The following is a 57,671-nucleotide window of genomic DNA, read 5'->3' as shown; positions in this document are numbered from 1 at the left end:
CCTGTGCCGACAGCGACCGGTCGACGAGCCCTTCGTCGGCCAGCGCCTGGAGGGCACGGACGACGATGGACGGTCCGTCGATCTTGAAGAACCGACGCGCCGCGGCCCGGGTGTCGGAAAAGCCGAAGCCGTCCGCACCGAGGGTGACGTAGCGACGGGGAACCCACTCGCGGATCTGGTCCTGCACCGCGTGCATGTAGTCGCTGACGCCCAGGACGGGGCCCGCGGTGTCGCGAAGCTTCTCGGTGAGGTACGCGGTGCGCGGCTCGGCCAGCGGGTTCAGGAAGTTGTGCTCGTCGGCGGCGAGTCCGTCGCGGCGCAACTCCGTCCAGCTCGTGACCGACCACACATCGGCGGCCACACCCCAGTCCTCGCGCAGCAGCTGCTGGGCCTCGAGCACCCACGGCACACCCACACCGGACGCGAGCAGCTGCACGCGATGTCCGTCACCGGCCCCCTCCGAGATGCGGTAGATGCCGCGGACGATGCCCTCGACGTCGACGCCCTCGGGCTCGGCGGGCTGCACCAGCGGCTCGTTGTAGAGCGTGATGTAGTACATGACGTTCGGATCGGGGTGGTTGCCGCCGTACATCCGCTCCAGGCCGGAGCGGACGACGTGGGCGATCTCGTACCCGTACGCGGGGTCGTACGACACGGTGGCCGGGTTCGTCGAGGCCAGCAGGTGGGAGTGGCCGTCGGCGTGCTGGAGTCCCTCACCGGTCAGCGTCGTGCGGCCCGCGGTGGCACCCATGATGAAACCACGCGCCATCTGGTCGGCGGCGGCCCACTGCGCGTCGCCGGTGCGCTGGAAGCCGAACATCGAGTAGAAGATGTAGACCGGGATCAGCGGCTCACCGTGCGTCGCGTACGAGGTTCCCGTGCCGGTGAACGCCGCCACCGCTCCGGCCTCGTTGATGCCGACGTGCATGATCTGTCCCTGTGGGCTCTCCTTGTAGGCGAGCAGCAGTTCCCGGTCGACCGACGTGTAGTTCTGGCCGTTCGGGTTGTAGATCTTGGCGGTCGGGAAGAAGGCGTCCAGACCGAACGTGCGCGCCTCGTCGGGGATGATCGGCACGATGCGGTTGCCGAAGTCCTTCGAGCGCAGGAGGTCCTTCAGCAGGCGGACGAACGCCATGGTGGTCGCGACCTCCTGCGTTCCCGATCCCTTCTTCGGCAGCGCGTACGCACTGTCGTCGGGGAGGCTGATCGGCACGTGGTGGGTACGGCGCTCGGGGAGGAACCCGCCGAGGGCGCGACGCTTCTCCACCATGTACTGGATCGTCTCGTCTTCCATACCGGGGTGGAAGTACGGCGGCGCGTACGGGTTCTCCTCCAGCTGAGCGTCGGAGACGGGGATGCGCATCGAGTCGCGGAAGTGCTTGAGGTCGTCGAGCGTCATCTTCTTCATCTGGTGCGTCGCGTTGCGCCCCTCGAAGTGATGACCCAGGCCGTAACCCTTGATCGTCTTGGCGAGGATAACCGTCGGCTGGCCCTTGTGCTCGGTCGCCGCTTTGTAGGCAGCGTAGAGCTTCTGGTAGTCCAGACCGCCGCGGCGGAGCTTTCCCCAGATGTCCTCGTCGGACCAGTCCTTGACCATGGCTGCGGTGCGCTCGTCGCGACCGAAGAAGTGGTCGCGGATGAACTTTCCGTCCTCGGCGCGATACGTCTGGAAGTCACCGTCCGGGGTGGTGTTCATCAGGCGCACGAGGGCGCCGTCGGTGTCGACCTGCAGCAGCTCGTCCCAGCCGCGGCCCCAGACGACCTTGATGACGTTCCAGCCCGCACCGCGGAAGAACGCTTCGAGTTCCTGGATGATCTTGCCGTTGCCGCGCACGGGGCCGTCGAGGCGCTGCAGGTTGCAGTTCACGACGAACGTGAGATTGTCGAGGCCCTCGTTGGCGGCGACCTGGAGCTGTCCGCGGCTCTCGACCTCGTCCATCTCTCCATCGCCGAGGAACGCCCAGACGCGGGAGTTGGAGAGGTCCTTGATCCCTCGGTTGGTCAGGTACTTGTTGGTCATCGCCTGGTAGATGGCGTTGATGGGACCGAGGCCCATCGACACGGTCGGGAACTGCCAGTACTCCGGCATGAGACGCGGGTGCGGGTAGGAGGGGATGCCGTCCGGTGCCTTCGACTTCTCCTGCCGGAAGCCGTCGAGCTGATCGGCCGACAGACGTCCCTCGAGGAACGAACGGGCGTAGATGCCGGGAGAGGCGTGACCCTGGATGAAGATCTGGTCTCCACCGTTGGGGTCGTCGAGACCACGGAAGAAGTGGTTGAAGCCGACTTCGTACAGCGAGGCGGACGACGCGTAGGTGGAGATGTGACCTCCGACGCCGATGCCCGGACGCTGCGCGCGATGCACGGTCAGTGCAGCGTTCCAGCGGATCCACCGGCGATACCGGCGCTCGAGCTCCTCATCACCCGGGAACTCGGGCTCGTTCTCCGGGGCGATCGTGTTGATGTAGTCGGTCGTCGGCACCTGGGGAACGTTCAGCTGCAGCTCGTGCGACTTGTTGAGCAGGCTGAGCATGATCTCGCGGCCACGCCCGGCGCCCTTGCTGTCGACGAGCTGCTGGAGCGATTCCTGCCACTCGTGCGTCTCTTCGGGGTCGCTGTCCTGCGGGCCCTGGGAGTACGGATCCTGATCGTTGACCGTCACGAGACACCTTTCTTCGTCTGGCAGATCATGCCAGGGACGGGGCTTCTGATACGCGCGGCTTTGTGCAGCGTCGACAACGCATCCTGGATCAGCCTAGTCACATCTCGCTGGAGTGGATCGCGCTGGCAGCGAGTGGCCCCTGCGCGGTGCGCGTCACGCACGGAGTCGTCACGGCAAACTCCCCGGTGCCGCGAGGAAGGCGTCGATGATCGCCCACGTCGCCGCAGGTTCCTCGAGGTGAGGGAGGTGCCCTGCGGCCCGGATCTCTGCGAACGATGCGTCGCCGATCGCCGCCGCGACTGCGCGACCGTAGGCCGGTGTGACGATCCGATCGCTCGCGCCATACAGGAGCAGGGTCGGGACCTCGATCGCGCCCACGCGCTCGAGCAGGGTCGCGTCGCTCATCGTGGGGCCGGTCAGCGCCGCCATCGCCTGCCGGTTGGACTGCTGCACGGCACGCTCCGCTTCCGACATCGTCGCCGGGTTTCGGTATCCGCGCTCGGGGTCGTGCCACGCCGCTTCCGCGAGGCCGCGCGCGTCGAGCGCGAAGAAGTCTGCGCCCGGCTCGCCCTCGATAACGAGGCCGGTCCCGTCGATACTGATGATCGCGCCGACCGTTCCACCATCCTGTGGGTCGCCGGCTGCCTGCACAGCCATCTCGAGCGCGATCCACCCGCCGATCGACGAACCGACGACGACGACGTCGCGCTCGTCGTCGGCGCGCAGGCGTGCGAGGTAGACCTTCGCAAGATCGGCGATCGATGAGATGTCGTCGGTGCGGGCCGTCCCGTCCCAACCCGGATGTGTGGGCGCGATCACACGCATCGATGTGCCCAGGTGGGCGACGATCGGCGCCACGGTTGCGGGACCACCGCCGCCGTGCAGAACGAGTGCGGCGCGGGTGAGATGTCTGGGTGTCACGATCATTTCCTTATCAATATGTTTATCTACGAATGTTGATACGGTAGCACCGTGGCAACGAATCTCGAATTGCTGGGCCAGGCGATCAAGCGCGCGCAGTATCGCAACCATCGGGCACTGGACGCTGCACTGCGCGACGCCGGTGTGACGCTCGTGCAATGGGACGCGCTGCGCGCGATCGATCGGATGCCGGGAGCAACCGGGCACACGCTGGCGTCAGCCACTTTCCAGAGCGATCAGGCCTTCGGCACCCTCGCCAATCGCCTGCTCGGCCTTGGGTTGATCGAGCGGCGGGCGGGGCGGGGTCGGCGCATCGAACACACCCTCACCGCGGCCGGTCGAGCAGCCCTGGCCGAGGGGAATCGCATCGCCGACGCAGTGCGAGAGGCACTGTTCGCTCCGCTCGATGAGGCCGCACGGGAGAGCCTGGCCGCCATTCTCGAGAACCTCGTCGGCCACGACATCGAATCATGAGTGGGCCCTGCCGGGATCGAACCGACGACATCCACGGTGTAAACGTGGCGCTCTACCAGCTGAGCTAAAGGCCCTGACTTCGACAGTCTACGAGTTCGCGGTGCTCACACGTCGCGTCCGACCACCGTCGGCTCCGCGGGATTGAGATACGGATCGCCGTCACGGCCGAGCCGGGAGTGCCCACGCGAGTAGGCGACGTAGACCACGACGCCGATGACCAGCCAGACGAGGAATCGCAGCCACGTCTCCACCGTCAGGTTGAGCATCAGATAGAGACAGATCAGCGCGGCCAGAAGCGGCAGAACGGGGCTCCAGGGCACGCGGAAGCCCCGCTTGAGATCCGGCCGGGTGCGGCGCAGCACGACCACTCCGACCGAGACGAGCACGAACGCCGACAGCGTTCCGATGTTGACCATCTCCTCGAGGACTCCGACGGGGGTGAGCCCGGCCACGAGTGCGACGACCACGGTGACGATGATCGAGATGACCCATGGTGTGCGCCGCGTCGGGTGCACCTTCGCGAGCTGCTGGGGGAGGAGGCCGTCGCGCGACATTGCGAAGATGATGCGGGTCGCACCGATGAGCAACGTGAGCACGACGGTCGTCAGACCGGCGACGGCTCCCGCCGAGATCACCGTCGCCATCCAGGTCTGCCCATGGAAAGCGAAGGCGTTCGCGAGCGCCGCGGCCGGGTCGAGCTCGTCGAAGCGCACCATGCCCGTCACGACGAGCGCCACCGCGCAGTACAGCAGCGTGCAGATCGCGAGAGACGCGATGATGCCGATGGGAAGGTCCCGCTGCGGGTTCTTGGTCTCCTCCGCCGTGGTGGCGACCACATCGAACCCGATGTACGCGAAGAACACGAGCGCGGCTCCGGCGAAGATGCCGCCGACGCCGAACGCCATGGGCGCCGAGCCGGAGATGAACTGCAGCAGCGGCTGCATGAGGCCCGTCGCGGCCTCGCGCGGCGCGGCATCCGGGATGAACGGCGAGTAGTTCGCGGGGTTGACGAACATGATCCCCGCGACGATCACGAACAACACGATGAAGAGCTTCACCCCGACCAGCACGAGGTTCACGCGCATCGATTCGCGGATGCCGAGTGTCATGAGGGCACCGAGCACGACGACGAGGACGATCGCCATCACATCGACCGCACCCCCGTAGCCGATCACGGCGGGCAGCGGGATGCCGAGCTGCCCGAGGAGAACGCCGAGGTAAGCGCTCCAGCCCTGAGCCACGACGCTCGCACCGAGGAACATCTCGAGGATGAGATCCCACCCGATGATCCAGGCGAACAGCTCGCCGAGCGACGCGTAGGAGAACGTGTACGCGGATCCCGAGACGGGCACCGTGGAGGCGAACTCGGCGTAGCACATCGCCGCCAAGGCGCACGCGATCGCCGCGATGACGAAGCTGACGACGACGGCGGGGCCGGCGACCTCGTGGGCGGCGCGACCGGTGAGCGTGAAGATGCCGGCGCCGATCACGACACCGACGCCGAAGACCGTGAGATCGAGGGCTGACAGCGACTTGCGGAGCCGGAACTCCGGCGCTTCGGTGTCGGCGATGGACCGTTCGATCGACTTCGTGCGCATCAGGCTCATGGCGTCTCCCTGCGAGAACGAACGGCACCCTCGCAGCGCCGCGGTTGTGGTGTGGTCATGCTAGTGGAGCGCGACCTCACCGGGGATGCACTGTCCACGTGTCGCGGTAGGTTGGGACCGTGAAGTCCCGACCCGCAGACCAGCAGCTCCTGCTCGAACTCGCCAACCTCGACGGCGTGATCCGGGCCGCCGAGCACGCCCGCCGCACCCCCGAGCAGGCCGGTCGCGTCCAAGAGCTGCTCGCTCGCCGGCAGGGCCTGTCCGCGGAACTGACGACGCTGTTGGGGCGCCGGGACGACATCACCGCCGAACTGGCGCGGGTGGAGTCGGACGTCGCCGTGGTCGAGGCGCGGGCCGCCCGAGATGCCGAACGACTCGCGTCGTCGGCGAACGCCAAGGAAGCTCAGGGCCTCGAGCACGAACTGGCCTCGCTCGCCAAGCGCAAGAGCGACCTCGAAGACGCCGAGCTCGAACTGATGGAGCAGCTCGATGCCGCCCAGACCGCCGTTTCCGCAAAGGAAGAGACGATCGCCGCGGTGAACGAGGAGGGCGCCCGTCTCAGCGCGGCGGCGAAGGACGCGATGGCGGCGGCCGCCGCCCGGGGGGAGGCGGCGACCCGCGACCGCGCCGCGGTCGCCGCGCGCGTGCCCGCCGATCTGCTGGCGATGTACGAGCGTCTCGCTGCCCGCGGCGTCGGAGCCGGTCTGTTGCACCGTAAGACGTGCGAGGCGTGCCGCATGGTGCTGTCCGGAACCGATCTGCAGACGATTCGACAGGCCGCCGACGATGTCGTCGTGACCTGCCCGGAGTGCGGGGCGATTCTGGTACGCACCGACGAATCGGGGCTGTGACGACCAGCAGCGCGGCGGCGATCGCGCCGCGCTGGCGACTCGTGGCGAGCGAAGGCGACACCGTCGTCATCACGACGGTCGACGCCGACCTCGACGTCACGGACGTGCAGCGCCGCTCACGGGAGAACTGGTGGGACGCGGACGAGGCCGGCACACGATGGGTGTGGTCGGACACGAATCGTTGGTATCCCGGCATCCTGGACGCGCGATCGGTGGTCGCGCGGTGTCACGATCTTCGCCTGACCCACGCGATCCTCCGCCGCAGTGCGCTCGTCACCGACCCGGATGCCCTTCGGACAGCGACGCAGTGGGATGTTGCCGCCACGGAGGAGGTGCCCCCCGTGACGGTGCCCACCCTTTTCGACGTCGAGGGCACTGTCCCCGCCGGCGTCCCGGATGATCCGGACGAGGTGCTCGCGGAGTTCCGCCGGCAGCAGCAGGCTGTTCGCAGCTCATCCGAGGCCGCGCGGTTGCGCCTGCTCGTGGCGGCGGAGTCAGCCGGAGCGCTCCTGGCCGTCGAGATGCACAGCGCCGGACTGCCCTGGGATCGGGGGACCCACGAGCACATCCTGGAGGAGACGCTCGGCACACGTCCGCCCCCGGGAGAACAGCCCGAACGCGTGCGCGAGGCTGCGGCGCGAGTCCGCGAGGCGCTCCAGGATCCGACGGCGAATCTCGACTCCCAGCCCAAGCTGCTGCGCAGCCTTCATCGCGTCGGCATCGCCGCGGACTCCACGAATCGATGGGAGCTCGCCGAGTACGACCATCCCGCGATCGCGCCACTGCTCGCCTACAAGAAGCTCACGCGGTTGATGAGCGCCAATGGCTGGGGGTGGCTCGACGAGTGGGCGCCCCACGGTCGATTCCGTCCCGTGTACGTTCCCGGCGGCGTCGTCACCGGACGGTGGGCATCGTCCGGGGGCGGAGCGCTGCAGATCCCGCGCCAACTGCGCCCCGCGGTGCGCGCAGACCCCGGCTGGTGTCTCATCGTCGCGGATGTGGCTCAGCTGGAACCGCGGGTCCTGGCGGCGATGTCCTCAGACGAGGCCCTCGCCGCCGCGGCGCACGGACAGGACCTGTACGAGGGCATCGTCAGCAGCGGTGTCGTCCACACGCGGCAAGAGGCGAAGATCGCCGTCTTGGGGGCGATGTACGGCGCGACGACGGGTGACAGCGGACGGCTGGTGCCTGCCCTGCGACGCGCTTACCCTCGCGCGATGGGTCTCGTGGATGCCGCCGCGGCGACGGGGGAGCAGGGCGGCGTGGTCTCGACCTGGCTCGGACGGACCAGTCCCGGCGCATCGACGCACTGGCGCGACATCCAGTCCGCCGCCGCGCTGCCGGAGGCGACGGAGAGCGATCGGACGCGGGCACGGCGCGCCGCACGCGATCGCGGGCGTTTCACCCGCAACTTCGTCGTGCAGGGCACGGCAGCCGAGTGGGCGCTCGCGTGGCTCGCCGACCTCCGTGGTCGACTGGCGGCGCTCCCGCCGGTCGACGAGAGGGACGCGGCACGGAACTCTGGGGCCGTATTCGGGCGGCGTCCGCACCTGGCCTTCTTCCTGCACGACGAGATCATCGTCCATACACCTGTCGTGCACGCCGACGCCGTGGCCGACGCCGTGGGTCAGGCCGCCGATGGCGCGGCGCGCCTGCTCTTCGGACGGTGTCCGGTCGACTTCCCCCTCGACCTCCGCATCGCGCAGGACGCCGCCAAGAGCTGACCGCGGCAGCACCGTCCGCACCCGCTCGCCCTCAGCCGCACGCCGTCGACGCCACCTCGGCGACGCTGACGTCGTTCATCATCGGCGTGTGCACGAGCACCGGTCGCAGCTGCGCGCCGTTCTTCGCGACGAACCCGAACGCGAGCGTCTTCTGCTCGCCGGGCCGCAGCGTCACCCGCGCCAACGAGGCGGAGGAGTCACTGCCGTCGGCCGCGGTCGCGGACACGTCCACGCCGTCGAGCGTCACACCGCCGACGAACCACTCGCGGGGGACCATCACCGTCACATCGGTCGTGATATCGCCGGGCGCGGCGGGATTCGCTGCTCCCGTCATCGATTCCGCGAACGTGCGCGCGCCGGCCGGCGCAGCGCTTCTGAGAGTCACGGCGACCGTCACGTCGGCCGCGCCGTCCGCGCGGCACGTCCGCACGGACGCCGCGAGATCGACGTGGAGAAACGTGTCCATCTTTCCGGTCGTCGCGTCGTTGAAGTACACGCCCACGGCATCGGGCCCGGCAGCTCGGAACCTCCCCAGCGTTCCGGAGAACGCCCCGTCGGTCACCGCGACCTGTTCGTCACTGTGCGTGCTGAAGATCGAGATCCGCCCGTCGGCGACCGGCTTGGCGAGCGCTCGCACCCAGCGCAGGGGGTTGATGGGCGCAGACGTGATCTGAGCGAAAAGGCGGTCGAAGACCTCGCGCTGAACCGCTGTCTGTTCAACGGGCGTCTTGTCGAGATACGGCGTGACGAGCACGTCGCCCACGACGTCGGCAGGATCGACGATCGTGCCGTCGCCGAGGGTGATCGGTCCCGTGATCGTGAGCATCGCGGTGAGCACCGCAGGATCGATCGCAATCACCGCGTCTGGAGCCGGACGGCCGATCGACTGCCACCAGGCCGAGGCCAATCGGGCGCTCAGCGCGAAGTCAGTCGTCATGGTCGCGTTCATGACGAATCGTCCGGGGGACTGTCCGTAGAGAGTCACGAGATCAGCGGGCAGTTCTGCGATCGGCGTCTCGCGATGAGGGAACATGCTCGAGTCGACCTGGTCGACCACCGCGAGCCGGTCACCGTCGGCGCGCAGCATGATGAACGATCCGGTGATACCCCCGCCCGTGCGCACTTCAGCCGAGTTCTGCACCATGACCAGGATCGATCGGGCCCCGTGCGCTCCCAGCATCGCCGGCAGGATCTGGGCGACCGAGGCTGCCTCCGCCACGGTCGGAGCCGCCGCGGCGACCGCAGCACGCAGACGCGCCGTCGCTGCCTCGACCGGCCCGACCAGACCCGCGGTCGACATGCCGCCCAACGACCCGTCGACACGCGAGAAGACCGCGGCGAAGTCGTCCACCGGCTGCGCGGCCGCCGACACCGCCGTCAGGTCGAACCTTCCCTCGCCGCTGCGCGACGGCGTCGAAACGTGCAGCACCGGTTGCGCGGCGACGGCGAGGTCGCGCACGCTCTCCGCGACGATGCGCACCGCCGCGGTGTTGGCTCCGATGATCGGGGCCGCTTCCGTGGCCCGCCAGATCGGATCGGTCGTCAACTCCGCCGCGCGACGCGCGTGCTGTTCGGCGTCGGCCACCACGGCGCCGAGTGCCTCGATGTCGCCCGCCGCCATGGCCGAGCTCAGCCTCGGCTGGAGGGCGGCGACGTCGTCCAGCTCGCCCTTGGCCATCCACCCGCGGATGCCGAGCCACGCCAAGCCCAGCACGACGACGCCGACGGCGACCAGGACGACGGCCCCGATGCGACGCCGGCGGGAACGCCGGCTGCGGTCGCGGTGCTGCGCTGAGCCGGTGGTGGCCTCAGTCACGGGCGCGACGGGTGCGGCGCACGTACAGCAGCACACCTCCACCGACGAGCAGGACGACCGCCCCGCCGAGGAGCGGAAGCACCGCGGCGACGTCGCCTCCCGTCGCCGGCAGCGACATGCCGGCCGCCGCGACGGCACCCGACGTTCCGACACCCGCCGGATCGGTCAGGCACGCCGACGTGGACGGCGGGTACGACAGGGCGACGCGCAGCGACGGGTTGACCTCCACAACAGCGGAGATGTCGCCCCGGGTCCACGCGAAGTTGCCCGACGATGCAACCCACTGACCGTTCTCGAACGCCCATCCGGGCCATCCGTTACCGACGCCGGTCGCGTCGACGGACGCACCCGGCCACAGGACGCGCCCCGACAGTCGCCCGTTCACCAGCTCACCGAGCGGGATCGTCGTGGACTGATTGCCGTCGCTCAGCACGAGGCGAGCCGTGTGACTCGTGGCGAGCCCGCCCGGATCGTTCATGACGACCGAGTAGTTGATCCACGGAACATCGGACTCGCACGATGGCGCGACCATCGTGCCGACCAATGTCGGCGCCGGCGGCGTGTCGGGCCCGTACCCGTCGGCATCGGCGGCGACCGCGGCCGTCGCACCTCCCGACAGCAGGAGCACAGCGAGAACAGCGGACAGTGCGTACTTACGCATGATGAGTGCCTCCCCCAGGCGATGCGAGCCCAAACCCCCCAGCCGGGTCTCGTGGCGACACCGTATCACGATCGACCGTTGCCGACCAGTAGGATCGAGAGCGCGAATGGGTCGGCTGGACGGTCGCGTGGCGGGGTCATCCCGCACCGAGGAACGTCCGGGCTCCACAGGGCAGGGCGGTGGGTAACACCCACCCGGAGCAATCCGCGAGACAGTGCCACAGAGAGCAGACCGCCCCGGACTCCGCTGGTCGGAGCACCGGGGTAAGGGTGAAAGGGTGGTGTAAGAGACCACCGGGATCGTGGTGACACGATCCGCACGGTAAACCTCGCCCGGAGCAAGGCCAGACAGGGGATGCCGACGCGGCTCGCCGAGTCCCCGGGTAGGCCGCTGGAGCGGCACGGCAACGTGTCGCCGAGAGAGATGACCGTCCACGGAGCATCAGCTCCCGGACAGAACCCGGCGTATAGGCCGGCCCATTCGCCCCCGTCGGTCAGACGGCCAGCGCAGCCGCGCCGATGATCCCGGCGTTGTTGCGATGCGTGGCGGGCACGATCGGTGTCGTCAGCGTCAGCATCGGCAGGAATTCGTCGGCGTGCTTGGAGACGCCGCCGCCGACGATGAAGAGGTCGGGGCTGAGCAGGAACTCGAGGTAGCTGTAGTACCACTGCAGGCGCTTCGCCCACTTCTTCCAGGTGAGCTCGTCGCGCTCCATCGCCGAGTAGGCGGCCCAGGCCTCGGCATCCTTGCCGTGGTTCGCCCGCTGCAGGTGACCGAGCTCGGCGTTCGGGATGAGCGCGCCGTTGTAGAGCATCGCCGTGCCGATGCCCGTGCCCAGGGTCGTCAGCAGCACCAGCCCGGGAACATCGCGCGCGGCACCGTAGCGCGCCTCGGCGACACCGGCGACGTCAGCATCGTTGGCGAAGTGGATCTCGCGCCCCAGTCCGTCCTCGAAGAACTTCTCGGCTTCGAACCCGACCCAGGTCTCGGCGACGTTCGCCGCGGACAGGGTCTTGCCGTTCTTGACGATCGCCGGGAAGGCGACGCCCAGGGGAATGTCGGCATCGCTGACGCCGAGCGTCTCGAGAACGGTCTTCACCGCGCCCAGCACGTCGTCCGGCTCTGCGCCGGCCGGTGTCGGAACCTTGACGCGGTCGCTGAGCAGGTTTCCCCCCTCCAGATCCACGAGGGCACCCTTGATGCCGGTTCCGCCGATGTCCACACCGACCGCGCGGGTCGCCTTCGTCGTCATGGCGTCCAGCCTATCCAGGTCGTCGGTGCCGCTCGTTAGGATCGAGCCAGAGCCCGCAGATCGGGACCGGTGGGCGTACGCCCCGACAGGAAGGACGCGCCATGACGTCAGGCGAAGACAAGTACTGGTACAACTTCTCCACCGGCGCCGTGGAGCGCGGCTTCGAGTCGCCGGCGATCGACCGCGCCGGCCCGTTCGACACCGCCGAGGAGGCGGCCAACGCTCCGCAGCTGCTTGCCCAGCGCTCTCGCGAATGGGCCGAGGACGACGAGCGCGAGAACGACTGACGCGCGCCCGGCGACACGTCGGACACGAGCCGGGACCGATAGTCTGGGCGTGGGCCCGGCTTCCCTTCGAAGCGGCATCTGAGAAGCGGCATCTGAGAGGACGCGATGGACAAGCAGCGGGACTTCGTACTGCGCACGATCGAAGAGCGGGGCGTGAAGTTCGTCCGCCTCTGGTTCACCGATGTGATCGGCACCCTGAAGTCGGTCGCGATCGCTCCGGCCGAAGTCGAAGGGGCGTTCACCGAGGGACTCGGCTTCGACGGCTCGGCGATCGAGGGACTCACGCGCTCCTACGAGTCGGACCTTCTGGCGCACCCCGACCCGACGACGTTCCAGACTCTTCCGTGGCGCGGGGAGATCGACCCCACGGGTCGCATGTTCTGCGACATCACGACTCCCGACGGGCAGCCGGCGGTCGCAGATCCCCGCCACGTGCTCAAGCGCACGCTCGCGAAAGCGGCGGATGCCGGGTTCACGTTCTACACGCACCCCGAGATCGAGTTCTACCTGCTCAAGTCGTCGTCCTTCGGGGCGGAAGGCCCCGAGCCGGTCGATTCGGCCGGGTACTTCGACAACGTTCCCGGCGGCACCGCGCACGACTTCCGCCGTCGCAGCGTCCGCATGCTGGAGGACCTCGGCATCTCCGTCGAGTACAGCCACCACGAGGGCGGTCCCGGTCAGAACGAGATCGACCTGCGCTACGCCGACGCCCTCGCCACCGCCGACAACATCATGACCTTCCGGACCGTGGTCAAAGAGGTCGCGATCGAGCAGGGCGTCTACGCGACGTTCATGCCGAAGCCCCTCTCCGGCAAGCCCGGCAGCGGCATGCACACCCACATGTCGCTGTTCGAGGGCGACCAGAACGCCTTCTACGAGGAGGGCGCGCAGTATCAGCTCTCCAAGACGGGCCGACAGTTCATCGCCGGCCTGCTGACCCACGCGAACGAGATCGCGGCCGTGACCAACCAGTTCGTCAACTCGTACAAGCGCCTCTGGGGCGGCGATGAGGCCCCGAGCTTCATCTGCTGGGGCCACAACAACCGCTCCGCCCTCGTGCGCGTGCCCATGTACAAGCCGAACAAGGGGCAGTCCACGCGCGTCGAGTACCGTGCGCTGGATTCTGCCGCGAACCCCTACCTTGCCTTCGCGCTCATGCTGGCCGCCGGCCTCAAGGGCATCGAGGAGGGATACGAGCTTCCCCCCGAGGCCGAGGACAACGTGTGGTCGCTGACGGATTCCGAGCGGCGTGCGCTCGGATACGCACAGCTGCCCGCGAGTCTGGACCACGCCCTCGAGTACATGGAGGAGTCGGAGCTGGTCGCCGAGACCCTCGGCGAGCAGGTCTTCAACTACGTGCTGCTCAACAAGCGTCGCGAATGGCAGGAATACCGCGCGCAGGTGACGCCGTTCGAGTTGAAGAGCAACCTGGAGATGCTCTGAGCCGTGTCGTCGAACGAGCGCACGTCGGTTCTCACACAACTGGCGCGCGACGGATTCGGTGAGCTCGGCGACGCCGATGCGCTGCTGACCGAGCTCGTGGATGCGCTCGGGATGGGACGGCAGGAGATCCTGCGCGGAGCCGCAGAGGCGGGCGACCCCGACGCGGCTCTGTCCGCGCTGGCGCGCATCGCCCGACGTGACGGGCCCGCCGTCGCGGCGGCGCTGCGTCGCGTCTCCTCGAGCGTGTGGCGGCTGCTGGGCGCCTCCAACGGCTTCGCGGACTTCTACCTGCGCCATCCCGACGAGCTGGCTCACCTCACGGGTGCGGGCACACCGCTGCCAACGGCCGACGAACTTCGAGCAGAGCTCACGAGCGCGGTCGGAGCGGATGCCGAGGGCTTCGCCGCCAGCGGCGACGAAAGCGCGTGGGTGGCGCTGCGTGTGCGCTATCGCCGGATGCTGGCGCGCATCGCGACCTATGACCTCGGCGCCCACGATGCGGTCGAGGTCCTGGCGCACGTGGCCGCCAGCCTCGCGGACGCGGCGGGGGCAGCTCTGGAGGCATCGCTGTGCGTGGCACGTACACGAGTCGCCGGCGGTGCCCCCGGCTCCGGATTGTTCCCCCACGAGCAGGTCTCTGCCACCCGGCTCGCGATCATCGGGATGGGCAAGACCGGCGCCCGAGAGCTGAACTACGTCAGCGATGTCGACGTGATCTTCGTCGGCGGCGGCTCGGATGAGCTCATCGAGCAGGTGGGGGAGAGCCGCGTCATCGACATCGCGACGCGGCTCGCCGTCCAGACGATGCGCGGCATCTCGGGAATGGAGATCGAGCCGCCCCTGTGGGAGGTCGACGCGAATCTGCGCCCCGAGGGCAAGCAGGGCGCGCTCGTCCGCACGCTCGACTCACACCTGTCGTACTACGACCGATGGGCCAAGAGCTGGGAGTTCCAGGCCCTTCTCAAGGCACGTCCGCTTGCGGGTGATCGTCTGCTCGGTGACGCCTACGTCGCCGCAGTGCAGCCGAAGATCTGGACGAGTGCGGCGCGGGAGAACTTCGTCGACAGCGTGCAGCGCATGCGTGAGCGCGTCACCGAGCACATTCCGCCCGGCGACGTGGCCTACCAGCTCAAGCTGGGCCCGGGTGGCATTCGCGACATCGAGTTCACGGTGCAGCTGCTGCAACTCGTGCACGGACTGACCGACGACAGCATCCGTCAGCGCGGCACGCTGGACGCACTGGAGGCGCTCGTGGGCGCCGGCTACATCGGCCGAGAGGATGCCGCGACCTTCTCCCGCGACTACCGCATGCTGCGCGTGCTCGAGCACCGCATGCAGCTGAGGGACCTGCGACGAACGCACCTGATGCCGCAGCAACCCGAGGGTCTTCGTCTGCTGGCGCGCTCGTCCGGGCTGGCCGAGACCGGACCCGCCGTGTGGGCGCTGTGGGAAGGGATCAAACGCGAGGTGCGCGAGATCCACGTCCGTCTGTTCTACCGTCCGCTGCTGTCGGCGGTGGCGGCGCTCAATTCGGACGAGCACCAGTTGTCGCCCGACCAGGCGCACGATCGGCTCGCGGCGATCGGGTTCCACGACCCGGCCGGTGCCCTGCGCCACATCGGTGCCCTCACGGGCGGGTTGAGCCGCAAGGCGACGATTCAGCGTCATCTCATGCCGGTGATGATCCGTTGGTTCGCCGACGGCGTCGACCCCGACTACGGTCTGCTCGCCTTCCGACGTATCAGCGAGCGCCTCGGCGACACACCGTGGTTCTTGCGCATGCTGCGGGATTCCTCCGGGGCGGCGGAGCGCCTCACCCGCGTGCTGTCCGGGTCGCGTTACATCGGCGAACTGATGGAGTGGATCCCGGAGTCGGTGGCGTGGCTCGACTCCGACGAGCAGCTGCGTCCGCGCGGCGGGCACGCTCTGCAGGAGGAGGCGCGGGCGATTCAGACCCGCCACGAGACGGTCGGCGACGCCATGCGCGCCGTCCGGGCGCTGCGTCGACGAGAGCTGCTGCGTCTGGCCTTCGGCGCCATCCTCGGGACCCTCACCATTGACGAGCTGGCGCAGGGACTCACCACGGTCAGCGAGGTGACGATCCAGGCCACCCTTCGTGCGGTTCGGCGCGAGATCGTCGCGCCGGAAGATGCCGCTCTCGATTTCTCGGTCATCGCGATGGGGCGCTTCGGCGGCGCGGAGCTCGGGTTCGGGTCGGATGCCGATGTTCTCTACGTCTACGAAGCCAACGGCATCGATCCGCAGCGTGCGCACGACCTGGCCCTGCGACTCGTCAGCGGCCTGCGCTCGTACTCCGAAGACCACCGCGTTCCGTTCGATCTCGACGCCGATCTGCGGCCCGAGGGGCGCAACGGGCCGCTGGTGCGTTCGCTCGACTCGTATACCGAGTACTACCGCCGCTGGTCGCTGTCCTGGGAAGCGCAGGCGCTGCTGCGGGCCCGCGGCGTCGCCGGCAGCGTGAAACTCATCAACCGTTTCATGGCCCTCGCCGACGAGGTGCGCTACCCCGCGCGGCCTGCGGTGCAGGATCTGCGGGAGATCAAGCGCATCAAGGCCCGTGTCGAGAACGAGCGCCTCCCACAGGGCGTCGATCGCGCACGTCACCTCAAGCTCGGGCCCGGCGGCCTGAGCGACGTCGAATGGCTCGTGCAGGTGTTGCAGCACGAACACGCGCACGATGTCCCCGCCCTCCGTACGACGTCCACCCTCGAGGCTCTCGAGGCCGCGCGCGCCGCCGGACTGGTGCCTGACGGCGCCGCGCAGCGTCTGCACGATGCGTGGCGTCTCGCCAGTCGGCTGAGGTCGGCGAACACGCTCCTTTCGGGGCAGACGAGCGACGTCCTGCCGACCGACCGCGGCAAGCTGGACGGCATCGGTCGACTCCTGGAGTATCCGGCACGGTCGGCGACGCTGGTCGAAGAGGAATGGCTGCGTACGGCGCGACGAGCGCGCCGTGACTTCGAGAGGCTCTTCTACGGCTGAGCCGCGCCCACCGACGTCCCGGCACGTGCCCATCGAGCCCAAGCCCCGATGAGTGCGATGGCCCCGACACCGATCAGCACCCAGGCCACCGCAGCCCCGAGCGCACCGGTCACGAGCAGACCGAGCAGCATCGCGACGATCGTCGCGAGTATCACGGCGACGGCGGTCACGACCAGACCGGCCGCCGTGCGCCACGGATGCCGGCGCATGGCTGTGGCCGCAGCGGGTGGGGACCCCGCCGCGATGAGCGGGCTTGCGATCGCCGCGACGATCGGAATCGCGATCGGCGCCGCCACAGCGGAGGCTGCGAGGGCAACCCCCGCGAGGAGAAGCGTCAGCAGGGCGCGAGCGGATACCGCGCGCAGGGCGAGTGTCCAGAGCGCAGCCGCGGCGACGAGCATCACGAGACCAGAAGCGACGGCAAGGGCGATCGCCCCGGCATCCAACGGCAGTCGCGGTGCCACGGCGACGAACGCCGCCTGCGCACCCGCGTGCACCGCGACCACGAGCGCGGCCGTGACACGGCGACGGGCGGGGGAGCGCAACACGTTCATCCGCGCGCCGCCTCGTCCAGCACCTCGGTGAGCGCACCGGAGTAGATCGTCTCGCCGCCGACGGCGACCACCAGTTGCGCACCAGATGCGACGCTCGAGGTGACCGTGATCTCGCGACCATCGGCGCTGGTTCCCACACAGGTGACGAGCGGCCCGGTGTCCGCCTGTGCGCACACCGGCGCCGTCAGCAGGGCGACGTTCTTCTGCTGAAGGACGTCGATCGCAGCGAAGCGCACCTCGGCGAGCCCGTTGCCGCCGACCGGAGCGAGAGCGGCGATCTGAGAACAGCCCGTCAAGGCCAGGACCGCGAGCACAGCCGCGAAGGACGCGGCGGCGCGAGAACGACCCGACGTCATGACAGGGCTCCCTCGTGCGCGAGGATGCGGGCGCGCGCGGTGAGATGCTGCGTCTCCAGCGCCGCGTCGCTGATCGTGGCGAGATCGAACGGCGCCGGAAGCAGCAGCTCGGTGTTGCGGTCGAGCGGCGAACCGCGTCGCATCAGAGGCGTCTCGGCCCAGTCGTTGGATGCCAGTTCACGGCTGCGCGACGCGAGGGCGAGGTAGTCACCGCCACTCCCCGGCACCGGATCAGCCGCGTGGTCGACGACCGTCGTGAAGATGGAGAGTGTGCCGTCCCGATTGTCGACGAGCTCGACGGTCTGCTGCTGCTGCGGGAAGTCGATGCAGGATGCCGTCGTGATCTCCCAGAAGCCGCCGCCCGTCGACGCGGGATGCGCGAGAATCTGGTTCAGGTGGGTGTGCCCGTTCAGCCACGCCACGACGACGGGATAGCGGGCGAGCATGGCCACGAACTCGTCCGCTCCGATCAGCACCTCGTCCTGTCCGGGGCGTTGGGCGCGGTTCTCGAGGGTGTCGCTGTTGTGGTGGCTGAGAACAATGGCGAGGCGGTTCTCCTTCGTCGCCACGGCGAGCTCGGCCTCCAGCCAGTCGAACTGGTTCTTCGGGACCGCCCCGTCGGGCCCGGCGACCTGATTGCACGTGTCCAGCCCGAACGCGCGCACATTCGCGGACAGGTCCGCTTTCCACCACGTCTCGCCGGTGCTGAGGTTGTGGTCGGTGAACCCGTGCCCCACGGGACCGGGGCGATCGGCCGTGCGGAAATGCTCCTGCATGAACTCCTGCTGGGTGAAGAGTGCACGGTCGCGGTTGGCGGGCACAGCCTTGAAACCCGGACGCAGCCCGAGCTCGAGCCCCCACGCGTCGAGCGTCTGTTGGACGGCGCTGGTGCGCGCGGCGTACCCGCCCAAAGCCATCGCGGCGGTCGCTTCCAGCGTGTACGACTTGCGACCGCCCACTGCCAGGGCACGCAGTTGGGTGTCCAGATCGAAGGTGCCCAGCAGGAGCGTCTCGTGGTTCCCGTACACGGTGTACCAGGGCGCCGGAAGCCCCACCGAGGCGACGGGGCGGGCGATGGCCTCGTCGAGCAGCGTCGGCAGCGTCGGGAACCCGTACGCGCCGAACGCGCCGCCGGTGGGATCGGCGGGGCGATAGGCCCACACGGCCTCGGCCCACGCCTGCACCCCCTCGAACGTGTCGCTGGTCCGCGGATCCACGCTGAGGCCGTCCAGGAGGTCGATGTACCACCGCAGTTCCCGGTGAGAGTGCATGTCGGCGCTGTCGCCGGTGACCACGGCGGCATCCATGGGCGCACCGGTGACGGGGCTGTAGCGCAGATCCGAGATCGACTTCGTCATCGCGGCGATGACGTGAGGACTGAGCGGATCCTGCGGATGGAAGGCCGAGCCCCACGCGGAATGGTCCTGGACGATCATCGGCTCGATGCGCCCCGGTGATTGCGCGTCGATCACGTGCATATCCGACAGGTGGGCGAGGTACAGCAATGATCGACGGGATGCCGCGCGTCCGGCCGCCGCGGCGCGACGCAGCACATCGAGTCGCGGCAGGTGCGGCTCGCCCGGACCTGCCACCAGCCCGCGGTAGGAGCCCTTCTGCACCCCGCCCTGCAGGATGGTGCGCGTGAGCGTCGATGGAGCCTCGGCGACCGCCGCGCGCGGCGGCGCGGTCGCCAGAGCCTGCGCCAGCTGATCGCGCGGGAGCGCGCCGGCGGCGGCGAGGCCACCGACGACGGCGAGGAACTGGCGGCGGGAGAGCACGCCCACGGGCACCTCCGGGTTGGTGCGTGACGCTATCGGGTGCGCTCAATCTAGCGGGCACAGCGTCTCGACGACCACAACGGCAAGCCCGCGTCGCGGCAGTGTCGCGATCAAGCCTGCGGCGGGTCGATCGGCTCGACGACCACAGCGGTTCCGTACGCGCAGAACTCGGTGAAGTTTCCGATCGAGCCGGAGTCGAACCGCATGGCCACGACCGCATTCCCACCGCGCTGCTGCGCCTCCGCCCACATTCGCTGCATCACCTCGAAGCGCGACTCGTAGATCACCTTCGTGTACTCGGGCATCTCGCCGCCGGCGAGCGAGCGGAAGCCGGCGGTGAAGTTCTGGCCGAAGTTCGCCGAACGAACGGTCAGTCCCATCACCTCGCCGAGCACCTTCGTGATGCGGTAACCGGGGACGTCGTTGGTGGTGACGGCGAACATGGATCCTCGTCTCTGTCGTCGTATGCCCGCGGCCGGGGGTGGTGCACGGGGGAGAGCGACGCCACGATCCTACGGATGCCGCGGCATCCTTCGCGAGGGGAGGACGGCGAGGAGCCCGCCGGCGCGATGCCGACGGGCTCCTCGGGTGGGCTTCGCTCAGACGCCGAAGTACAGCTCGTACTCGAACGGGTGCGGGCGAGCGGCGAGCGGCTTGATCTCGTTCTCGATCTTGTACTCGATCCAGGTCTCGATCAGCTCGGGCGTGAACACACCGCCGGCCAGGAGGAACTCGTGGTCTGCACGCAGCGCCTCCAGCGAGTCGAGCAGCGAGTTCGGAACCTGAGGGATGTTCTTGGCCTCCTCGGGCGGCAGCTCGTACAGGTCCTTGTCGACCGGCTCGTGCGGCTCGATGCGGTTCTTGATGCCGTCCAGGCCCGCCATCATCTGCGCGGCGAAGGCGAGGTACGGGTTACCGGAGGCGTCGGGCGCGCGGAACTCGATGCGCTTGGCCTTCGGGTTGCTGCCCGTGATCGGGATGCGGATCGCAGCCGAGCGGTTACCGGCCGAGTAGACCAGGTTGACCGGAGCCTCGTAGCCCTTGACCAGACGCTTGTAGGAGTTCAGCGTCGGGTTGGTGAAGGCGAGGACAGCCGGCGCGTGCGCCAGCAGACCACCGATGTACCAGCGTGCGACGTCGGACAGGCCGCCGTAGCCCTTCTCGTCGTAGAAGAGGGGCTTGCCGTCGAGCCACAGCGACTGGTGGGTGTGCATGCCCGAACCGTTGTCTCCGAAGAGCGGCTTGGGCATGAAGGTCGCGACCTTGCCCCACTGCTCGGCGACGTTCTTGACGATGTACTTGAACTTCAGGATGTCGTCGGCCGCGTGCACCATCGTGTCGAAGCGGTAGTTGATCTCCTGCTGACCACCGGTGCCGACCTCGTGGTGCGCACGCTCGAGGATCAGGCCTGCGTCGATGAGGTGCAGGCTGATGTCATCGCGGAGGTCGGCCGTCTTGTCGACGGGGGAGACGGGGAAGTAGCCGCCCTTGTAGGCCGTCTTGTTGGCGAGGTTTCCGCCCTCCTCCGCGCGACCCGTGTTCCAGGCGCCCTCTTCGGAGTCGACGCTGTAGAAGCTGGCGTTCTGCTTCACCTCGTAGCGGACGTCGTCGAAGATGTAGAACTCGGCCTCGGGAGCGAAGAACGCGGTGTCGGCGATGCCGGTCGAGGCGAGGTACTTCTCGGCCTTCTTGGCGACCTGACGCGGGTCCTTGCTGTAGATCTCGCCGTTGCGCGGGTTGTAGATGTCGAAGAGCATGATGAGCGTCTTCGCCTCGCGGAACGGGTCGATGTAGGCGGTGGACACGTCGGGGATGAGCTGCATGTCCGACTCGTGGATGTTCGCGAAACCGCGGATCGACGAGCCGTCGAACAGCTGGCCGACCGTGAAGAACTCCTCGTCGACGGTCGAGGCCGGGATGTTGAAGTGCTGCTGCACACCAGGCAGATCCGTGAACCGGATGTCGAGGAACTTGACGTCCTCGTCCTTGATGAACTTCAGAACCTCGGATGAATCTTTGAACATGGAGTCTCCAAGATCGGGTGTGGAACACGCCTGAACGGGATCAGGCCCGCCTCGACGCTATCGATGACCGGTTGCCCGGCAGTATCCCCCGTGTTTCGGGGATGTTACAGCGACGCGGATAAGCTGACCCGGTGACGGCAGGTACCTCCGACAATACGGGACAACACGACAGCACCTATCCCGGCGAGCGGCTCGGGCTGCCACGGTCGGGCGCGGGGAGCATTGCGCGGATCGGTCGCCGCATGGGCGCTCTCGCCGTCGACCTGGCCACGGCGACACTGATCGCCTACGCGTTCTTCCCGACACTGGACGAGGTCACGGGGTTCCGGTACGCCAATCCGGTCGCGTCGAACCTGATCTTCCTCGCCGTCCAGGTACTGTTCATCCCGACGCTGGGAGCAAGCCCGGGGCATCGGCTGTTCGGCATGCGGATCGTCCGTGTCGACGGAGGCTGGAGCGGCGTCTGGCGTCCGCTGGTGCGCACCCTCCTGCTCGCCCTGATCATCCCCGCCGTGATCTGGGACGGCGATCACCGCGGCCTTCACGACAAGATCGCGGGGACGGTCCTCGTTCGCGGCTGAGGCTCAGCGCGGGCGCGGCGCGCGCGCACGCATCGGGTCGATGCCCTTCGGGATCGGCAGCGAGGTGACGGATTGCGATACCGAGTCCACGCGCTTGACGACGGCAGCCATCGTCGTGCGGTCGACCTTCTTGGGGAACGACTTGATGGTCGCCGAGAGCTTCGAGATGGGGACATCCCCCTCACCGTGACCGATGTAGAGCACGTTGATCGGGACCCCCGACGCCACGCGCTGGACCTTCATCTTCTCGTCGTTGACGAGTCGGGTCAGCCGCCCGCGCGCACCCTCACCCACGATGACGACACCGCCGCGGCCGATCACGCGGTAGACCGCGTCCTGCGTCTTGGGGTTGACGCCCACGGGCATCTCGGAGGCGACCCAGCTGCGACCGAGCGAGGTCGACAGCACGTGCCCGGCGGCTCCCGGCATCCCGTCGAGCTTGATGTACATCGCGCGCGTCGACAGTCGCGTGAGCACGATCATGGCCCCCAACAGACCGAACAGAAGACCGGTGACACCCCACAGGATGACGCTCCAGACAGCCGCCGGCGGGATGAGGAATCCGACGAGGATGCCGATGCCGATTCCGACGACCACGACAGCCACCAGCACCCACGGCAGCCACGAGAACTCGGCCTTCGTGAAGGTGTAGAGCGAGCGGATCTGAGAGAAGAAGCCGGGGCCCTTGTCGGGTGCGGAACTGCGGGATGCCATTCCCACAGCCTACCGTCGCGCCGACACGGCGCATGCGCATGCGGTGCGACGAGAGCTCCTCCCCATCGGCCCAGAGCGTCGGCGTCTGCACAGTTGCCCCGTTCGTCGCCGAGCCCCGCCGACGAGCGGCGACACTCGCGATATGAGCTTCGATTCCGGTCTGCTCGCGCCCCCACCGCTGCTGCGGACGCTGGCGGCCGCCGACGCGCCCTTCCCCGGAGATCTCCGCGCGGGCACTCCACCGACCGTGTGGGTGCCCGTGCAGGATCTTCCGAGCGAGATCTGGCGCGTGCGCGGCGGCGAGCATGTGCTGACCCCCGCTGATCTGGCGCGCACACCCGACGGCCACGCCGCGCTCCTGCCGCACTGCCCGCACCGACTGATCGCGCTCGTTGCTGGACGGGCGTGGGAGGCGGGATCCATCGTCACGGCTGCCGTCAGTGTGCTGCGCGGCGCGGCAGAAGCCGAGAGGTGCGGATTCACCGTCGGCTCCTGGTGGGTGGACACCGAGGGGTGTCCACTTCTCGCTCCGACAGGAGCACCCTGGCAGGCCGATACGGTCGCTCTGCTCAACGAACTCGCCGAGGCGGCCCCACCGGGTCTGCGGCACACCGTGCGGGAGGCCGCCGCACTGATCGACGTGGGCCACACGACGCCGGCACGGCGCGAGCGTGTGGAGGATGAGCTGTTCGCCGCCGCCGAACCGACGCCGCTGCCCACCGCGGGCACGGCCCAAGGCGCGGCGGGCGTGCCCGCCCCACGTCACGCGGCACGTCTCGCGGCACGTCTCCCGGCACGTCTCGATGGCGCCGACGACGACCTTCCGCCCGATGCGGCGAGATGGGTCGCGCCGCTCATGGATCATGACCTCGCCGCTCGTGCTCTGGGCGTGCTCGGCGATGTCCGCTCCGCGCTGCGACGGACAGTGACGGCGCGTCGTGGGCGCGGCCGCGCGACGGCACGACACCGGGCGGGAGCCCTCACCACGTCAGCGAGGAAAGCGGCAACGCGCAAGGATGGTGTGCCGCGCACCCACCGGCGATCGCCGCTCCTGCTCGCGGCCGCCATCGCTGCCGTCATCATCGTGGCCGGGCTCGCCTGGCCTGACGGCGAGATGGCCTCTTCGGCGCCGCCGGAGTCCGCCGTCTCCCCACCGTCCCCGGATCAACCGACGCTTTCCACGCCGGGAGCGATGTCCGATCCCCCAGCAACGGATGCCGGGACACCCGCACCGTCGGACGGCATCGACGACAGCGGCATCGCGCGACGCCTGCTTTCCGATCTCGCGTCGTGCGTCCGGGCGCAGAAGGCGGATTGCTCCGTCTTTCTGGAAGACCCCGGAGTCGGGATCCCTGACGCAGGCATCCTGGGAAACATCGGAGAGCGCGAGGTCACCCTCGTCGACGAGTACGGCGGAGTCGCTGCATACCGTGTTGCCGGCGGAGAGCAGCCGGACCAGGTGCTCGTTCTCGTGCAGATGGACGGGAAATGGCTGATCCGCGACGTGTACGACGTCGCGGATCAGCCATGAAGTGTGCCCGCCGGCGGGGCGTCCGCTCAGATCCCGAGGTTGGCCTCGAAGTCGGCCGTCTCGAGGCGAGTCTTGACCGCGCCGAGGAAGCGGGCCGCGTCCGCGCCGTCGACGATGCGGTGATCGTACGACAGGGCCAGGTACACATAGGAGCGCACGGCGATCGCCTCGACGCCGTCGACCTTCACCACACCGGGTTCCTTGACGACCGCGCCGGTCCCGAGAATCGCGGACTGGGGGAGGAACACGACCGGGGTGTCGAAGAGCGCGCCACGAGAACCGGTGTTGGTCACGGTGAACGTGCCGCCGGCGAGCTCGTCGGGCTTCAGCTTGTTGTCGCGCGTACGGGCGGCGAGGTCGGCGATCTCCGACGAGATCCCCGCCAGCGTCTTGGTGCCCGCGTCACGGAGAACGGGAGTCAGCAGCCCGCGCTCGGTGTCGACCGCGATCGAGATGTTCTCGGTGGCGGGGTAGACGATGTCGGTGCCGTCCACCGTGGCGTTGATCACCGGGAACGCCTGCAGCGCCTCGGCGGCCGCGAGCACGAAGAACGGAAGGAACGACAGCTTGCCGCCCGTCTTCGCGACGAAGTCCTTCTGCACCGCCGTGCGGTACGAGGCGACCTTCGTGACGTCGACCTTCACGACGGTGGTGAGCTGAGCCGTCTGCTGCATCGACGCGACCGCGCGCTCCGCGAGAACCTTGCGAAGACGGGACATGGGCTGAGTCGTCCCGCGCAGCGGCGAGACCTCGAGCGGCGCCGGAGCCGCCGGAGCGGGCGCGACGGCCGCGGGTGCGGCCTGAGCGGCCTCGGCTGCCTTGAGCACATCTTCCTTGCGGATGCGGCCACCGACCCCGGTCCCCGTCACGGAGGCGAGATCGACACCCTGCTGCTGCGCGAGTCGGCGCACCAGAGGAGTGACGTAGGTCGTCGCGTCGTCGGCGGATGCCGTGGCCGGAGCAGGCGCGGCAGCTGGAGCGGGCGCAGCAGCCGGAGCGGGCGCCGCAGCCGGAGCGGGCGCAGCAGCCGGAGCGGGCGCCGGAGCGGGCGCGGCGGGAGCGGGCGCGGCCGCAGGCGCGGCGGGAGCTTCCGCGGCCGGTGCCGGAGCAGCGGGCGCCGGGGCGCCCGAGCCGATGCGGGCGAGCACCGCACCGACGGCAACCGTCTCATCCTCCGCGACGAGGATCTCCTGCAGCGTCCCCGCAACCGGCGAAGGGATCTCGGTGTCGACCTTGTCGGTCGAGATCTCGAGAAGCGGCTCGTCGACCGCGACCTCGTCACCGATCTGCTTCAGCCAGCGCGTCACTGTTCCTTCCGTGACGCTCTCGCCGAGCTCGGGGAGAACGACATCCTTCGCATCGCCCGACGGTGCGGGAGCGGAGGCAGCGGCCGGGGCCGGGGAAGCCTCCTCAGCAGCGGGCACCGCTTCTGCCGGTGCCGCCTCAGCGGCGGGCTGCTCGGCCGCCGGAGCGTCGTCGGACGGAGCCGCCGCGGAGCCGTCTCCGATCTTGGCGAGAACAGCGCCCACCTCGACGGTCTCGTCCTCGGCGACCAGGATCTCCTCGATGACGCCGCTGACGGGGGAGGGGATCTCGGTGTCGACCTTGTCGGTCGAGATCTCGAGCAGCCCTTCGTCGGCCTGGATCGTGTCACCGACCTTCTTGAGCCAACGGGTGACCGTTCCCTCGGTGACGCTCTCTCCGAGCGCGGGGAGGACCACGGATGTGCTCATGACTGTGTCTCCTTCAGAAGTTCGATGTCCGACAACTAGCTTAGTGACCCTCGCGAGGGCCAAGCGGTGACGTGTCGGACGGGGCGGCAAAAGTGGGTGTCAGAGTGCGTGCAGAGGCTTGCCGGCAAGCGCGAGGAATGCCTCGCCGAGCGCCTCGCTCTGCGTCGGGTGCGCGTGCACGTAGGGCGCGATGTCTTCAGGGTGGGCTTCCCAGGCGACGGCCAGCTGGCCCTCGCTGATCAGCTCGCCGACGCGATCGCCGACCAGATGGACGCCGATCACGGGCCCGTCGACCAGTCGGACGATCTTGACGATGCCCCCGGTGCCGATGATCTCGCTTCTGCCGTTGCCGGCCAGGTTGTACTCAGAGACCGCAACCCTGTCGCCGTGTGCGGTTCGCGCGGCTGCCTCCGTGATCCCGACGGACGCCACTTCGGGGTGCGAGTAGGTGACCCGCGGGATGCTCTGCTCCGCGACCACGACGGGTCGGAGGCCGGCGATCTCCTCGGCCACGAAGATCCCCTGCTGAAAGCCACGGTGGGCCAGCTGCAAGCCGGGGACGATGTCGCCGGCCGCCCAGACGTGCGGGACAGATGTGTGGAGGCGCTCGTCCACGCTCACGAAGCCGCGCTCGAGAACCACGCCGGCCTCATCGAACCCCATCCCGGCCGTAGACGGGCCGCGTCCGACCGCCACGAGGAGATAGTCCGCGGCCAGTTCGCTGCCGTCGGACAGGACGATCGAGACCTCGGCATCCGTCTGCGAAACGGAGGCGAAGCGAGAACCGAGTCGAGCGACGATTCCGCGTTTGCGGAAGGCGCGCTCCAGAGCCTTGCTCGAGGCGACGTCCTCTGCCGGCACGAGGTGGTCGAGCGCCTCGACGATCGTGACATCCGCCCCCATCGATCGCCACGCGCTGGCGAACTCGACGCCGATGACGCCGCCACCGAGCACGATGACGGAAGCGGGAACCTCAGCGAGCGCGAGTGCCTCTTCACTGGAGAGGATCCGGCCCCCGATCTCGATGCCCGGAAGCGTACGCGTGTGCGAGCCCGTCGCGAGGAGCACGTCGGTTCCGCGATAGGTGACCTCGCCCACCGCGACAGCGGGTCCATCGCCATCGACGACCAGCCGCCCCTCACCGGCGACAACCGTGATCCCGCGTGCTTTGATGAGGCCGGCGAGCCCCGCGAACTTCTTGGCGACGATGCCCTCGCGGAAGGCGGTGACCCCCGCCACATCGATACCCTCGAACGTCGCCGTCACGCCGACGCTCGCCGCATCACGGACAGCGTCGGCGATCTCCGCCGCGTGCAGGATCGCCTTGGTCGGGATGCAGCCTCGATGCAGGCATGTACCGCCGAGTTTGTCCTTCTCGACCAGGACGACCGAGCGCCCGAGCTCGGCTGCACGGATCGCCGCTGCGTATCCGGCCGACCCGCCGCCCAGAACGACGAGATCGGAGTGGTGTGCGGTCATCGTGCGTCTCCTTCGACGAATGCGAGCAGCGAGCGGACGGTCGCCGCGGTGGGCCCCTTGTCCGTCGCGCCGGTCGCGGATTTCGTGCTCCCGCTGCCGGCGATGTCCAGGTGCACCCAGGGGATGCGAGGTGCGTCCGCGTCGTCGGAGACACGCCCGACGAACCGCTGGAGGAACAGCCCGGCGAACAGCGAGCCTCCCGACGGGTCACCGATCTTCGCATTGACCAGGTCGGCGATAGGGGAGTCCAGCTCTTCCTCCATGTGAGCCGGCAGCGGCAGCGGCCACGCCAGCTCGTCTGCGGCTTCCGCCGCGTCGAGATATTCGGCGACGGCATCCTCCGAGCCCATGACCCCCGTGTGGCGAGAACCGAGCGCCACCGAGATGGCTCCGGTCAGCGTGGCCACGTCGACGATCACGTCCGGATGCGTGCGACTGGCAGCGACGAGGCCGTCGGCGAGGACGAGCCGTCCTTCGGCGTCGGTGTTCAACACCTCGACGGTGGTCCCGCCCAGAATCCGCAACACGTCCCCGGGCCGCGTCGCTCGTCCCGAGGGCATGTTGTCAGCCAGACAGAGCCATCCCGACACGCGCACCGGAAGACGAAGCTGTGCGGCCGCGCGGACGACGGCGAGCACGGTCGCGGCCCCGGCCATGTCGTACTTCATGCCCACCATTCCCGCGGCCGGCTTGAGCGAGAGGCCGCCGGTATCGAAGGTGATGCCCTTGCCCACGATCGCGACGTGGCGCTCGGCATCCGCGGGTGCGTATTCGAGTCGCACGAGACGCGGGGGGCGGTCCGATCCCTGACCGACACCGAGGATGCCCCCGTAACCGTCGGCGGCGAGCTGCTTCTCGTCCAGGACGACGACGTCCACGGGGAGTTCTGACAGCGCGGCCCGAGCAGCGTCCGCGACATCCTGCGGGCCCAGCCACTCGGCCGGGGTGTGCACGAGGTCCTTGACGAGTGCGGCCGCATCGCCGACGACCTGCGCACGAACCAGCGCCGAGGGGACCGTGGTTCCTTCACCGCGGATGATCACGTGCGACGCACGCGCAGGCGAGGCAACCGACTTGTATCCGTCGAAGCGGTACGCGCCGAGCGCTGCACCCTCCGCGACTGCTCCCCACCCGTCCTCATCGACTCCCGGGACCTCGACGGCCACGGTGTCGAAGCCGGTGGTGGTCCGCAGTGCGGCGCCGACCGCCTCACGCAGGGCGGCGGTGTCGGGCGAGGGCCCCGTGCCGACCACGATCAGGGGCAGTGACGTCGCTTCCGGGGCGTACGCGCGCACCGTGCTGCCGAGCGCACCCGAGTAGCCGACGGCTTCCAGGGCCGAGGCCAGGCCCGGCCACTGCGCGAGCGCCCCGCGATCGTGGTCGAGGGGCGGGAGGGCGAGCACGAGGGCATCGGCCTTCGTCTCACGCAGCGGATCGGTCGTGTACGACAGCTCGGGAAACGCCATGACCTCCATCCTAGGTTTGCGTCGTCCGGGACCGGCGACGTCCGATGGCGGCGAGCCGCGCGCGGCGTGTTCGCTGTCAGCGGCACGCGGGCCTCCGCCTGAGGAAGGCTCGTACAGTTGTCTCATGCCCCTGAGCGGTCCCCTTTACGAGCGTGTGGTGTCGGCCCCACCGGTCCCTGCCGGCCTTCCGCTGGTGATCGTGCTGACGGGCTTCACGGATGCCGGTGGCGCCGTCTCGCAGATGGTGGAGATGTTCCGCGACGACCTCGAGCCGGCTCCGATCGTGAGGTTCTCGGCCGACGTGCTGCTCGACTATCGTGCGCGGCGGCCGACGATCACTTTCGACGCCGACCATCTCGCCGACTACCGTCCGCCCCGGCTGGAACTCTCACTGGCGCACGATGCACTCGGGCAGCCGTTCGTTCTCCTGGCCGGCTACGAGCCGGACTTCGCCTGGGAGGCGTTCACCGAGACCGTCGTGGGCCTCGCCGAAGGACTGCAGGTGTCGACGGTGACGTGGGTGCACGCCATTCCCATGCCCGTGCCGCACACACGGCCGATCGGCACGACCGTGAGCGGGACGCGCGCCGACCTCACACAGGCGCACTCCGTGTGGCAGCCCCACACGCAGGTGCCGGCGACGGTCGGTCATCTGTTGGAGCACCGCTTCGCCCAGAGCGGCGCCTCCGTTGCCGGATTCGTGCTCCTCGTGCCGCACTACCTCGCCGACACGGACTACCCGGCCGCCGCACTCGCGGGATTGGACAGCCTGTCGGTGGCCAGCGGCCTCGTCTTCAACGTTGACGACGTGCGCGAGGAGAACCGGGAGTATGTCGCGAAGGTGGACGACCAGGTGGAGGGCAACGCCGAACTGACCTCCATGCTGCACGCTCTCGAAGAGCGGTACGACGCCTACATGGCCGGATCGAACCTCGGCCAGCCGATCATCCACCCCGGCGATCTGCCCAGCGCGGACGAGCTCGCCGCAGAGCTGGAGCGCTTCCTGGCCGACCGTCGCACCGACGATCACCGCCGGGACGACGACCGCCGCGGCGACGAGTGGCGAGGCGACGACCGCCGCGGTCGGCGCTGAGCGGAATGCCCACCGTCCCCGCGACGTTATGGATGCTGTGGGGATCCTGATGGACTGTTGCGCACGGTCTGTCCGATGATGTATGCGACAATGGATCCCTGACCCGTTGTCGAATCGCGGTCGGCTCGTGACGAGGCGACCACGGACTTGACAAGGGTCTTACTCCTGTCCGAAAACCCGACGCCTGCGTCGGTGAAAGGCAAGACGTGACCTCAGGCACGAAGACCACCCGCTCCCGCAAGGCCGAGGAGGAGGAAGCCACGGAGTCCGCCACGGAACAGGCGACGACCACGACCGCCGCCAAGAAGGCGGCGTCGAAGACTCCGGCCAAGTCGAAGGCGGCCCCGAAGAAGACGTCCAAGAAGACGGCGTCCGATGACGACGAGGAGATCGACGACGACGTCGAGCTCGACGACACCGACATCGAGGACGCATCGGACGACGATTCCGGCGACGACGCCGCCGAGTCATCGACCGGGGCGACCGACAAGAAGGGCGATGACGACGAGGACGATGAGGACGGCACCACGAAGCCGGCCTTCTCCGAGCCCCTTCCCACCGGCGCCATCGTCATCTCCTCGAGCGACGAAGACGATGTCCCTGTCTACTCGACGCAGATCACCGGCGCGACCGCCGATCCGGTCAAGGACTATCTGAAGCAGATCGGCAAGGTGCCGCTGCTGAACGCGGCCGAAGAGGTCGAACTCGCAATGCGGATCGAGGCGGGACTGTTCGCCGAAGAGAAGCTTTCGCACATGTCGGCGTCGGAGAAGTCCAGCCAGCTCGGCCTGGACCTGCAGTGGGTCGCACGCGACGGCCAGCGCGCCAAGAGCCACCTGCTCGGGGCCAACCTGCGTCTGGTCGTCTCGCTCGCCAAGCGCTACACGGGCCGCGGCATGCAGTTCCTGGACCTGATCCAGGAAGGAAACCTCGGTCTGATCCGCGCGGTCGAGAAGTTCGACTACACCAAGGGCTTCAAGTTCTCCACGTACGCGACGTGGTGGATCCGTCAGGCGATCACGCGCGCGATGGCCGATCAGGCACGCACCATCCGTATCCCGGTGCACATGGTCGAGGTCATCAACAAGCTCGCCCGTGTGCAGCGGCAGATGCTGCAGGACCTCGGACGCGAGCCCACGCCCGAGGAGCTCTCGCGCGAGCTGGACATGACGCCCGAAAAGGTCATCGAGGTGCAGAAGTACGGCCGCGAGCCGATCTCGCTGCACACCCCGCTCGGCGAGGACGGCGACAGCGAGTTCGGTGACCTCATCGAGGACACCGAGGCCGTCGTTCCGGCGGATGCCGTCGGGTTCACCATGCTGCAGCGCCAGCTCGAGTCCCTTCTGGACTCGCTGAGCGAGCGCGAGGCGGGCGTGATCCGCATGCGCTTCGGCCTGGGCGACGGACAGCCCAAGACGCTCGACCAGATCGGCGACACCTTCGGCGTGACGCGCGAGCGGATCCGTCAGATCGAATCGAAGACCATGGCGAAGCTCCGTCACCCCTCGCGGTCGCAGTCGCTGCGGGACTATCTCGAATGAGCGCCGAGGTCCCCAATGACGGCAAGGCGCTCACTGTCACCGTCGAGGGGACGACGTTCGCACGGATTCCGATCCGTACGCGCGTCGTCATGCCCGGCGACAGCCTCGATGAGGTGATCGCGGAGTACGCGGCCGACCAGGTGACGGACGGCGACCTGCTGTTCATCACCGAGAAGATCGTCGCGATCACGCAGGGCCGTTCGTACACGCTGGACGAGATCCGACCGCGTCGCCTGGCTCGATTCCTGTCGAAGTACGTGACGAAGACCTCTTACGGCATCGGGCTCGGCATGCCGGAGACGATGGAGATGGCCCTTCGGGAGTGCGGTACCCCGCGCATCCTCTTCGCTGCGGCGATCAGCGCGGTGACGAAGGCGTTCGGACGCCGGGGCGACTTCTACCGCATCGCCGGCGACAAGGCGCGTGCGATCGATGGTCCGACCAACGGCACCATCCCGCCCTACGACCGTGCGGTCGTTCTGGGCCCGACGCGCCCGGCCGAAGTGGCCGCACGCGTCAAGTCGCTGCTCGGCCGGAACGTTCAGGTCGCGGTCGTCGACATCAACGACATCGGCGGGAACATTCTCGGCTCCACACTCGACAGGGCAGGGGAGCGTCAGCTCGTGCGGATCCTTGCCGACAACCCCCTTGGCCAGGGCCGCGAATCCACCCCCCTCGGAATCATCCGGGCGGCGTGAGACCGCGCCGACAGACGCGAAACGCCGGCGACCTCGTGTGAGAGCGCCGGCGTTTCGCGTCGGCGATCAGAAGCCCATCGCGGCGCGGTAGCGAGGAAGGTGACCGTGGCGGATCCCCGTCGCGGAAGGCTTGTTCTCGAAGACACCCGCGCCCCAGTTGCCCTCGACCAGGACCGGTCCGGTGGGGGTGACGACGACGTCCCAGCCGACGTAGCGCACCTCGGGGATCACGAGTGCGACGTCGGTGATGAGTGCACGCACCTCTTCCATCATCGGAAGCCGGTAGTCGGCGATGCGGAAGCCGGTGTCGGGGTGGGTCTCGAAGAGTTCGCCCGCGGTCGAGTAGCCCATGCCCATCGCTCGCCCGTCCTCGTGGAGCGCGGTGTAGAAGCCGCCGAACGACGCCTGGTCGCTGACCTGACCGCGACCGAACTTCTGCGCCATGTTGATGATCTCGACCGTGCCGTCGTCCTTGACGAATGTCGTGACCCGGGTCGTGTTCGCCGTTCCGGGAGCGATGGCTTCCAGGTCCGGGTGCTGCACGATGCGCTCTTCGATGAGAACCTCACCCTTCGCCAGCAGCTCGGCGTGGAACGCGGGCCAATCGCTGACGGCGCTCGCGTCGTAACGCCGCACCCCGAGCCCGGACTTGCTCACGGGGACTTTGGCGATGAACACGGGATGCCGCTGGGCGAAGGCCTCCAGCTCGTCGGCGTTGCCGTCGACGAGCTCCAGCCACTGACGTCCCAGGAAACGGTCGAAGTCGCGGTTGAAGTCGACCTTGTTGTGGAAGCGATGCACCTGGGCGGGATCGTCGTAGCGGTTCGAGAGCTCCAGCGCGAGGGGACTGGTGACCCAGGTCGCCCGCTCGGCGCGCGTCAGGATGGCGAAGTCGAACTCCATGTAGTCGTTGAATCCCACGCGATGTCGCGCGGCCGACCAGAGCATGTCGGCGAACACGAGCGGATAGCTCTTGTCGTGTACGCGAGCGGTGAAACGGGCCCTCTCACGCACCGACGCGAGATCGAAACCGCGCGCACGCTCGAACAGCACCTCGAATCGGTGCAAGAGAGGAAGGCCTCGACGCGTCATGACAGAGTCCTTCCAGGACAAGTGGAGAAGGGGAACTCCGCCAGTCTACGTGGGAGGCCTCAGCGCGCGTCGGCGAGACGAGCCGTCTCGTCGTGCCAGGAGGTCGCGACAGCGCGCAGCTTCTCTTCGTACTTGCGTCCGTGGTGCGCGCAGAACAGCAGTTCGCTGCCGTTGACCTCGGCCGCGATGTAGGCCTGGGCGCCACACGAGTCGCAACGGTCCGTCGCGGTCAGTCGGTACTCGAGGACGTCAGGCTCAGCGGTGGTCGACATGCTCATTTCGGTTCCTCCTCGGTACATGAGATGCGGTGCGATGTCATGACATACAACCACGCCGTGGGGTCAGCAATGCCGCGATCCGGTCACATTTCGCTGTGCGCGTACCCCGCCCCCGCGCTCATCGTCCGCGGTAGTCGGGGCCTCTGTGTGTCGCAGCAGAGGTGTCCGCGGGGCTGGATACGCTTGAGGATTGTGACCGCCGAGTATTCCGCCCACCACCTCCAGGTGCTCGAGGGCCTGGAGGCTGTCCGCAAGCGTCCCGGCATGTACATCGGCTCGACGGACTCGCGCGGGCTCATGCATTGCGTCTGGGAGATCATCGACAACTCGGTCGACGAAGCCCTCGCGGGCTACGGCTCGCGAATCGACATCGTCCTGCACTCCGATGGCAGCGTCGAGGTCCGCGACCGTGCGCGCGGCATCCCGGTCGACGTCGAGCCGCGAACCGGGCTGAGCGGCGTGGAGGTCGTCTTCACGAAGCTGCACGCCGGCGGGAAGTTCGGCGGCGGCTCGTACGCCGCGTCGGGTGGCTTGCACGGCGTCGGCGCCTCCGTCGTCAATGCCTTGTCCGAGCGCCTGGATGTCGAAGTCGATCGCGACGGCAAGACCTATGCGATGTCGTTCCGTCGTGGAGAGCCCGGCCAGTTCGCGGGGCCCGGGCCCGAGTCGCCGTTCACCCCGTTCGAGAAGGCCTCGCAGTTGCGGGTCGTCGGCAAGGCCGCCAAGGGCGTCACCGGAACGCGCATCCGCTACTGGGCCGACCGTCAGATCTTCACCAAGGATGCGACGTTCCACGCCGAGGAGCTGGAGCAGCGGGCGCGTCAGACGGCGTTCCTCATCCCGGGTCTGGAGATCGCGATCATCGATCAGCGCGGAGAGGAGATCGTCGAAACGTCCCATCGCTACGACGGCGGCATCTCCGAGTTCGCGGACTTCCTCGCGCCCGATGCGGCGATCACCGACACCTGGCGACTGACCGGGTCGGGCACGTTCACGGAGACCGTGCCCGTGCTGCAGGCGGGCGGAGCGATGGTACCGACCGACGTCGAGCGCGAATGCGAGGTCGACATCGCGTTGCGCTGGGGTACGGGCTACGAGACGGTCACCCGCTCGTTCGTGAACATCATCTCGACACCCAAGGGCGGAACGCATCAGGCGGGCTTCGAGCAGGGCCTGATGAAGGTCGTCCGCAGTCAGGTCGAGCAGAACGCCCGACGCCTCAAGGTCGGCGCGGGGGAGAAGCTCGAGAAGGACGACATCACCGCCGGCCTGACGGCCGTGCTCACCGTTCGCCTGCCCGAACCGCAGTTCGAGGGCCAGACGAAGGAGATCCTCGGCACGCCCGCGGTCCGCTCCATCGTCGCGAACGTGGTGGCCAAGGAACTCGCCGAGCGATTCTCCTCGAGCAAGCGCGACGACAAGGCGCAGACCGCGCTGCTGCTCGACAAGGTCGTGTCCGAGATGAAGGCGCGGATCTCGGCTCGCACGCACAAGGAGACACAGCGTCGCAAGAACGCCCTCGAGTCGTCATCCTTGCCGGCGAAGCTCGCCGATTGTCGCACCTCCGACGTGGAGCAGTCGGAACTGTTCATCGTCGAGGGTGACTCCGCTCTGGGAACGGCGAAGCTCGCGCGTAACAGTGAGTACCAGGCGCTGTTGCCCATTCGTGGCAAGATCCTCAATGTCCAGAAGGCGTCGATCAGCGACATGCTCTCGAACGCGGAATGCGCGGCGATCATTCAGACGATCGGCGCGGGCTCTGGCCGAAGCTTCGATCTCGAAGCGGCGCGTTACGGCAAGATCATCCTGATGAGCGACGCGGACGTGGATGGCGCGCACATCCGCACGCTTCTGCTGACGCTGTTCTTCCGCTACATGCGTCCGCTGATCGAGGCGGGTCGCGTGTACGCCGCCGTCCCGCCGCTGCACCGCGTCATCGTGGTCAATCCCGGTTCGAAGCCGAACGAGACGATCTACACCTACTCGGAGCAGGAGCTGCACACGCTGCTCGCGAAGGTGCAGAAGTCGGGACGGCGCTGGCAGGAACCCGTCCAGCGCTACAAGGGGCTCGGCGAGATGGACGCGGACCAGCTGGCCGAGACGACGATGGACCGTTCCGGACGGCTGCTGCGACGCGTGCGCGTACAGGATGCCGAGGCGGTCTCGGGCGTGTTCGAACTGCTGATGGGCAGCGACGTGGCACCACGTCGCGACTTCATCGTCACCTCCAGTGACCGACTCGACCGTGAGGCCATCGACGCCTGAGCTCGTCCGGACCCTCAACGACGCGGGGCCCGAGACCGATCTGGGGGGATTCGGTCTCGGGCCATCGCCGCGGCTACGGGGGACATCCGGATGACGTCGAGCCCCGAACGGTCTCTTCGTCCCCGAAATCACGGACGTCTCGCGCCGTGCCCTGTGAAGAACCGACTGGGGATCAGTTCTTCGGCTAGCAAAAGGTTAGGCGCGCATGGGCGGCGCCAACGTGAACCATCGGTGGAACCGACTGCGACTTTCGTCTACTTCGACGCGTATGCGTAAGTTTTTTCCTGATCAGCCTGAAAGGGGCAGTGACGCGCTCACGACCCACCCCTGGGATTTCCGTTCCGATTCGAAGGTGCCGCCGAACAGTCGGAAGCGCTCTCGAAGACGCATGATGCCGTAGCCCGACGCCGGGAGTCCGGCGGTGCGCGCCGGCGGTGAGTCGTCGGCGAAGGTGAGGTGCACCCAACCGCGCTCGACGCGGAGAACGATGGAGACCGTGTGGGCACCGGTGGCGTGCTTGAGCACGTTCGTCGCGCTCTCGCGGATGACACGGGTCAGCGCAACAAGGGATGCACTCGGCAGTCGGAGGTCGGCGGGCACGTCCGCGGTGACCGCGATACCCGCCTGTCCGAGTTCTTTCGTGACCGCGGCGATCGTGCCGGTGATCCCGTCGGGCGACGAGACGCGCTCGGGGGAGAGATTCTCTTCGCCGCGCACCATCCCGAGCACGCGACGAATGTCGGTGAGCGCCTGCACGGCGGCTTCGCGGATCGCCGTCTGCGACTGCGACCGCGTCTGCACGTCTTCGGTGCGGTCCAGGACCGCGGCGTGCAGGGCGACGATGGTGATCTCGTGGGCGACGATGTCATGCAGCTCGTCAGCGATGAGGTCCCGTTCGTGTTTGAGCTGCTCGGCGACCTCGCGCTCGCTCACCTCGAGCTGTAATGCCAAAGTTCGCGCCCTTTCGTACTGCTGCCGAATAGCGAGCCCAATCATCAAACTGACGAGGCTGAGGAACGCGATGATGACCGCGCCGAGTGGTTGAAACCCTGAACCGGGTCTACTCACGATCGCGACCAGCCAAACGACCCACGCCAACAGGTAGGTGGTCGTCAACAACGGGCTGCACGTGAACGCAACCAAACCGAGGATGGCCGCCGCAGTCAGAAGACTGTCAGCAACCCCCGTCACACTCGCAGCTGCGGCCGCGACGATCAGAACCGTTGTTCCGATGGGCGGGCGCCAAACAAAGAGCGCGACCGACAGAGTCATCGTCGTGGTGACTACTGCCGAAACGACGCTGGTGCTGCCACCGTTGGTCGCCCGGAAGAGGGAGTCGAGGATAAGGGTCACCGCAACCAGGATGATCAAAATCCGCTTCGCCAAAGGGCTCAGGGCAAGATAGTCCCAGAAGGGCGTTCGCGCATAGCGCGCGATGTCCGAGCGGAAGGAGGTCACAACGCGATTATCTCGCGAGAACACTTACTTCCAGATGCCGATGAGCTGTCCAAGCCAGTACCACATGTGTTTCACCTCCTGCAATCTCTCGAATCGATTCTTCAAACAGAGGTCATCTCGCACGACCGACGGATGGCTACATCGATAGCGACTTTCGTCGACATCGCGCGGAAAAGAACGAGTACGGGCGCTTCGTAAGATGGTGCTGTGACCGAACCGATTCGCGTGATCATCGTCGACGACGAGTCGCTGGTGCGCGCCGCACTGCGCGTCTTCCTGGACTCCTCGGACGGGTTCGATCTCGTCGGCGAAGCCGACAACGGCATCGACGCGATCGCGCTGGTGCGCAGCACTCACCCCGATGTCGTGCTCATGGACGTGCAGATGCCCAAGATGGACGGCATCGAGGCCACTCAACGCCTCACGCGTGAGTTTCCCGGTATCAAGATCGTCGCACTGACCACGTTCTCCTCGGAACGGGTGATCGTCCCGATGCTCAGCGCCGGCGCTGCGGGCTTCCTGGTGAAGGACACGTCGCCCGACCGCATCCTCGACGCGGCGCGCCTCGCTCACGAGGGCGGGTACGTTCTTTCGCCGCGCGTCGCGAAGGAGCTCGTCAGCTCGGTGCAGCAGAACGAACCGCCCGCACCGCGCCAGCTCGGCCGCGACGAGGAACTCACCGAACGCGAGCTGGAAGTGGTCACACTTCTCGCGCAGGGAATGTCCAACGCGGAGATCGCGGCGGCGATGTTCGTGTCCGAAGCGACGGTCAAGTCACACCTCGGCCGCATCACGGCGAAGTGGGGCGTGCGCGATCGCATCCAAGTGCTGATCCGCGCAACCCAGTACGGTCTCGTCTCTCTGGGCTGACGACCGTCAGGCGATCGCCGTGCCGACGGCCGCGACGACCGCATCCAGTGGCTGTCCGGAGGCATCCCGCTTCGCCCCCGGCTCCGGCAGGGTACGCACGGCGCCGTCCGCCGCCAATGCCCGCGGCTGCGCACCGACCCAGGCGAGAGTGAGGACGTCCTCGCCCTTCAGAAAGCGCTGAGCGCGCACGCCGCCGGTCGCGCGACCCTTCGGCGGGAACTCGTCGAACATCGACACCTTCGCGCTTCCCGCGTCTGTCCCGGCGATCGCCTGGGAGGACCCGGCGATGGTGACGACCACCGCGTCCGCCGGTTCGGTCACCACGTTGAAGGCCACGACGGAGGCTCCCGCGCCCAAACGGATGCCCGCCATGCCGCCCGCCGCGCGCCCCTGCGGGCGCACGCTCGCCGCGTCGAAGCGCAGCAGCTGGGCGTCGGAGGCCACGAAGACGAGCTCGGCACCGTCGGGGGCGACGGCGGCGCCGACGACGAGGTCTCCGTCCTTCAGCGCGATGATCTCGGCCTCGTGCTTGCCGGGCGCAAGCTCCGAGGTTGCGACACGCTTGACGACACCCTGGGCGGTCCCGAGGGCGATGACGATGTCGCCGAGGGGCACGACGGCCACGACGTGCTCGCCCGATGCCAGGCCGAGGTACTGGTCGGCGCGGGTACCGGCCCCGAGCTGCACCGCATTCGCCGGCACCGACGGCAGATCGACAGGGGAGAAGCGCACCAGGCGGCCGCGCGTGGTGACCGCGCCGAGCTCGCCCCTCGTGGTCGTGTCGACAGCGGAGAGGATGCCGTCGTGCTTTGCACGCCGTGTCGGAGCGACGATCTCGCCGGAGTCGCCGAGTTCGGCACGCACCATCCTCCCGGTCGCGGACAGGAGCACCCGGCACGGGGAGTCGGCGATCTGCAGGTCGGCCGCCGCGGCGCTGCGAGAGCGGGCCGCCACGGGTCCGCCGTTGAGCAGCAGGGTGCGACGTGGTGTGCCGAAGGTCTCCGCAGCGGCATCCAGCTCACGGGCCACCTGCTGGCGGAGGAGCACATCGCTGGCCAGCAGCGCCTCGAGGTCGGCGATGTCCTTCTTGAGGGTGTCCTGTTCGGACTCCAGCTCGATGCGGGAAAAGCGGGTGAGACGCCGCAGACGCAACTCCAGGATGTATTCGGCCTGCACCTCGGAGAGGTCGAAGACGCTCATCAGCTTCCCGCGGGCCTGCTCGGTGTCGTCAGAGGCGCGGATGACCTGGATGACCTCGTCGATGTCGAGGATCGCGATCAGAAGACCCTCGACGAGGTGGAGACGTTCCTGCTTGCGGGCGAGACGGTAGCGGCTGCGACGCGTGACGACCTGGATACGGTGGTCGAGATACACCCGCAGGAGGGGCTTGAGGCCGAGCGTCTGCGGCTGCCCGTCGACGAGGGCGACGTTGTTGATGCCGAAGGAGTCCTCGAGCGGAGTGAGCCGGTAGAGCTGCTCGAGCACGGCCGCGGGGTCAAACCCCGTCTTGATGCCGATGACGAGGCGCAGACCGTGATTGCGGTCGGTGAGATCGTTGACGTCCGCGATGCCCGTGAGCTTCTTCGCGTTGACGGCGTCCTTGATCTTCTCGATGACGCGCTCGGCACCCACCATGTACGGCAGCTCGGTGACGACGATGCCCGTGCGACGCGGGCCGAGCGACTCGATGGATGCCTTCGCGCGCGTGCGGAAGGTACCGCGTCCGCTCTCGTAGGCCTCGGTGATGCCGTCGAGCCCGACGATGATGCCGCCGCCGGGGAGATCCGGGCCGGGGACGAACTCCATGAGCTCGGCGGTGGTGGCGTCGGGGTTCTCGAGCAGATGGATCGCGGCGGCGACGACCTCGTTGAGGTTGTGCGGAGCCATGTTGGTGGCCATGCCCACCGCGATGCCGGAGGCACCGTTGACGAGCAGGTTGGGGAAGGCGGCGGGGAGGACGGCCGGCTGCTGGAACTGACCGTCGTAGTTGGGCACGAAGTCCACGACGTCCTCGTCGAGGTTCTCCGTCAGAGCGAGCGCGGCCGGAGCCAGGCGCGCTTCCGTGTACCGCGCCGCCGCGGGTCCGTCGTCGAGCGAACCGAAGTTGCCGTGACCGTCGACCAGCGGCACCCGCAGCGCGAACGGCTGAGCGAGGCGCACGAGCGCGTCGTAGATCGCCGAGTCGCCGTGCGGGTGCAGCTTTCCCATCACTTCGCCGACGACGCGCGCACTCTTGACGTGCCCCCGGTCGGGCCGAAGACCCATGTCCGCCATCTGGAACAGAATGCGCCGCTGCACGGGCTTGAGGCCGTCGCGAGCGTCGGGAAGAGCGCGCGAGTAGATGACCGAATACGCGTACTCCAGGAACGAATCCTGCATTTCGGCGGAGACGTCGACGTCCTCGATGCGGCCGTGATCTTCGGGGATGGACGCGGTGCGCGAAGCTGCCATGGATCTGCGGTTCCCTCGGTGCTCGGGTGGGCCGGGAAGTGGGGCCGCGCGCCATATGCGAGACTGGCCCCGATGTCGTTCAGCCTACCCGCGGACCCGCCCACAGCCCGGAGCCTCACCGCCATCGTGCCGCAATTGCTTGCGTCACTGTCCGACGCCGGTGACTGGTTCGTCTCGGCCCGGTCGGCGATCCTGGTCCTGGTCGACGGACTCGGGCGCGGCAATCTCACCGCTCGTGCCGGACACGCACGTTTCCTGACGGCGGCGATGACGAAGAAGGATGCCGCGCGCAGCACGTTCCCCTCGACGACGGCCACCGCCCTCACCGGGCTTCTCACCGCGACCGATGCCGGCACCCACGGCATCGTCGGATACCGCGCCCGCATCCCGGGAACCGATATCGCCCCCAACCAGCTCAAGGGGTGGGAGACCGACGGGCTCGACCCGATGACCTGGCAGCGCGCGCAGCCGCTGCTGGAACGGGAGGCGAACGCCGGTCGGCCCACGTTCGTGGTGAGCAAAGGGCTGTATCGCGACAGCGGCTTCACGCGGGCGATCCAGCGCGGGGCCGAGTTCGTCGGCGCCGCGACCCCGGCCGAGCGCCTCACCGCCGCCGCCATACGCGCGTCGGCGAACCCGGGCGCGCTCGTCTACGTCTACATACCGGAACTCGACACCCTCGGTCACGCGCACGGCTGGGAATCCGAGCGATGGCTGCGGGGGCTAGAGGAACTCGACGCGGACCTTCGTCGGTTCGAAGCGATGCTCTCGCCGGGCGTCGGCTCGCTCGTCACGGCGGATCATGGAATGGTCGACGTGCCGGCGCATCGGCACGTGCTGCTGCGCGACGGGGACCCGCTGTTGCATGATGTGGCCCTGGTGGCCGGCGAGCCTCGAATGCTGCAGCTCTACACAACGGACGGCAGCGCCGCGACCGTGGCCGCGCGCTGGCGTGAAGCCGAGCAGTCGCGCTCGTGGGTGATGACACGCGAGGAGGCGATCGACGCCGGCTTGTTCGGCCCCCACGTGCACCCCGATGTCCGCGATCGCATCGGCGATGTGCTCGTCGCGGCCCGGACGGCGGTGGCCTATTACGACGACCGCGTCGCCGACAAGAAGCCGCAGCGCATGATCGGCCAGCACGGATCCTGGACGGATCAGGAACGCATCGTTCCTCTGATCAGACTCGGCGCCTTCGCGAACGGCTGATCATCCGGCCCCGCGACGCCCCGTCGACTCACCCGTCTTCGGTGCGCGCTCCGAAGACGATCTCGTCCCACGACGGCATGGAGGTGCGCCCCTTGCGGCGCGACGAGTCGCTGATGACGGTGTCTTCGATCGCGGATGCCGTGTCTTCGGCATCCGTCCTCGCTTCGTCATAGCCGGGCTCGAGCGCGTCGAACAGAGCCACGGGGGAGTGCGGACGCTCGGTCGCGGACTCCTCCTCGGGCATGGGCTCGCGCTGGCCGCGACGGCGGCGCAGCGCCTCGAGCAGATCCGCTGTCTCGGCGGACGTCACCGCGTGATCGGGGGCGCGCTTGATCGCGGCATCCTGAACCGCGGGAGCGACCGGCACTCGCACGTCCGGTCGCGCGATGTCAGCGTCGGGCACGCCGGCGTCGGCGTCCAGACGGCGCGGGCCGAACGCCCCCGAGTCGAAGCGCGAGGCATCCTTCAGCGGAGAGGTGTCGAGCGCGCGCAGGCGGGGGATCAGTCCTTCGGGCAGCGATCCTTGACGCGAGAGCTGGGTCGCATCGGCGTTGAGCGGAGCAAGACTGCTCCGGCGCGGGTCGAAGCTCCAGCGTGCATCGTGGTCGACGTCGTTCGCGGTGAACTCCAGCTTGACGACCCAGCCGTCCTCGTCCTTCCAGCTCGTCCAGCGTTCGCCGCTCGCACCCGCCTCGGCGAGCTTCGCACGCACCGCGACCCCGAAGGTCGGCTGCGCCGCGGCATCGAGTTCTCCCGCGATGAGCACCGGGACGGCCAGAGCCTGCCCCACGATGTGCTCACGCTCGGCGAGGACGGGACGTTCGAAGCGCTGCACGTCTTCCAGGCGAGCGCCCAGAAGCTCCGCGACCTCCTGAGCCGACAGCCCGGAACGGATGTGAGCCTGGATGTCGCGGGGGCTCGGGCGCGCCGCACGCGGCTCGCTGTCGCGCTGTGAGCGACGCAGCTGGCTGCGCAGCGTCTCGTCGATCGGCAGCGCGTACCGTTCGCCGGACTCCGTGGCGAGAACGAGGACGCCTTCCTCGGTTCCGATCACCTTGAGCTGTTCCATGCGAAACACCCTCCCGTTCCCTGTTCGGGCACGATTCGATTGCCGGGCCCATGCTGTCACAGCAGTTCGTCGCACTCGGGAATATCGCGGGCGCGCCGCGAGTTCCATGCGACGCACCCGCCGGAAGCGGGCACGCGCACGACGATCATTTGCGAAATCCGAACCCGTCGTGCAAACTATCGCCGCCCCACGTCGGTCCCCCCGGCCGCGAGTCGGCACTTTGGCAACACACCTGGAAGTTGAGAGCATGGCGACCGATTACGACGCCCCCCGTAAGACCGACGACGACAGCGAGTCGATCGAGGCTCTGAAGGAGCGCGTTCCCGACAAGATGTCCGGGGCCGTCGACGTCGAGGATGCCGACAACCCCTCGGGCTTCGAGCTGCCCGGCGCCGACCTCTCCGACCTGGAGCTGGACGTCGTCGTGCTGCCCCCGCAGGAAGACGAGTTCACCTGCATCGAGTGCTTCCTCGTGAAGCATCGCACGCAGATCGACCACGAGACCACCGCCGGCGCCGTCTGCATCGAGTGCGCCTGAAGACCGTCCGCCCGGCGGGATCGGCCCCGCACCGGCGCTGACCTCAGCGCGACTGGGCGCGCCTGATCGCGGCGACGACGCGATCAGGCGTGCGCGTCGAGAACACCCACTCGGTGACGGGGTCTCCGGGATCGATGACGGAAACGCGGACCACGGGGTCGATCCCGCCGCGGAACATGTGCCACGCGGTCGCGGACAGCTGTGGACCGCGCGCAGCACGGGCGTCATCTGCCCACAGCGGCTCGGCGGCGCCGAGCTGATCCACCGGGATATGCGCACGACCGACCCGGAGTTCCCCGGCTCGCACCTCCACGACCGGAGACGCGAAGACGAGCAGGCCGATCAGCACCGCTGCCACGGCGATGCCCGCGGCGAGAGCGATGGTCGCGTCCAGCGGGACGAACACCAGTGCGACCATCGGAGCGACCACCGCCGAGCTGAGCAGCGTCCACAGCGACGGGCTGAGCCGTTCGCGGTAGCGGACGTCGGAAACGGGAGCGGCTGGAGCGGCGATGTGCATTACCCTCGTGGAGTGATCGAATCCGTGGACGTTCCCATTATCGCGCCGCAGGTTCCCGTCTACGCACATCCCGGCGACGCCGGCGCCGATCTGGTCTCGTCGGAGAGCCTGCGACTGGAACCCGGCGCTCGCGCGCTGGTGGGCACGGGGGTGCGGATCGCCCTGCCCGATGGATACGCGGCCTTCGTCGTGCCGCGCAGCGGTCTGGCCGCCAAGCACGGCATCACGATCGTGAACGCACCCGGGACGATCGACGCCGGCTACCGCGGTGAGATCAAGGTCGCTCTCCTCAACACGGATGCCCATGAGGCGTACGACATCACCGCCGGCGACCGCATCGCTCAGCTGATCGTGATGCCCGTTCCCCGCGTCCGCTTCCTCCCCGTCGACGACCTGCCCGACACCGCGCGCGGAGAGGGCGGGTTCGGCTCGACGGGCTACCAGACAGGAGTCACCGCATGAGCGATGAACTGCAGCCCACCGGCGCGGGCGACCGCGCATCGACCGGCCCCTTCGACGAGGCAGAGGCGAACCCCGTTCGTCCGTACATCGATCTGGGTGGCATCAAGGTGCTCCCGCGCGAGGGGCTGAACCTTCGCCTCGAAGTCGAGGAGCAGACCAAGCGCATCGTCGCGGTCGGCCTCGACTACGCCGATTCGACCCTGCAGGTGCAACCGTTCGCCGCGCCCCGCTCGAGCGGATTGTGGGACGAGACCCGTGACCAGATCCGTCAGCAGATCCGCCAGCAGGGCGGGCGCGTGGAGGAGCGCCACGGCCCGCTCGGCGCCGAACTGCTCGCCGAGGTCCCCGTCGTGAGCGGGCCTGATGCGGTCGCCGGAAAGCGCCTCGCGCGGTTCATCGGTGTCGACGGGCCGCGCTGGTTCCTGCGCGGTGTGATCGGGGGAGCGGCCACGACCGACGTCGAGGCCGCCGCCCGCGTCGAGGATCTCTTCCGCTCGATCGTGGTGGTGCGAGGCGGCAGCCCCATGCCGCCGCGCGACCTCATTCCGCTGAAGATGCCCGCCGCCCCCGGCACCGCATGAGCTCGCCCGCGCAGGAGCCCGAGGACGCGGCATCCGCTCCGCTCACGCCACCTCCGCCGTCCGCATCGGACCTCCTCGGAAGCGCGCTCGGCAACGCCGCGCGACGCGCCGGTCTCGATCCGTCGCGGCAGGCTCACACGGGACACGTCGTCTGGGCCGCCATGGGCGGCTGGCGGGGAGTGCTGGAGAGCGTGCTTCCCGGCCTGGCGTTCGTCATCCTGTTCACGACCACGGCCGATCTCACACTCTCGCTCGCGCTCTCGGTGGGCGCTGCGGCCGTCTTCACGATCGTCCGCCTCGTTCAGCGCTCGCCCGCCAGTGCGGCACTGGGGGGACTCATCGCCACCGGTGCCGCCGCCGCCCTCGCACTGTGGACCGGCCGAGGACAGGACAACTTCGTCCCGGGCCTCATCACCAACGCGGCCTACGGGACGGCGTTTCTGATCTCGGCTCTCGTCGGGTGGTCCTTGATCGGACTGGCCGTCGGCTTCCTCATGAACGAGAGCACACGCTGGCGCAGCGATCCGCGCAAGCGCCGGGTGTTCTTCTGGCTGGCGATCGCCTGGGCCGCGCTGTTCTACCTGCGCCTCGCGGTGCAGCTTCCCTTCTACTTCGCCGGCGATGTCACCACGCTCGGCACCCTGAAGCTCGTGATGGGACTGCCGTTGTTCGCCCCGCTCGTCGCCGTCACCTGGCTGGCCGTGCGGGCGGTCTATCCGCGCCAGCACGACGCCAGCGCGGCATCCGAGGCGTGATAGATTTATCTTGACATCAAGATAAATTCCTTCGCCGGTGATGCGCCAGAGGCGCCATCCACGGGTAAGGACAACCTCACTAGCCCGCCGCCGCGGCGGCGGGGATGATGGAGAATCAGGCGACGGCCGTCCATGCCCGACCCTGACCCCGCCGACCGACTGAGCCCGCGGCCTCAGGAACTCCCAACGAAGGAGAGCAGACGTGTCCACTGTTGACAGCTTCGGAGCCAAGAGCACCCTCACGGTCGGTGGCACCGACTACGAGATCTACCGGATCGACACCGTCGCCGGGTACGAGAAGCTCCCGTTCAGCCTGAAGGTGCTGCTCGAGAACCTCCTCCGCACTGAGGACGGCGCCAACGTCACGAAGTCGCAGATCGAGGCCCTCGGCAACTGGGATGCCGATGCGGAGCCCGATACCGAGATCCAGTTCACCCCGGCGCGCGTCGTGATGCAGGACTTCACCGGCGTGCCCTGCATCGTCGATCTCGCCACCATGCGCGAGGCCGTCACGGCCCTCGGTGGAGACCCGGCGAAGATCAACCCGCTGTCGCCGGCCGAGATGGTCATCGACCACTCCGTCATCGCCGACCTTTTCGGCACCGACAACGCGCTGGAGCGCAATGTCGAGATCGAGTACGAGCGTAACGGCGAGCGTTACCAGTTCCTGCGCTGGGGCCAGACCGCGTTCGACGACTTCAAGGTCGTCCCGCCGGGAACCGGCATCGTCCACCAGGTGAACATCGAGCACCTCGCGAAGGTCATCTACGACCGCACCGGCCGCGACGGCGTACTGCGCGCCTACCCCGACACCTGCGTCGGCACCGACTCGCACACCACCATGGTCAACGGCCTGGGCGTGCTCGGCTGGGGCGTCGGCGGCATCGAGGCCGAGGCCGCGATGCTCGGCCAGCCCGTGTCGATGCTCATCCCACGTGTCGTCGGCTTCAAGCTGACCGGGGAGATCCCGGCGGGCGTCACCGCCACCGACGTGGTCCTCACCATCACCGACATGCTGCGCAAACACGGCGTGGTCGGCAAGTTCGTCGAGTTCTACGGCGCGGGCGTCGCTTCGGTGCCGCTGGCCAACCGCGCCACCATCGGCAACATGAGCCCGGAGTTCGGCTCGACGGCCGCGATCTTCCCGATCGACGACGTCACGCTCGACTACCTGCGCCTCACCGGTCGCGACGAGCAGACCGTGGCTCTCGTCGAGGCATACGCGAAGGAGCAGAAGCTCTGGCACGACGCGGACAGCGAGCCCGTGTTCAGCGAGTACATGGAGCTCGACCTGTCCACGGTCGTCCCCTCCATCGCCGGCCCCAAGCGCCCGCAGGATCGCATCCTGCTCAGCGAGGCCAAGTCGCAGTTCGAGAAGGACATCGTCAACTACACGACGCCCAGCGTCTCGAACTCCATCGTCGACCTCGAGTCGAAGCACTCGTTCCCGGCATCCGACCCGGGCGCGGCGCCCGGCGACGAGGAGCCGCAGACGCGTGAGGTGCACATCTCCAGCGGCGCCCCCGCCGCGGCATCCAATCCCGTGCCCGTCACCTCGCCCGCCGGAGACTCGTACCTCCTCGACAACGGTGCCGTGACGCTCGCCGCGATCACGTCGTGCACCAACACCTCGAACCCGTCGGTGATGATCGCCGCCGGCCTTCTCGCCCGCAAGGCGCGCAACAAGGGCCTCAAGCAGAAGCCGTGGGTGAAGACGACGCTCGGCCCCGGTTCCAAGGTCGTCACCGATTACTACGAGAAGTCGGGGCTCGACAAGGACCTCGAAGGCCTCGGCTTCTACACGGTCGGCTACGGCTGCACCATCTGCATCGGCAACTCCGGACCTCTCATCGAGGAGGTCTCGGCGGCGATCAACGAGAACGACCTGGCCGTCACGGCCGTGCTGTCGGGCAACCGCAACTTCGAGGGCCGCATCAGCCCCGACGTGAAGATGAACTACCTCGCCTCGCCGCCCCTCGTCGTCGCCTACGCCCTCGCCGGCTCCATGCACTTCGACTTCGAGACCGACCCGCTCGGGAAGGACTCGGAGGGCAACGACGTGTTCCTCAAGGACATCTGGCCCTCGCCGGACGAGGTGCAGGAGGTCATCGACTCGTCGATCTCGCGTGACCAGTTCATCAAGCAGTACGCCACCGTGTTCGACGGCGACGAGCGCTGGACGAGCCTGCCCACGCCCGAGGGCCCGATCTTCGAGTGGGACGCCGATTCGACGTACGTGCGCAAGGCGCCGTACTTCGAGGGCATGTCCATGGACCTGACCCCGGTCACGGACATCCACGGCGCCCGGGTGATGGCGACCCTCGGCGACTCGGTCACCACCGACCACATCTCGCCCGCGGGGAACATCAAGGCCGGCACGCCCGCCGCGCAGTACCTCACCGAGCACGGTGTCGCGCAGAAGGACTTCAACTCCTACGGCTCGCGTCGTGGCAACCACGAGGTCATGATCCGCGGCACGTTCGCGAACATCCGCCTCAAGAACGAGCTGGTCGCCGCGGTCAACGACGGTCAGATCGTCGAGGGCGGCTTCACGCGTGACTTCACGCAGGAGGGCGGCCCGCAGTCGTACATCTTCGACGCGTGCGAGAACTACCGCGCCGAAGGCACCCCGCTCGTCGTCTTCGGTGGCAAGGAGTACGGCTCGGGCTCATCGCGCGACTGGGCCGCGAAGGGCACGTCGCTGCTGGGCGTCAAGGCGGTCATCACCGAGAGCTTCGAGCGCATCCACCGCTCCAACCTCATCGGCATGGGCGTCGTGCCGCTGCAGTTCCCCGAGGGCCAGAGCTGGAAGTCGCTGGGCCTGGACGGCACCGAGATCGTCTCGATCGAGGGCCTCGAGCAGCTCAACGAGGGCGTCACCCCGAAGACCGTGAAGGTCACGGCGGCCCCCAGCGAGTTCTCGCCGGAAGGCAAGGAGACGATCGTCTTCGACGCCAAGGTGCGCATCGACACCCCCGGTGAGGCGGACTACTACCGCAACGGCGGCATCCTCCAGTACGTGCTGCGTTCGCTGGTCTGAGCGCCGGTTATAACGCCCCGGCATCGGTCCCTGCAAGGGGACGCCGATGCCGGGGCGTCGGCGTTTGGGCGACGTAGACTCGGAGGATGAGTCTGCTCGCTTCGATCACCGGTCCGCGTGACCTGGACTCCCTGTCCACCGAGCAGCTCGAGCAGCTCGCGCAGGAGATCCGTGACTTCCTCGTCGAGAACGTGGCGCGCACGGGCGGTCATCTCGGACCGAACCTCGGTGTCGTAGAGCTCACCATCGCGCTGCACCGGGTCTTCAACTCACCCGACGACCCCTTCGTCTTCGACACCGGCCATCAGTCGTATGTGCACAAGCTGCTCACCGGCCGCCAGGACTTCCGCGGCCTGCGCTCGCGCGGCGGACTCGCCGGCTACCCGCAACGCGCGGAGAGCGTCCACGACGTCGTCGAGTCCTCGCACGCGTCGAGTTCGCTGAGCTGGGCGGACGGCATCTCCCGGGCGTTGACCCGCACCGGCCGCAAGGATCACCACGTGGTCGCTGTCGTCGGTGACGGCGCGCTGACGGGCGGGATGACCTGGGAGGCACTGAACAACATCTCCGACGACAACGATCGCAATCTGGTGATCGTCGTCAACGACAACGGACGCTCCTACGCTCCGACGATCGGGGGGATGGCTCGCTATCTGAACCGGGTACGCACCACCGAGGGCTATGAGAGCCTGCGCAAGAGCTCGGCATCCTTCTTCCGTCGCCTCGGACCGATGGGTCGCGCCGTCTACCGTGGTGTCCGCGGCGGCACGCATGGATTCCTCTCGCGCTTCTCCAACAACGAGGCGCTGTACTCGAACCTGGACATCAAGTACCTCGGGCCGATCGACGGACACGACCTCGTCGCGCTGCAGGAGACGTTGCAGCTGGCCAAGGACTACAGCGCCCCCGTGATCGTGCACGTCATCACCGAGAAGGGCCGCGGTTACGAACCCGCGCGCAACGACGAGGCCGATCAGTTCCACGCCGTCGGCAAGATCGACCCGGCGACGGGCGAGCCGCTGGGCTCTTCGGATGCCGTCGCCTGGACCGACGCCTTCGCCGATGCACTCGTCGCGGCCGGAGAGCGTCGCGACGACGTCATCGCGATCACCGCGGCGATGCTGCGCCCGACGGGCCTGCAGCCGTTCGCGCAGCGCTTCCCCGACCGTGTCTACGACGTCGGCATCGCCGAGCAGCATGCGGTGGCTTCCGCGGCGGGGCTCGCGTTCGGCGGGCTGCATCCCGTCGTTGCGATCTACGCGACGTTCATGAACCGCGCCTTCGACCAGGTGCTCATGGATGTGGCCCTGCATCGCGCGGGAGTGACGTTCGTTCTCGATCGCTCGGGTGTGACCGGGCCCGACGGCCCCAGCCACCATGGTGTGTGGGATCTCGCGATGCTGCAGCTGGTCCCCGGCATCCGCATCGCCGCACCCCGCGACGAAGCCCGCTTGCGGGAGGAGTTCGACGAGGCGATCGCTGTCGACGACGCCCCCACGGTGATCCGCTTTCCCAAGGGCGCCGTCGCGGTCGAGCAGCCGGCCCTCAAGCGCCTCTCGGACGGTGTCGACGTGCTGTGGCAGAACGGGGCCGAGGACGTTCTGCTCGTCGGCATCGGCCCGATGACGCAGCTCGCGGTCGAAGTCGCCGAGCGTCTGCGCGCCCAGGGCATCGGAGCGACCGTCGTCGATCCGCGCTGGGTCGTTCCCGTGCAACCCTCCATCGTGAAGCTCGCGGCCGCCCATCGCCTGGTGATCACGATCGAGGACGGCATCCGCGTCGGTGGCGTCGGAACGCGCGTGCGCCAGGTGCTGCGCGAAGCGGGCGTCGACACGGCCGTCGACGAGCTCGGCCTTCCCGATGCCTTCATCGATCATGCGACACGCGAGCAGATCCTCGAAGACGCCGGCCTGTCGGCCGCGAAGATCGCGCAGGACGTCGTCGCGCAGGTGCTCGGCACGCGTATCCCCATCGCGCGGCCCTCCACCGAGACGGGTGCCATCTGGACCGTCCAGGGCGGCGCCGCCGGTTCGGAGCACGCCGACCACGGCGACGGCCGCGGCTGATCACAATCAGCCGTCGAGCCGGAGGTCCTCTTCCTCCATCACGGGTGCTCGCCGCTGCGGCGTCCGCGCGCCCTGCCACCGGCCGTAGACCGTCGCGGCCGCGCAGACGCCGAGCGTCAGCGTGACGAATGCCGGATCGAGGGTCACCGCGCTCGACAGCGCGGCGAAGACGGCGATCGCCGCCGCACCGATGACGGCACCGAAAACCGCGAAAACACCGAGGTGGATCCAGCCGCGCCGCACGCGACGAAGCGCGTAGCCGACGGCGGCGGCAACGGGAAGTCCGACGATCGTCACCACCATCGAGACGAGCCCGCCGAAGAAGGCGACCCAGACGGCCGCGTACGCCGCCATCGTGAGGGTCGACGGATCGAAGGGCGCGCTGCCGGCGGCGAGCGTCCACGCGACGATCGCCGCCGCGAGCAGCACCATGAACGCCAGCCACGCGTGCGTCGCACCACGCCAGAGCTGCTCGCTCGTGAACACGCGGGACCGATTCGGCTCGCTCACCGGCCCGCCTCCGCAATCAGCCCGAGCAGGTCGCGCACGACCCCGCGCACGATCGGCAGGCGCGCGAGCGGCAGCGTCGTCCGCAGCAACGCGAGACCCCGATCGAGCAGACGGCGCGTGCGCTGCTGTCCTTCCGAGCGGTCATAGACCCAGAAGAGCGCCAGCAACAGGTGCGCGAGGAAGAGCACCGTGGGCAGCGCCTCAGCGAGGTCCTTCGGGACCGTTCCCGAACGCGCCCCGTGCACCGCCTCCGCGAACAGGCCCTCCGTGATGGCTCGGGCCTCGCCGGACGCCTCGGCGAGAGGATTGATCTCCGAGCGCGGCGAGACGGCGGCGGAGAGGAACTCGGCGGCGTGCTCGTGGTACGCGGTGAGCTGGTCGAGCCCCGTGCGATACACGATCGCGATGCGGTCGACGAGGTCGTCCGCATCGACGAGAGCCGGAACCGCCGCAGCGTGATGGCCGCGCTGCACCTCGAGATAGAGCTCCTGGACCAGATCGTTCTTGGTGGCGAAGTGGTAGTACGCGTTGCCGACGGACACGCCCGCCTCCTGCGCGATCAGACGCATGGTCGTCGCGTCGTACCCTCGGTCCCGGAACGACGTCAGCGCGATCTCGCGAAGGCGCGCACGCGTCCGCTCGCTCTTGGACGACGGCTCCTCAGAAGTGAACATGTTCGAAAAATAGCACAGTCCGTACCGTGACAGCATGGATGGATGAGCTCCGCCAACCTCACCCGCGAAGAGACGGCGGCTCGCGCCGCCGCCATCCGCCTGCACGCCGTCGAGGTCGATCTCGACCTGCGTTCGGCTCCGGATGCCGCCGCCACGACCTTTCCGACACGGTCCACGCTGGAGTTCACCGCGAGCACCGACAGGACCTGGGTCGACTTCATCGGCGCGGCCGTCGACGCCGTCACGGTGAACGGACGGTCCCAGCCGGTGGTGTGGGACGGGGCCCGCGTCCAGATCTCCGGACTCCACTCCGACGCAGCGACGGCGAACGTTGTCCGCATCGAGGCCTCGGCCCGCTACAGCACCTCCGGAGAAGGGCTTCACCGGTTCCGCGATCCCGTGGACGGTGCGACCTACCTCTACACGCAGTACGAGCCGGCGGACTGCCGGCGAGTCTATCCGTGTTTCGAACAGCCCGACATGAAAGCGCACTGGAGCTTCGCCGTCGCCGCGCCCACCGGGTGGGCGGTGCTGTCCAACGGCGCCGAGTCGTCGCGGGAGGAGGTCGACGGGGGAGTGAGTGTCCGCTTCGCGGAGACGTTGCCGCTGTCCAGCTACATCACCGCGGTCGCCGCAGGTCCCTACCATCGCGCCGAGGGCACGTACGCCGGCGCCGACGGCGAGATCCCCCTCGGCGTGCTCTGCCGCGCATCCTTGGCCGCACACCTCGACGCGGATGAGATCCTCGACATCACCCGCCGCGGACTGTCGTTCTTCGAGAAGGCCTTCGACTACCCCTACCCCTGGGGCACGTATGACCAGATCTTCGTGCCCGAGTACAACCTGGGCGCCATGGAGAACCCCGGGCTCGTGACCTTTACAGAGGCGTATGTGTTCCGCGGCGCCGCCACGGCCGCGCAGCGCGAGGCGCGCGCGAACACGATCCTCCATGAGATGGCGCACATGTGGTTCGGCGACCTCGCGACGATGCGATGGTGGGACGACCTGTGGCTCAAGGAGTCGTTCGCGGACTACATGGGGACGCACGCCGCGGCGGCCGTCGGTGGGTTTCCGGACGCCTGGGTCAGCTTCGCGACCCGGCGCAAGGGATGGGCGTACACGCAGGACCAGCTGCCCACGACGCATCCGATCGTCGCGGACATCCCGGATCTGGAGGCGGCCAAGCTCAACTTCGACGGCATCACCTACGCGAAGGGCGCCTCGGTGCTCAAACAGCTCGTCGGGTTCGTGGGCGAAGGCGCCTTCTTCCGGGGTGCTCAGCGCTACTTCGCCCGCCACGCCTTCGGCAACACGACGCTGCCCGATCTGCTGCAGGCTCTCGAAGAGGCTTCGGGACGCGACCTGCGGGCTTGGAGCGCCGCGTGGCTGCAGACGACCGGGGTCGCCGACGTGCGTGCCGAGCGCACCGCGGAAGGCCTCGCTCTGGCGGTGTCGGAGGTCCGCCCGGACCGTGTGAACGTCGGACTGTACGCGGAGGCCGACGGCCGTCTCGTCCGCCGTGGCTCGGCCTCCGCCGACATCGTCGGCGCACGGACCCTCCTCGCCGACGCACCGCTCGAGGACGTCGTGCTGGTGGTCCCGAACGACGACGACCGCACGTACGCGAAAGTGCGGTTGGATGCCGCGTCGACGGATGCCGTCGCGCGCGGACTGTCCACGATCGACGACACGCTGGCGCGAGCGGTCGTCTGGGCGTCGCTGTGGAACGCGGTGCGCGACGGCATCCTGCCCGCGACGGACTACGTCGACATCGTCGCGCGGCATGCGCCGCGGGAGACCGACGCAGCCCTGCTCACCGAGGCCGCGACGCGGGCCGCGTTCACGATCGCCCACTTCGCCGCCGATCGCGACCGGCCGGCGCTGGCGGCCGGCTGGCTGGAGACGGCGTGGAGCGCCCTGCAGCGCGCGGTTCCCGGTTCGGACGCCCAGCTCATCTGGGCCCGCGCCGTGGGTGCGGCGGCGGCGGTCTGCGACGACCGGGCGACCGACCTCGGCGCGATCCTCGCCGACTCCGCGCCCGCCCCGGCGGGGCTGCGGCTGGACCCCGATCTACGCTGGGCGTGGCTCGTCGCCCTCGCCGCGACGGCCCACGCGGATGACACCGACATCGAGCGCGAGCTCCGCGCCGACGACACCGCGTCCGGTCGTGTCGCCGCACGCACGGCGCGAACCGCCCGCCCCGACGCCGACACCCGCGCCCGCGGCTGGCACGACGCGTGGTCGGACGAGACACTGACGAACGACCACCTCGACGCGACGATCGCGGGCGTGCGAGCCGGTGGGCGGCGGGACCTCATCGCCGGATTCGACGACGAGTACTTCGCGCGCATCCTGCCCGCGTGGCGGTCGCGGTCGATCGAGATCGCCCGGCGCCTTGTGGTCGGCCTCTTTCCGGCATCCCCGTCGCTCGACGCCGCCGACGCGTGGCTGCGGGACCACCCCGACGCACCCGGAGCCCTGCGCCGCCTCGTCATCGAGCAGCGCGACGGCCTCGCACGCGATCTGCGCGTGCGGGCGGCACAGCCGTCGAGCTGATCGCGCGCTCGCGCACACCGGAAGCGGAGACGGAAAACGGAATCGGATGCCGCGCGAATGCGGCATCCGATTCCGTTGCCACCATCCGAATCCGTGGTGACGGGCGAATGCGGCATCCGATTCCGTTGCCACCATCCGAATCCGTGGTGACGGGCGAAGGGCGGGAGACGGCGCGTCAGGCGCCGATGCCGCGGATCGGCGGGTGGTGGAAGGTGTCGCCGAACGCGCGCTCGGATGCACCCTCGCGATCGAGGTACGGCGAAGCCCCGCCGTCGATGAACGGCCAGCCGGCGCCGAGGATCAGGCACAGGTCGATGTCTTCGACCTCGGGAACGACGCCCTCGTCGAGCATCAGCTTGATCTCGGTGGCTAAGCCGTCCTGCACGCGCCGAAGAATCGTGTCGGCGGATGCCGGGGCGGAGCCCACATGCCCCTTCAGCGCCTTCTCCGCCGCCTTGGAGAAGCCGGTGACGCGCCCGCCCTTGTCCTTCTCGACGACCTCCGGCAGCTCGGCGAGCTGGTGGAAGTTCTCGTTCGCGTAGAAACGGTCGGGGAACGCGTGGACCATCGTGTCCTGGACGTGCGCCGCGACCTTCCACCCGACCAGATCGATGAGCTGGAAGGGTCCCATCGGCAGTCCGAGCGGCGCGAACGCCTTCTCGACATCCGCGACGGGGGTTCCCTCGTAGACGGCACGCGCTGCCTCGCCCATGACCTTGGCGAGGAGGCGATTGACGACGAAACCCGGAGCATCCGCCGTCAGCACGGCGTTCTTGCCGAGGCCCTTCGCCACGACGAAGGCCGTCGACAGCGCGGCATCCGTCGTGGTCGGCGTCTTGACGATCTCGATCAGGGGCATGACGGCGACCGGGTTGAAGAAGTGGAAGCCGACGAGCCGTTCGGGGTGCTCGAGCTTCGCCCCGATCTCCTCGACGGACAGCGACGAGGTGTTGGTGGCGAGGATGGCGTCCTCGGCGACGATCTTCTCGATCTCGCCGAAGACGGCCTGCTTGACGCCCACCTCCTCGAAGACCGCCTCGATGACGAAGTCGCAGTCGGCGTACAGGCTCTTGTCGGTCGTGCCCGTCACGAGCGCGCGGAGCTTGTTCGCGGCGTCGGCGTCGAGGCGACCCTTCGCCTCGAGCTTGCCGATCTCGTCGTGGATGTAGGCGACGCCCTTGTCGACGCGGGCCTGGTCGAGGTCGGTGATGAGCACCGGCACCTGGAGCTTGCGCACGAACAGCAGCGCGAACTGGCTCGCCATGAGTCCCGCGCCGATGATGCCGACCTTCGTGACCTTCTTCGCGAGGGTCTTGTCGGGAGCGCCGACGGGCCGCTTGGCCCGCTTCTGCACGAGATCGAACGCGTACATGGATGCCGCGAACTGGTCGCCCGTGACGAGATCGGCCAGGGCCTCGTCTTCGCGCGCGAAGCCCTCGGCCTTCGTTCCGCCCTTCGCCTTGTCGAGCAGCTCGAGTGCGGCGTAGGGGGAGCGGGGGACGGTGCCGATCTTGGATTCGAGCATGCCGCGCGCGACCTTGATCGCGATGGGCCACTTGGTGAGCCGCTCGATCTTGCCCGGCTCGTTCTTCCGCTCCACCTTGACGGCCCCCGTCAGGACCCCGTCGGCCCAGGCGAGCGAGCTCTCGAGGTAGGTCGCAGCAGGGAAGATCGCGTCGAAGATGCCGTAGTCATAAGCCTGCTGCGGCTTCAGCATGCGGTTCTGCTTCAAGGGGTTGCTGATGACGACCTCGAGGGCGTTCTCGATGCCGATGAGGTTCGGCAGCAGGTACGCGCCGCCCCAGCCGGGGATGATCCCCAGGAACACCTCGGGCAGGGCGATCGCGGCTGCGGAGGCGTCGACCGTGCGGTACGTCGAGTTCAGCGCGATCTCCAGCCCCCCGCCGAGGGCGAGACCGTTGACGAAGGCGAAGGAGGGCACTCCGAGCTCGCCGAGCGACCCGAGCACCTTGTGCCCGAGCTGCGCGACCAGACGGGCGTTGTCCTTGGAGCCGACCCGTGTGATGTCGGAGAGGTCCGCGCCGGCGGCGAGGATGTACTGCTTGCCCGTGATGCCTACGGCCTGGATCTCGCCGGCCGCCGCACGGGCCTTGAGGCTCGCCAGCGTCGCCCCGAGCTCGGTCAGTGTGGCCGGACCGAGCGTATTGGGCCGCGTGTGGTCGCGACCGTTGTCGAGCGTGATGAGCGCGAGGATCTTGCCCGAGGGCAGGGTGATGTCGCGCACCCGCGAATGGGTGACGACCTCGCCGTCGGCGAGCGCGGTGAGGGCGGAGAAGTCGATCTCGTCGTAGTTCGTCATGTCCGTCGTCCTCTCAGCGCTTGCGGCCGTTGTAGTGCGGGTTCTCCCAGATGACCGATCCGCCCTGCCCGAGCCCCACGCACATCGCGGTGAGTCCGTAGCGGACATCTGGTCGCTCGGCGAACTGCGCGGCGAGCTGGATCATCAGACGCACACCCGACGCGGCGAGCGGGTGGCCGAGGGCGATCGCCCCACCCCACTGATTGACCCGCGGGTCGTCGTCGGCGATGCCGAAATGATCGAGCAGGGACAGCACCTGCACCGCGAAGGCCTCGTTCAACTCGAACAGACCGATGTCGTCGATCGTAAGCCCGGCCTTCTTCAGCGCCTTCTCCGTCGACGGGATCGGGCCGATGCCCATGATCTCGGGTTGCACGCCGGCGAAGGCGAAGGAGACCATGCGCATCTTGGGGGTGAGCCCGAGCTCCTTGACGGCACCGCCGCCGGCGAGCAGCGACATCGTGGCGCCGTCGGTCAGCGGTGAGGACGTTCCTGCCGTCACCCGCCCGTGCGGACGGAACGGCGTCTTCAACGCCGCAAGGTCTTCCATCGTCGTCTGCGGGCGACGGCCCTCGTCCTCCGTGGCCAGGCCCCAGCTTCCCTCGGCATCCTTCACGGCGACGGGAACCAGATCGGGCTGGAACTTGCCGGCCTCGTAGGCGGCCTGCGCCTTGTGCTGGCTGAGCATGCCGAAACGGTCGGAGCGCT

46 protein-coding genes, 1 tRNA gene and 1 other RNA gene (2 of these 48 only partly in view) are annotated in these 57,671 nt (G+C 68.4%); 22 read left to right on the top strand and 26 right to left on the bottom strand.

The window, feature by feature from the left end:
* Both aceE and PP359_RS02215 read right to left on the bottom strand, forming a co-directional pair.
* Positions 1 to 2,662: the 5' portion of a pyruvate dehydrogenase (acetyl-transferring), homodimeric type gene (gene aceE / locus PP359_RS02220; protein ID WP_499249816.1), read on the bottom strand. 68 nt of this gene lie to the left of the window's left edge; 2,662 of the gene's 2,730 nt are visible here — the first part of the coding sequence; it begins with the start codon at positions 2,660 to 2,662; its stop codon lies beyond the left edge, outside the window.
* Between the two features lie 168 nt (positions 2,663 to 2,830).
* Positions 2,831 to 3,583, bottom strand: coding sequence for an alpha/beta fold hydrolase (locus PP359_RS02215; RefSeq protein ID WP_499249815.1), 753 nt, complete (start codon positions 3,581 to 3,583; stop codon positions 2,831 to 2,833).
* A gap of 51 nt (positions 3,584 to 3,634) precedes the next feature.
* Between PP359_RS02215 and PP359_RS02210 the strand changes: the two genes are divergently transcribed.
* A complete protein-coding gene (locus tag PP359_RS02210) occupies positions 3,635 to 4,057 on the top strand; it encodes a MarR family winged helix-turn-helix transcriptional regulator (RefSeq protein WP_499249814.1) in 423 nt (140 codons plus the stop codon).
* Position 4,058: 1 nt separating this feature from the next.
* On the opposite strand, the gene PP359_RS02205 is transcribed toward PP359_RS02210, so the two are convergent.
* Together PP359_RS02205 and PP359_RS02200 are read right to left on the bottom strand one after the other, a co-directional pair.
* Positions 4,059 to 4,131 (bottom strand) — tRNA-Val (locus tag PP359_RS02205).
* A gap of 30 nt (positions 4,132 to 4,161) precedes the next feature.
* Positions 4,162 to 5,664 carry an amino acid permease gene (locus PP359_RS02200; protein WP_294945514.1) on the bottom strand — a complete coding sequence of 501 codons (1,503 nt, stop codon included), beginning with the start codon at positions 5,662 to 5,664 and terminating at the stop codon, positions 4,162 to 4,164.
* A 119-nt stretch (positions 5,665 to 5,783) separates the two neighbouring features.
* Here PP359_RS02200 and PP359_RS02195 point away from each other — a divergent pair, with 119 nt between their 5' ends.
* Complete coding sequence (locus PP359_RS02195) at positions 5,784 to 6,515, top strand: zinc ribbon domain-containing protein (RefSeq protein WP_294945517.1); 732 nt, start codon at positions 5,784 to 5,786, stop codon at positions 6,513 to 6,515.
* A complete protein-coding gene (locus PP359_RS02190) occupies positions 6,512 to 8,239 on the top strand; it encodes a bifunctional 3'-5' exonuclease/DNA polymerase (RefSeq protein ID WP_499249813.1) in 1,728 nt (575 codons plus the stop codon). The genes PP359_RS02195 and PP359_RS02190 overlap by 4 nt, the downstream gene beginning before the upstream one ends.
* A 31-nt stretch (positions 8,240 to 8,270) precedes the next feature.
* Here PP359_RS02190 and PP359_RS02185 read toward each other — a convergent pair whose 3' ends face one another.
* Both PP359_RS02185 and PP359_RS02180 read right to left on the bottom strand, forming a co-directional pair.
* Positions 8,271 to 10,055 (bottom strand): DUF4012 domain-containing protein, encoded by a 1,785-nt coding sequence (locus PP359_RS02185; RefSeq protein ID WP_499249812.1) that lies wholly within the window; start codon positions 10,053 to 10,055, stop codon positions 8,271 to 8,273.
* Positions 10,048 to 10,716, bottom strand: coding sequence for an LPXTG cell wall anchor domain-containing protein (locus PP359_RS02180; RefSeq protein ID WP_036315151.1), 669 nt, complete (start codon positions 10,714 to 10,716; stop codon positions 10,048 to 10,050). Before PP359_RS02180 ends, PP359_RS02185 begins: the two co-directional genes overlap by 8 nt.
* 107 nt (positions 10,717 to 10,823) lie before the next feature.
* Between PP359_RS02180 and rnpB the strand changes: the two genes are divergently transcribed.
* Positions 10,824 to 11,199: RNase P RNA component class A (rnpB, locus tag PP359_RS02175), an RNA gene on the top strand.
* 10 nt (positions 11,200 to 11,209) lie between these two features.
* On the opposite strand, the gene ppgK is transcribed toward rnpB, so the two are convergent.
* A complete protein-coding gene (gene ppgK / locus PP359_RS02170) occupies positions 11,210 to 11,968 on the bottom strand; it encodes a polyphosphate--glucose phosphotransferase (RefSeq protein ID WP_039415929.1) in 759 nt (252 codons plus the stop codon).
* A gap of 101 nt (positions 11,969 to 12,069) precedes the next feature.
* On the opposite strand from ppgK, the gene PP359_RS02165 reads away from it, so the two are divergent.
* The 3 genes from PP359_RS02165 (at position 12,070) to PP359_RS02155 (ending at position 16,701) form a co-directional block, all read left to right on the top strand.
* Positions 12,070 to 12,255: a hypothetical protein gene (locus PP359_RS02165; RefSeq protein WP_036285081.1), complete on the top strand. Its 186-nt coding sequence runs from the start codon at positions 12,070 to 12,072 to the stop codon at positions 12,253 to 12,255.
* A gap of 105 nt (positions 12,256 to 12,360) precedes the next feature.
* On the top strand, positions 12,361 to 13,698 hold the full coding sequence (gene glnA, locus PP359_RS02160; RefSeq protein ID WP_036285083.1) for a type I glutamate--ammonia ligase: 1,338 nt from the start codon (positions 12,361 to 12,363) through the stop codon (positions 13,696 to 13,698).
* Between the two features lie 3 nt (positions 13,699 to 13,701).
* The gene (locus PP359_RS02155) at positions 13,702 to 16,701 is read left to right on the top strand and encodes a bifunctional [glutamine synthetase] adenylyltransferase/[glutamine synthetase]-adenylyl-L-tyrosine phosphorylase (RefSeq protein ID WP_499249811.1); all 3,000 of its coding nucleotides are present in this window, start codon (positions 13,702 to 13,704) and stop codon (positions 16,699 to 16,701) included.
* Here PP359_RS02155 and PP359_RS02150 read toward each other — a convergent pair.
* The 5 genes from PP359_RS02150 to glnA (PP359_RS02130) all read right to left on the bottom strand — a co-directional run bounded on the left by PP359_RS02150 (position 16,692) and on the right by glnA (PP359_RS02130) (position 21,413).
* On the bottom strand, positions 16,692 to 17,255 hold the full coding sequence (locus PP359_RS02150) for a hypothetical protein (RefSeq protein ID WP_036316922.1): 564 nt from the start codon (positions 17,253 to 17,255) through the stop codon (positions 16,692 to 16,694). The genes PP359_RS02155 and PP359_RS02150 overlap by 10 nt on opposite strands.
* Positions 17,252 to 17,611 carry a hypothetical protein gene (locus PP359_RS02145; RefSeq protein WP_036316919.1) on the bottom strand — a complete coding sequence of 120 codons (360 nt, stop codon included), beginning with the start codon at positions 17,609 to 17,611 and terminating at the stop codon, positions 17,252 to 17,254. The genes PP359_RS02150 and PP359_RS02145 overlap by 4 nt, the downstream gene beginning before the upstream one ends.
* Complete coding sequence (locus PP359_RS02140) at positions 17,608 to 19,395, bottom strand: TIGR03767 family metallophosphoesterase (protein ID WP_294981526.1); 1,788 nt, start codon at positions 19,393 to 19,395, stop codon at positions 17,608 to 17,610. Before PP359_RS02140 ends, PP359_RS02145 begins: the two co-directional genes overlap by 4 nt.
* Before the next feature lie 104 nt (positions 19,396 to 19,499).
* Entirely contained in the window at positions 19,500 to 19,832 is a 333-nt protein-coding gene (locus PP359_RS02135; RefSeq protein WP_061683163.1) for a YbjQ family protein, read from the bottom strand.
* 156 nt (positions 19,833 to 19,988) lie between these two features.
* On the bottom strand, positions 19,989 to 21,413 hold the full coding sequence (glnA, locus tag PP359_RS02130; RefSeq protein ID WP_294981720.1) for a type I glutamate--ammonia ligase: 1,425 nt from the start codon (positions 21,411 to 21,413) through the stop codon (positions 19,989 to 19,991).
* 131 nt (positions 21,414 to 21,544) lie between these two features.
* On the opposite strand from glnA (PP359_RS02130), the gene PP359_RS02125 reads away from it, so the two are divergent.
* Positions 21,545 to 21,994, top strand: coding sequence for an RDD family protein (locus PP359_RS02125; protein WP_295778297.1), 450 nt, complete (start codon positions 21,545 to 21,547; stop codon positions 21,992 to 21,994).
* Positions 21,995 to 21,997: 3 nt separating this feature from the next.
* Here PP359_RS02125 and PP359_RS02120 read toward each other — a convergent pair whose 3' ends face one another.
* Positions 21,998 to 22,708, bottom strand: a complete 711-nt coding sequence (locus PP359_RS02120; protein WP_112931498.1) for a DUF4191 domain-containing protein — start codon at positions 22,706 to 22,708, stop codon at positions 21,998 to 22,000.
* A 142-nt stretch (positions 22,709 to 22,850) separates the two neighbouring features.
* Here PP359_RS02120 and PP359_RS02115 point away from each other — a divergent pair, with 142 nt between their 5' ends.
* Entirely contained in the window at positions 22,851 to 24,239 is a 1,389-nt protein-coding gene (locus PP359_RS02115) for a hypothetical protein (RefSeq protein WP_499249810.1), read from the top strand.
* Between the two features lie 26 nt (positions 24,240 to 24,265).
* Here the strand turns inward: PP359_RS02115 and sucB are convergent, their stop codons facing one another.
* The 3 genes from sucB to PP359_RS02100 form a co-directional block, all read right to left on the bottom strand.
* Positions 24,266 to 25,972 carry a 2-oxoglutarate dehydrogenase, E2 component, dihydrolipoamide succinyltransferase gene (sucB, locus tag PP359_RS02110; protein ID WP_499249809.1) on the bottom strand — a complete coding sequence of 569 codons (1,707 nt, stop codon included), beginning with the start codon at positions 25,970 to 25,972 and terminating at the stop codon, positions 24,266 to 24,268.
* A gap of 99 nt (positions 25,973 to 26,071) precedes the next feature.
* Positions 26,072 to 27,451, bottom strand: a complete 1,380-nt coding sequence (gene lpdA, locus PP359_RS02105) for a dihydrolipoyl dehydrogenase (RefSeq protein WP_036316934.1) — start codon at positions 27,449 to 27,451, stop codon at positions 26,072 to 26,074.
* Entirely contained in the window at positions 27,448 to 28,917 is a 1,470-nt protein-coding gene (locus tag PP359_RS02100) for a leucyl aminopeptidase (RefSeq protein ID WP_135949824.1), read from the bottom strand. The genes lpdA and PP359_RS02100 overlap by 4 nt, the downstream gene beginning before the upstream one ends.
* Positions 28,918 to 29,041: 124 nt before the next feature.
* On the opposite strand from PP359_RS02100, the gene PP359_RS02095 reads away from it, so the two are divergent.
* The 3 genes from PP359_RS02095 (at position 29,042) to PP359_RS02085 (ending at position 32,249) form a co-directional block, all read left to right on the top strand.
* Positions 29,042 to 30,010, top strand: a complete 969-nt coding sequence (locus PP359_RS02095; RefSeq protein ID WP_039415941.1) for a proteasome assembly chaperone family protein — start codon at positions 29,042 to 29,044, stop codon at positions 30,008 to 30,010.
* A 206-nt stretch (positions 30,011 to 30,216) separates the two neighbouring features.
* The gene (locus PP359_RS02090) at positions 30,217 to 31,551 is read left to right on the top strand and encodes an RNA polymerase sigma factor (protein WP_499249808.1); all 1,335 of its coding nucleotides are present in this window, start codon (positions 30,217 to 30,219) and stop codon (positions 31,549 to 31,551) included.
* Positions 31,548 to 32,249 (top strand): coenzyme F420-0:L-glutamate ligase, encoded by a 702-nt coding sequence (locus PP359_RS02085; RefSeq protein WP_039415943.1) that lies wholly within the window; start codon positions 31,548 to 31,550, stop codon positions 32,247 to 32,249. The genes PP359_RS02090 and PP359_RS02085 overlap by 4 nt, the downstream gene beginning before the upstream one ends.
* 66 nt (positions 32,250 to 32,315) lie before the next feature.
* Here the strand turns inward: PP359_RS02085 and PP359_RS02080 are convergent, their stop codons facing one another.
* Positions 32,316 to 33,341, bottom strand: a complete 1,026-nt coding sequence (locus PP359_RS02080) for a sugar-transfer associated ATP-grasp domain-containing protein (protein WP_039415944.1) — start codon at positions 33,339 to 33,341, stop codon at positions 32,316 to 32,318.
* 59 nt (positions 33,342 to 33,400) lie between these two features.
* Entirely contained in the window at positions 33,401 to 33,619 is a 219-nt protein-coding gene (locus tag PP359_RS02075; protein WP_036317645.1) for a DUF7455 domain-containing protein, read from the bottom strand.
* Positions 33,620 to 33,811: 192 nt separating this feature from the next.
* On the opposite strand from PP359_RS02075, the gene PP359_RS02070 reads away from it, so the two are divergent.
* Positions 33,812 to 35,884 carry a DNA gyrase/topoisomerase IV subunit B gene (locus PP359_RS02070; protein ID WP_039415945.1) on the top strand — a complete coding sequence of 691 codons (2,073 nt, stop codon included), beginning with the start codon at positions 33,812 to 33,814 and terminating at the stop codon, positions 35,882 to 35,884.
* 288 nt (positions 35,885 to 36,172) lie between these two features.
* On the opposite strand, the gene PP359_RS02065 is transcribed toward PP359_RS02070, so the two are convergent.
* Positions 36,173 to 37,342, bottom strand: a complete 1,170-nt coding sequence (locus tag PP359_RS02065) for a sensor histidine kinase (RefSeq protein WP_499249807.1) — start codon at positions 37,340 to 37,342, stop codon at positions 36,173 to 36,175.
* Between the two features lie 207 nt (positions 37,343 to 37,549).
* Between PP359_RS02065 and PP359_RS02060 the strand changes: the two genes are divergently transcribed.
* Positions 37,550 to 38,212 carry a response regulator gene (locus PP359_RS02060; protein WP_083867958.1) on the top strand — a complete coding sequence of 221 codons (663 nt, stop codon included), beginning with the start codon at positions 37,550 to 37,552 and terminating at the stop codon, positions 38,210 to 38,212.
* 6 nt (positions 38,213 to 38,218) lie between these two features.
* On the opposite strand, the gene PP359_RS02055 is transcribed toward PP359_RS02060, so the two are convergent.
* Positions 38,219 to 40,663: a DNA gyrase/topoisomerase IV subunit A gene (locus tag PP359_RS02055; RefSeq protein ID WP_499249806.1), complete on the bottom strand. Its 2,445-nt coding sequence runs from the start codon at positions 40,661 to 40,663 to the stop codon at positions 38,219 to 38,221.
* Between the two features lie 72 nt (positions 40,664 to 40,735).
* Here PP359_RS02055 and PP359_RS02050 point away from each other — a divergent pair, with 72 nt between their 5' ends.
* Entirely contained in the window at positions 40,736 to 41,872 is a 1,137-nt protein-coding gene (locus PP359_RS02050) for an alkaline phosphatase family protein (protein ID WP_499249805.1), read from the top strand.
* Positions 41,873 to 41,900: 28 nt separating this feature from the next.
* Here PP359_RS02050 and sepH read toward each other — a convergent pair whose 3' ends face one another.
* Entirely contained in the window at positions 41,901 to 42,941 is a 1,041-nt protein-coding gene (gene sepH / locus PP359_RS02045; RefSeq protein ID WP_499249804.1) for a septation protein SepH, read from the bottom strand.
* Between the two features lie 247 nt (positions 42,942 to 43,188).
* On the opposite strand from sepH, the gene PP359_RS02040 reads away from it, so the two are divergent.
* Positions 43,189 to 43,479 carry a DUF4193 domain-containing protein gene (locus PP359_RS02040; RefSeq protein ID WP_036317658.1) on the top strand — a complete coding sequence of 97 codons (291 nt, stop codon included), beginning with the start codon at positions 43,189 to 43,191 and terminating at the stop codon, positions 43,477 to 43,479.
* A gap of 43 nt (positions 43,480 to 43,522) precedes the next feature.
* Here the strand turns inward: PP359_RS02040 and PP359_RS02035 are convergent, their stop codons facing one another.
* On the bottom strand, positions 43,523 to 43,999 hold the full coding sequence (locus tag PP359_RS02035; protein ID WP_499249803.1) for a DUF3093 domain-containing protein: 477 nt from the start codon (positions 43,997 to 43,999) through the stop codon (positions 43,523 to 43,525).
* Between the two features lie 12 nt (positions 44,000 to 44,011).
* Between PP359_RS02035 and dut the strand changes: the two genes are divergently transcribed.
* The 5 genes from dut to dxs all read left to right on the top strand — a co-directional run bounded on the left by dut (position 44,012) and on the right by dxs (position 50,903).
* On the top strand, positions 44,012 to 44,461 hold the full coding sequence (gene dut, locus PP359_RS02030) for a dUTP diphosphatase (protein WP_204359860.1): 450 nt from the start codon (positions 44,012 to 44,014) through the stop codon (positions 44,459 to 44,461).
* Positions 44,458 to 45,042, top strand: a complete 585-nt coding sequence (locus PP359_RS02025) for a DUF3710 domain-containing protein (RefSeq protein ID WP_112931510.1) — start codon at positions 44,458 to 44,460, stop codon at positions 45,040 to 45,042. Before dut ends, PP359_RS02025 begins: the two co-directional genes overlap by 4 nt.
* The gene (locus PP359_RS02020; RefSeq protein WP_499249802.1) at positions 45,039 to 45,797 is read left to right on the top strand and encodes a DUF3159 domain-containing protein; all 759 of its coding nucleotides are present in this window, start codon (positions 45,039 to 45,041) and stop codon (positions 45,795 to 45,797) included. Before PP359_RS02025 ends, PP359_RS02020 begins: the two co-directional genes overlap by 4 nt.
* Before the next feature lie 202 nt (positions 45,798 to 45,999).
* Entirely contained in the window at positions 46,000 to 48,837 is a 2,838-nt protein-coding gene (locus PP359_RS02015) for an aconitate hydratase (RefSeq protein ID WP_039415953.1), read from the top strand.
* A gap of 86 nt (positions 48,838 to 48,923) precedes the next feature.
* On the top strand, positions 48,924 to 50,903 hold the full coding sequence (dxs, locus tag PP359_RS02010) for a 1-deoxy-D-xylulose-5-phosphate synthase (RefSeq protein ID WP_499249801.1): 1,980 nt from the start codon (positions 48,924 to 48,926) through the stop codon (positions 50,901 to 50,903).
* Positions 50,904 to 50,909: 6 nt separating this feature from the next.
* Here dxs and PP359_RS02005 read toward each other — a convergent pair whose 3' ends face one another.
* Both PP359_RS02005 and PP359_RS02000 read right to left on the bottom strand, forming a co-directional pair.
* The gene (locus tag PP359_RS02005; RefSeq protein WP_499249800.1) at positions 50,910 to 51,413 is read right to left on the bottom strand and encodes a hypothetical protein; all 504 of its coding nucleotides are present in this window, start codon (positions 51,411 to 51,413) and stop codon (positions 50,910 to 50,912) included.
* Positions 51,410 to 52,087 carry a TetR/AcrR family transcriptional regulator gene (locus tag PP359_RS02000; RefSeq protein ID WP_499249799.1) on the bottom strand — a complete coding sequence of 226 codons (678 nt, stop codon included), beginning with the start codon at positions 52,085 to 52,087 and terminating at the stop codon, positions 51,410 to 51,412. Before PP359_RS02000 ends, PP359_RS02005 begins: the two co-directional genes overlap by 4 nt.
* 42 nt (positions 52,088 to 52,129) lie before the next feature.
* Here PP359_RS02000 and pepN point away from each other — a divergent pair, with 42 nt between their 5' ends.
* Entirely contained in the window at positions 52,130 to 54,643 is a 2,514-nt protein-coding gene (pepN, locus tag PP359_RS01995; RefSeq protein WP_499249798.1) for an aminopeptidase N, read from the top strand.
* A gap of 175 nt (positions 54,644 to 54,818) precedes the next feature.
* Here pepN and PP359_RS01990 read toward each other — a convergent pair whose 3' ends face one another.
* Together PP359_RS01990 and PP359_RS01985 are read right to left on the bottom strand one after the other, a co-directional pair.
* On the bottom strand, positions 54,819 to 56,963 hold the full coding sequence (locus PP359_RS01990; protein ID WP_295778348.1) for a 3-hydroxyacyl-CoA dehydrogenase NAD-binding domain-containing protein: 2,145 nt from the start codon (positions 56,961 to 56,963) through the stop codon (positions 54,819 to 54,821).
* 13 nt (positions 56,964 to 56,976) lie between these two features.
* A protein-coding gene (locus tag PP359_RS01985) for a thiolase family protein (protein WP_061683123.1) crosses the window boundary here: on the bottom strand, positions 56,977 to 57,671 show its 3' portion. The gene runs 508 nt beyond the window's last position; the window shows 695 of its 1,203 coding nt (coding positions 509-1,203); the start codon falls outside the window, past its right edge; the stop codon is at positions 56,977 to 56,979.

Origin of the sequence: Sphingomonas sp. BLCC-B65 (assembly GCF_028550675.1) — a bacterium.
In the GTDB taxonomy this organism is placed as follows: domain Bacteria; phylum Actinomycetota; class Actinomycetes; order Actinomycetales; family Microbacteriaceae; genus Microbacterium.
Note: the sequence above shows the minus strand (reverse complement) of the source record. Positions and strands in the feature narration are given on the sequence as shown.

Bases quoted from the DNA above. Each gene is read 5' to 3' on its own strand.
- PP359_RS02200 (WP_294945514.1), bottom strand. From the start codon at position 5,664: ATGAGCCTGATGCGCACGAAGTCGATCGAACGGTCCATCGCCGACACC.
- PP359_RS02180 (WP_036315151.1), bottom strand. From the start codon at position 10,716: ATGCGTAAGTACGCACTGTCCGCTGTTCTCGCTGTGCTCCTGCTGTCG.
- ppgK (WP_039415929.1), bottom strand. From the start codon at position 11,968: ATGACGACGAAGGCGACCCGCGCGGTCGGTGTGGACATCGGCGGAACC.
- PP359_RS02165 (WP_036285081.1), top strand. From the start codon at position 12,070: ATGACGTCAGGCGAAGACAAGTACTGGTACAACTTCTCCACCGGCGCC.
- glnA (WP_036285083.1), top strand. From the start codon at position 12,361: ATGGACAAGCAGCGGGACTTCGTACTGCGCACGATCGAAGAGCGGGGC.
- PP359_RS02150 (WP_036316922.1), bottom strand. From the start codon at position 17,255: ATGAACGTGTTGCGCTCCCCCGCCCGTCGCCGTGTCACGGCCGCGCTC.
- PP359_RS02145 (WP_036316919.1), bottom strand. From the start codon at position 17,611: ATGACGTCGGGTCGTTCTCGCGCCGCCGCGTCCTTCGCGGCTGTGCTC.
- PP359_RS02135 (WP_061683163.1), bottom strand. From the start codon at position 19,832: ATGTTCGCCGTCACCACCAACGACGTCCCCGGTTACCGCATCACGAAG.
- glnA (WP_294981720.1), bottom strand. From the start codon at position 21,413: ATGTTCAAAGATTCATCCGAGGTTCTGAAGTTCATCAAGGACGAGGAC.
- PP359_RS02120 (WP_112931498.1), bottom strand. From the start codon at position 22,708: ATGGCATCCCGCAGTTCCGCACCCGACAAGGGCCCCGGCTTCTTCTCT.
- PP359_RS02115 (WP_499249810.1), top strand. From the start codon at position 22,851: ATGAGCTTCGATTCCGGTCTGCTCGCGCCCCCACCGCTGCTGCGGACG.
- sucB (WP_499249809.1), bottom strand. From the start codon at position 25,972: ATGAGCACATCCGTGGTCCTCCCCGCGCTCGGAGAGAGCGTCACCGAG.
- lpdA (WP_036316934.1), bottom strand. From the start codon at position 27,451: ATGACCGCACACCACTCCGATCTCGTCGTTCTGGGCGGCGGGTCGGCC.
- PP359_RS02100 (WP_135949824.1), bottom strand. From the start codon at position 28,917: ATGGCGTTTCCCGAGCTGTCGTACACGACCGATCCGCTGCGTGAGACG.
- PP359_RS02095 (WP_039415941.1), top strand. From the start codon at position 29,042: ATGCCCCTGAGCGGTCCCCTTTACGAGCGTGTGGTGTCGGCCCCACCG.
- PP359_RS02085 (WP_039415943.1), top strand. From the start codon at position 31,548: ATGAGCGCCGAGGTCCCCAATGACGGCAAGGCGCTCACTGTCACCGTC.
- PP359_RS02080 (WP_039415944.1), bottom strand. From the start codon at position 33,341: ATGACGCGTCGAGGCCTTCCTCTCTTGCACCGATTCGAGGTGCTGTTC.
- PP359_RS02075 (WP_036317645.1), bottom strand. From the start codon at position 33,619: ATGAGCATGTCGACCACCGCTGAGCCTGACGTCCTCGAGTACCGACTG.
- PP359_RS02055 (WP_499249806.1), bottom strand. From the start codon at position 40,663: ATGGCAGCTTCGCGCACCGCGTCCATCCCCGAAGATCACGGCCGCATC.
- PP359_RS02050 (WP_499249805.1), top strand. From the start codon at position 40,736: ATGTCGTTCAGCCTACCCGCGGACCCGCCCACAGCCCGGAGCCTCACC.
- sepH (WP_499249804.1), bottom strand. From the start codon at position 42,941: ATGGAACAGCTCAAGGTGATCGGAACCGAGGAAGGCGTCCTCGTTCTC.
- PP359_RS02040 (WP_036317658.1), top strand. From the start codon at position 43,189: ATGGCGACCGATTACGACGCCCCCCGTAAGACCGACGACGACAGCGAG.
- PP359_RS02035 (WP_499249803.1), bottom strand. From the start codon at position 43,999: ATGCACATCGCCGCTCCAGCCGCTCCCGTTTCCGACGTCCGCTACCGC.
- PP359_RS02025 (WP_112931510.1), top strand. From the start codon at position 44,458: ATGAGCGATGAACTGCAGCCCACCGGCGCGGGCGACCGCGCATCGACC.
- PP359_RS02020 (WP_499249802.1), top strand. From the start codon at position 45,039: ATGAGCTCGCCCGCGCAGGAGCCCGAGGACGCGGCATCCGCTCCGCTC.
- dxs (WP_499249801.1), top strand. From the start codon at position 48,924: ATGAGTCTGCTCGCTTCGATCACCGGTCCGCGTGACCTGGACTCCCTG.
- PP359_RS02000 (WP_499249799.1), bottom strand. From the start codon at position 52,087: ATGTTCACTTCTGAGGAGCCGTCGTCCAAGAGCGAGCGGACGCGTGCG.
- pepN (WP_499249798.1), top strand. From the start codon at position 52,130: ATGAGCTCCGCCAACCTCACCCGCGAAGAGACGGCGGCTCGCGCCGCC.
- PP359_RS01990 (WP_295778348.1), bottom strand. From the start codon at position 56,963: ATGACGAACTACGACGAGATCGACTTCTCCGCCCTCACCGCGCTCGCC.